General features: G+C 61.5%; 52 protein-coding genes and 1 tRNA gene. 32 read left to right on the top strand and 21 right to left on the bottom strand.

Going from position 1 to position 56,917, the window contains the following annotated elements; all coding sequences use genetic code 11:
- The first annotated feature begins 7 nt into the window (after positions 1-7).
- The 14 genes from ybgC (at position 8) to ASE04_RS19425 (ending at position 15,833) form a co-directional block, all read left to right on the top strand.
- Positions 8-454, top strand: a complete 447-nt coding sequence (gene ybgC / locus ASE04_RS19490; RefSeq protein ID WP_056820674.1) for a tol-pal system-associated acyl-CoA thioesterase — start codon at positions 8-10, stop codon at positions 452-454.
- Positions 455-907: 453 nt separating this feature from the next.
- Positions 908-1,627, top strand: coding sequence for a protein TolQ (gene tolQ / locus ASE04_RS19485; protein WP_056820672.1), 720 nt, complete (start codon positions 908-910; stop codon positions 1,625-1,627).
- A gap of 29 nt (positions 1,628-1,656) precedes the next feature.
- Positions 1,657-2,112 (top strand): protein TolR, encoded by a 456-nt coding sequence (tolR, locus tag ASE04_RS19480; RefSeq protein WP_056821449.1) that lies wholly within the window; start codon positions 1,657-1,659, stop codon positions 2,110-2,112.
- Positions 2,113-2,120: 8 nt separating this feature from the next.
- Positions 2,121-3,251, top strand: coding sequence for a hypothetical protein (locus ASE04_RS19475; protein WP_056820669.1), 1,131 nt, complete (start codon positions 2,121-2,123; stop codon positions 3,249-3,251).
- 22 nt (positions 3,252-3,273) lie between these two features.
- Complete coding sequence (gene tolB, locus ASE04_RS19470; protein WP_056820664.1) at positions 3,274-4,584, top strand: Tol-Pal system beta propeller repeat protein TolB; 1,311 nt, start codon at positions 3,274-3,276, stop codon at positions 4,582-4,584.
- Positions 4,585-4,740: 156 nt separating this feature from the next.
- Positions 4,741-5,271 carry a peptidoglycan-associated lipoprotein Pal gene (pal, locus tag ASE04_RS19465; RefSeq protein ID WP_056820662.1) on the top strand — a complete coding sequence of 177 codons (531 nt, stop codon included), beginning with the start codon at positions 4,741-4,743 and terminating at the stop codon, positions 5,269-5,271.
- Positions 5,272-5,451: 180 nt separating this feature from the next.
- Positions 5,452-6,456, top strand: a complete 1,005-nt coding sequence (gene ybgF / locus ASE04_RS19460; RefSeq protein ID WP_056820658.1) for a tol-pal system protein YbgF — start codon at positions 5,452-5,454, stop codon at positions 6,454-6,456.
- Positions 6,457-6,468: 12 nt separating this feature from the next.
- Positions 6,469-7,803 (top strand): tRNA lysidine(34) synthetase TilS, encoded by a 1,335-nt coding sequence (gene tilS / locus ASE04_RS19455; protein ID WP_056820651.1) that lies wholly within the window; start codon positions 6,469-6,471, stop codon positions 7,801-7,803.
- 98 nt (positions 7,804-7,901) lie between these two features.
- Positions 7,902-9,833: an ATP-dependent zinc metalloprotease FtsH gene (gene ftsH, locus ASE04_RS19450; protein WP_056820649.1), complete on the top strand. Its 1,932-nt coding sequence runs from the start codon at positions 7,902-7,904 to the stop codon at positions 9,831-9,833.
- A gap of 242 nt (positions 9,834-10,075) precedes the next feature.
- Entirely contained in the window at positions 10,076-11,428 is a 1,353-nt protein-coding gene (gene glmM, locus ASE04_RS19445; protein ID WP_056820647.1) for a phosphoglucosamine mutase, read from the top strand.
- A gap of 208 nt (positions 11,429-11,636) precedes the next feature.
- Positions 11,637-12,464 (top strand): outer membrane protein, encoded by an 828-nt coding sequence (locus ASE04_RS19440; protein WP_056820645.1) that lies wholly within the window; start codon positions 11,637-11,639, stop codon positions 12,462-12,464.
- A 207-nt stretch (positions 12,465-12,671) separates the two neighbouring features.
- Positions 12,672-13,853, top strand: a complete 1,182-nt coding sequence (locus ASE04_RS19435) for a phosphoserine transaminase (RefSeq protein WP_056820643.1) — start codon at positions 12,672-12,674, stop codon at positions 13,851-13,853.
- 84 nt (positions 13,854-13,937) lie between these two features.
- Entirely contained in the window at positions 13,938-15,533 is a 1,596-nt protein-coding gene (serA, locus tag ASE04_RS19430; protein WP_056820641.1) for a phosphoglycerate dehydrogenase, read from the top strand.
- A gap of 147 nt (positions 15,534-15,680) precedes the next feature.
- On the top strand, positions 15,681-15,833 hold the full coding sequence (locus tag ASE04_RS19425) for a hypothetical protein (RefSeq protein ID WP_056821446.1): 153 nt from the start codon (positions 15,681-15,683) through the stop codon (positions 15,831-15,833).
- Between the two features lie 51 nt (positions 15,834-15,884).
- Here ASE04_RS19425 and ASE04_RS31245 read toward each other — a convergent pair whose 3' ends face one another.
- Positions 15,885-16,226, bottom strand: a complete 342-nt coding sequence (locus ASE04_RS31245; RefSeq protein ID WP_056820639.1) for a hypothetical protein — start codon at positions 16,224-16,226, stop codon at positions 15,885-15,887.
- 84 nt (positions 16,227-16,310) lie between these two features.
- The gene (locus ASE04_RS19415; protein WP_056820636.1) at positions 16,311-18,551 is read right to left on the bottom strand and encodes a heavy metal translocating P-type ATPase; all 2,241 of its coding nucleotides are present in this window, start codon (positions 18,549-18,551) and stop codon (positions 16,311-16,313) included.
- A gap of 72 nt (positions 18,552-18,623) precedes the next feature.
- On the opposite strand from ASE04_RS19415, the gene ASE04_RS19410 reads away from it, so the two are divergent.
- From ASE04_RS19410 to ASE04_RS19390, 5 genes are all read left to right on the top strand, one after another.
- Positions 18,624-19,046 (top strand): MerR family transcriptional regulator, encoded by a 423-nt coding sequence (locus ASE04_RS19410; RefSeq protein ID WP_056820634.1) that lies wholly within the window; start codon positions 18,624-18,626, stop codon positions 19,044-19,046.
- A 156-nt stretch (positions 19,047-19,202) separates the two neighbouring features.
- Positions 19,203-21,281 carry a putative bifunctional diguanylate cyclase/phosphodiesterase gene (locus ASE04_RS19405; RefSeq protein WP_056820632.1) on the top strand — a complete coding sequence of 693 codons (2,079 nt, stop codon included), beginning with the start codon at positions 19,203-19,205 and terminating at the stop codon, positions 21,279-21,281.
- Positions 21,282-21,416: 135 nt separating this feature from the next.
- Complete coding sequence (locus tag ASE04_RS19400; protein WP_056820630.1) at positions 21,417-22,484, top strand: cyclic nucleotide-gated ion channel; 1,068 nt, start codon at positions 21,417-21,419, stop codon at positions 22,482-22,484.
- Between the two features lie 176 nt (positions 22,485-22,660).
- On the top strand, positions 22,661-23,860 hold the full coding sequence (mnmA, locus tag ASE04_RS19395; protein ID WP_056821444.1) for a tRNA 2-thiouridine(34) synthase MnmA: 1,200 nt from the start codon (positions 22,661-22,663) through the stop codon (positions 23,858-23,860).
- Positions 23,861-23,969: 109 nt separating this feature from the next.
- Positions 23,970-24,046, top strand: a tRNA-Met gene (locus ASE04_RS19390).
- Positions 24,047-24,563: 517 nt separating this feature from the next.
- Here the strand turns inward: ASE04_RS19390 and ASE04_RS19385 are convergent.
- Entirely contained in the window at positions 24,564-25,715 is a 1,152-nt protein-coding gene (locus ASE04_RS19385) for a GNAT family N-acetyltransferase (RefSeq protein WP_056820626.1), read from the bottom strand.
- Between the two features lie 234 nt (positions 25,716-25,949).
- Between ASE04_RS19385 and ASE04_RS19380 the strand changes: the two genes are divergently transcribed.
- Positions 25,950-26,309, top strand: coding sequence for a hypothetical protein (locus tag ASE04_RS19380; protein WP_056820623.1), 360 nt, complete (start codon positions 25,950-25,952; stop codon positions 26,307-26,309).
- A 368-nt stretch (positions 26,310-26,677) separates the two neighbouring features.
- Here the strand turns inward: ASE04_RS19380 and ASE04_RS19375 are convergent, their stop codons facing one another.
- Together ASE04_RS19375 and ASE04_RS19370 are read right to left on the bottom strand one after the other, a co-directional pair.
- Entirely contained in the window at positions 26,678-27,037 is a 360-nt protein-coding gene (locus tag ASE04_RS19375; protein ID WP_056820620.1) for a hypothetical protein, read from the bottom strand.
- A 286-nt stretch (positions 27,038-27,323) separates the two neighbouring features.
- A complete protein-coding gene (locus ASE04_RS19370) occupies positions 27,324-28,826 on the bottom strand; it encodes a glycosyltransferase family 39 protein (protein ID WP_056820617.1) in 1,503 nt (500 codons plus the stop codon).
- A gap of 378 nt (positions 28,827-29,204) precedes the next feature.
- Between ASE04_RS19370 and ASE04_RS19365 the strand changes: the two genes are divergently transcribed.
- From ASE04_RS19365 to ASE04_RS19340, 7 genes are read left to right on the top strand one after another with little or no spacing between them, the layout of a single operon-like run.
- Complete coding sequence (locus tag ASE04_RS19365; RefSeq protein ID WP_056820613.1) at positions 29,205-29,294, top strand: K(+)-transporting ATPase subunit F; 90 nt, start codon at positions 29,205-29,207, stop codon at positions 29,292-29,294.
- 31 nt (positions 29,295-29,325) lie between these two features.
- A complete protein-coding gene (kdpA, locus tag ASE04_RS19360; protein WP_056820610.1) occupies positions 29,326-31,029 on the top strand; it encodes a potassium-transporting ATPase subunit KdpA in 1,704 nt (567 codons plus the stop codon).
- A gap of 9 nt (positions 31,030-31,038) precedes the next feature.
- Positions 31,039-31,194 (top strand): hypothetical protein, encoded by a 156-nt coding sequence (locus ASE04_RS31240; RefSeq protein ID WP_200960746.1) that lies wholly within the window; start codon positions 31,039-31,041, stop codon positions 31,192-31,194.
- Between the two features lie 49 nt (positions 31,195-31,243).
- Positions 31,244-33,331, top strand: a complete 2,088-nt coding sequence (gene kdpB, locus ASE04_RS19355; protein ID WP_056820607.1) for a potassium-transporting ATPase subunit KdpB — start codon at positions 31,244-31,246, stop codon at positions 33,329-33,331.
- A gap of 11 nt (positions 33,332-33,342) precedes the next feature.
- Positions 33,343-33,912, top strand: coding sequence for a potassium-transporting ATPase subunit KdpC (gene kdpC, locus ASE04_RS19350; protein WP_056820602.1), 570 nt, complete (start codon positions 33,343-33,345; stop codon positions 33,910-33,912).
- 48 nt (positions 33,913-33,960) lie between these two features.
- Positions 33,961-36,669, top strand: a complete 2,709-nt coding sequence (locus tag ASE04_RS19345; protein WP_056820596.1) for a sensor histidine kinase — start codon at positions 33,961-33,963, stop codon at positions 36,667-36,669.
- Entirely contained in the window at positions 36,666-37,367 is a 702-nt protein-coding gene (locus ASE04_RS19340) for a response regulator (RefSeq protein WP_056820585.1), read from the top strand. The genes ASE04_RS19345 and ASE04_RS19340 overlap by 4 nt, the downstream gene beginning before the upstream one ends.
- Before the next feature lie 76 nt (positions 37,368-37,443).
- Here ASE04_RS19340 and ASE04_RS19335 read toward each other — a convergent pair whose 3' ends face one another.
- Positions 37,444-38,031, bottom strand: coding sequence for a transglutaminase-like cysteine peptidase (locus ASE04_RS19335; protein WP_056821442.1), 588 nt, complete (start codon positions 38,029-38,031; stop codon positions 37,444-37,446).
- 226 nt (positions 38,032-38,257) lie between these two features.
- Positions 38,258-38,587 (bottom strand): hypothetical protein, encoded by a 330-nt coding sequence (locus ASE04_RS30790; RefSeq protein WP_156408841.1) that lies wholly within the window; start codon positions 38,585-38,587, stop codon positions 38,258-38,260.
- A gap of 4 nt (positions 38,588-38,591) precedes the next feature.
- Here ASE04_RS30790 and ASE04_RS31935 point away from each other — a divergent pair, with 4 nt between their 5' ends.
- The gene (locus ASE04_RS31935) at positions 38,592-39,563 is read left to right on the top strand and encodes a hypothetical protein (protein ID WP_156408840.1); all 972 of its coding nucleotides are present in this window, start codon (positions 38,592-38,594) and stop codon (positions 39,561-39,563) included.
- On the opposite strand, the gene ASE04_RS19325 is transcribed toward ASE04_RS31935, so the two are convergent.
- The 4 genes from ASE04_RS19325 to ASE04_RS19310 form a co-directional block, all read right to left on the bottom strand.
- On the bottom strand, positions 39,470-40,051 hold the full coding sequence (locus tag ASE04_RS19325) for a transglutaminase-like cysteine peptidase (protein ID WP_443216897.1): 582 nt from the start codon (positions 40,049-40,051) through the stop codon (positions 39,470-39,472). The genes ASE04_RS31935 and ASE04_RS19325 overlap by 94 nt on opposite strands.
- 275 nt (positions 40,052-40,326) lie before the next feature.
- A complete protein-coding gene (locus tag ASE04_RS19320; RefSeq protein ID WP_056820573.1) occupies positions 40,327-40,953 on the bottom strand; it encodes an outer membrane protein in 627 nt (208 codons plus the stop codon).
- 174 nt (positions 40,954-41,127) lie between these two features.
- Positions 41,128-42,690, bottom strand: coding sequence for a putative bifunctional diguanylate cyclase/phosphodiesterase (locus ASE04_RS19315; RefSeq protein WP_056820561.1), 1,563 nt, complete (start codon positions 42,688-42,690; stop codon positions 41,128-41,130).
- Between the two features lie 372 nt (positions 42,691-43,062).
- Complete coding sequence (locus ASE04_RS19310; protein ID WP_200960745.1) at positions 43,063-43,623, bottom strand: histidine phosphatase family protein; 561 nt, start codon at positions 43,621-43,623, stop codon at positions 43,063-43,065.
- 220 nt (positions 43,624-43,843) lie between these two features.
- Here ASE04_RS19310 and ASE04_RS19305 point away from each other — a divergent pair, with 220 nt between their 5' ends.
- The 3 genes from ASE04_RS19305 (at position 43,844) to ASE04_RS19295 (ending at position 45,480) form a co-directional block, all read left to right on the top strand.
- On the top strand, positions 43,844-44,053 hold the full coding sequence (locus ASE04_RS19305; RefSeq protein WP_037182520.1) for a CbtB domain-containing protein: 210 nt from the start codon (positions 43,844-43,846) through the stop codon (positions 44,051-44,053).
- Between the two features lie 13 nt (positions 44,054-44,066).
- A complete protein-coding gene (locus tag ASE04_RS19300; RefSeq protein ID WP_056820555.1) occupies positions 44,067-44,810 on the top strand; it encodes a CbtA family protein in 744 nt (247 codons plus the stop codon).
- A gap of 82 nt (positions 44,811-44,892) precedes the next feature.
- The gene (locus ASE04_RS19295; protein ID WP_056821436.1) at positions 44,893-45,480 is read left to right on the top strand and encodes a hypothetical protein; all 588 of its coding nucleotides are present in this window, start codon (positions 44,893-44,895) and stop codon (positions 45,478-45,480) included.
- On the opposite strand, the gene ASE04_RS19290 is transcribed toward ASE04_RS19295, so the two are convergent.
- Both ASE04_RS19290 and ASE04_RS19285 read right to left on the bottom strand, forming a co-directional pair.
- Entirely contained in the window at positions 45,471-45,815 is a 345-nt protein-coding gene (locus ASE04_RS19290) for a hypothetical protein (RefSeq protein ID WP_056820550.1), read from the bottom strand. The genes ASE04_RS19295 and ASE04_RS19290 overlap by 10 nt on opposite strands.
- Before the next feature lie 99 nt (positions 45,816-45,914).
- Positions 45,915-46,577, bottom strand: a complete 663-nt coding sequence (locus ASE04_RS19285; protein WP_056820548.1) for a sulfite oxidase-like oxidoreductase — start codon at positions 46,575-46,577, stop codon at positions 45,915-45,917.
- Positions 46,578-46,736: 159 nt separating this feature from the next.
- Here ASE04_RS19285 and ASE04_RS19280 point away from each other — a divergent pair, with 159 nt between their 5' ends.
- Positions 46,737-47,912, top strand: coding sequence for a M20 aminoacylase family protein (locus ASE04_RS19280; protein WP_056820545.1), 1,176 nt, complete (start codon positions 46,737-46,739; stop codon positions 47,910-47,912).
- A gap of 46 nt (positions 47,913-47,958) precedes the next feature.
- Here the strand turns inward: ASE04_RS19280 and ASE04_RS19275 are convergent, their stop codons facing one another.
- The 8 genes from ASE04_RS19275 to ASE04_RS19240 form a co-directional block, all read right to left on the bottom strand.
- Complete coding sequence (locus ASE04_RS19275; RefSeq protein WP_056820543.1) at positions 47,959-49,746, bottom strand: adenine deaminase; 1,788 nt, start codon at positions 49,744-49,746, stop codon at positions 47,959-47,961.
- Positions 49,743-50,663, bottom strand: a complete 921-nt coding sequence (locus tag ASE04_RS19270; RefSeq protein ID WP_056820540.1) for a nucleoside hydrolase — start codon at positions 50,661-50,663, stop codon at positions 49,743-49,745. Before ASE04_RS19270 ends, ASE04_RS19275 begins: the two co-directional genes overlap by 4 nt.
- A 4-nt stretch (positions 50,664-50,667) precedes the next feature.
- Complete coding sequence (locus ASE04_RS19265; protein WP_056820537.1) at positions 50,668-51,708, bottom strand: ABC transporter ATP-binding protein; 1,041 nt, start codon at positions 51,706-51,708, stop codon at positions 50,668-50,670.
- A complete protein-coding gene (locus tag ASE04_RS19260; protein ID WP_056820534.1) occupies positions 51,701-52,480 on the bottom strand; it encodes an ABC transporter permease in 780 nt (259 codons plus the stop codon). The genes ASE04_RS19265 and ASE04_RS19260 overlap by 8 nt, the downstream gene beginning before the upstream one ends.
- Complete coding sequence (locus tag ASE04_RS19255) at positions 52,477-53,304, bottom strand: ABC transporter permease (RefSeq protein WP_056820530.1); 828 nt, start codon at positions 53,302-53,304, stop codon at positions 52,477-52,479. The genes ASE04_RS19260 and ASE04_RS19255 overlap by 4 nt, the downstream gene beginning before the upstream one ends.
- 58 nt (positions 53,305-53,362) lie before the next feature.
- Positions 53,363-54,385 (bottom strand): ABC transporter substrate-binding protein, encoded by a 1,023-nt coding sequence (locus ASE04_RS19250; protein ID WP_056820526.1) that lies wholly within the window; start codon positions 54,383-54,385, stop codon positions 53,363-53,365.
- Position 54,386: 1 nt separating this feature from the next.
- Entirely contained in the window at positions 54,387-55,430 is a 1,044-nt protein-coding gene (locus ASE04_RS19245) for a LacI family DNA-binding transcriptional regulator (protein ID WP_056820523.1), read from the bottom strand.
- A gap of 254 nt (positions 55,431-55,684) precedes the next feature.
- A partial coding sequence (locus ASE04_RS19240) for an efflux transporter outer membrane subunit (RefSeq protein ID WP_056820520.1) occupies positions 55,685-56,917 on the bottom strand: 1,233 nt, incomplete at its 5' end.

Genomic DNA, 56,917 nt, shown 5'->3' with positions numbered 1-56,917 from the left:
GAGAATGATGGCTGGCAAGGGCTTTTCCATATCGGGCGAACTCGCGGAAGAGGGTCACCGGCTTCTGCAGCGCGTGTACTACGAAGACACCGATTTTTCCGGCCTCGTCTATCATGCCCGCTACCTCCATTTCCTCGAGCGCGGCCGCACGGATTACCTGCGTTGCCTCGGCGTCGAGCAGCGCGAACTGATCACCGCCGACGAGGAAGGGCTGGTTTTCGTCGTTCACCGCATGGAAATCGACTTCAAACAGCCGGCGCGGATGGATGATATCCTGACCGTTCTGACGCGGACGGAAAAGGCCGGCGGCGCCAAGATGGTGCTGAGCCAGGAAATCCGCAGGGACGAGGTGCTGCTGATCGCCGCAAAGGTCATCATTGCGGTCATCAACGCCAAGGGACGTCCGCGGCGGCTGCCTGACGGTTTGGCCAAGCAGATGATGATCGAGGTCTGATCGGTTGCGCGAGCTCGCCCAGCGGCTCCAAACTGCCCGGTCTATCAGGACGTCGGGACGGGTTCCAACCTGCAAGTAGCGCATAGCGGGCATGACGAAGACAGGCTTGTAAAATCTTGACTTTTGTGTGAAGGAATTCGCGCGCTGCAAGATGAGCGCTGTTTCGGTTGTCTAGAATAGAGCCGGCCAAGTAATCCAAGGGACAAATCTTCGCCGATAATCCGCTGTCATAGTCCGGCGCTAACGAACTATTAACCATAATAGTGTCTTACTCGGATTGTCAGAGTTTGTGCGGTGCACGCCTTCCTTTGACCAAATTTGACGGCAAGGAAAGCGGATAGAGCTTGGAAGCTTGACCAGGGCTTGAGGCGGCGGCCGCCAGACACTTCTTGCGAGATCACTTTGTGCCGCCCGGTCAAGCGCCGGGCGTTTGGATTCGGGGATTTTGGATCAATGGAACAAGTAGGATTGGCAGCAGCAACGGCCGACGTCAGCCTCTGGTCGCTGTTTATGCAGGCAGGTCTCGTCGTCAAGCTGGTCATGCTCGGGCTCATCGCAGCCTCGGTCTGGACCTGGGCGATCGTCATCGACAAATATCTGGCTTACGGTCGCGCACGGCGCCAGTTCGACAAGTTCGAACAGGTGTTCTGGTCGGGCCAGTCGCTGGAAGAACTTTACCGGACGCTGTCGGAGCGCAACAATACCGGCCTCGCATCGATCTTCGTCGCCGCCATGCGCGAGTGGAAGAAGTCGTTCGAGCGCGGTGCGCGCTCCCCGATCGGTCTGCAGATGCGTATCGATCGCGCCATGGATGTCACGCTCGCTCGTGAATCCGAAGGCCTTTCGGCCCGCCTCGGCTCGCTGGCAACAATCGGTTCGGCCGGTCCGTTCATCGGTCTGTTCGGTACGGTCGTCGGTATCATGACCTCGTTCCAGGCAATCGCCGGTTCGAAGTCGACCAACCTCGCGGTCGTGGCACCGGGTATCGCTGAAGCGCTTCTGGCGACCGCGATCGGCCTTGTTGCCGCTATTCCGGCGGTTATTGCCTATAACAAGTTCTCCGCCGATGCCGGCAAGCTCTCGGGCCGCATGGAAGGTTTCGCGGATGAATTCTCCGCCATCCTTTCGCGACAAATCGACGAGAAGCTGCAGCCGCGCCAGGCCGCGCAGTAACCGACGGGAACGGAGTTAACGATATGGGTATGGGTGCTCCAAGCGGTGGCGGAGGCGGCGGTGGCCGCGGCGGTCGTCGTCGCGGCGGCCACAGAGGCGGCGCTATTTCCGAAATCAACGTGACGCCGCTCGTCGACGTCATGCTGGTGCTTCTGATCATCTTCATGGTCGCCGCACCGATGATGACGGTCGGCGTGCCGGTCGACCTGCCGGAAACGCAGGCGAAAGCGCTGAATTCCGAAACGCAGCCGATCACGATCTCGGTCAAGAACGACGGCCAGATCTTCCTGCAGGAAACGCCGATCCCGGCCGAAGAGATTGCAGCGAAGCTCGAGGCGATCGCAACGACCGGCTACAATGAACGCATCTTCGTTCGCGGCGACGCGACTGCGCCTTATGGCGTGATCGCCGATGTCATGGCTCGCATCCAGGGTGCCGGCTACAAGAACATCGGCCTCGTGACGCAGCAGAAGAAGGACCAATAGCAAACGCTATGAAGGCCAGTATCGTCACATCTGCTGCTCTGCACTGTGCATTGCTCGCCTGGGCGCTGATTTCGATCGGCTCCCCGGAGCAATTCAAGGTCGAGGATTTCGAGGCGATGCCCGTCGACCTCGTGCCCGTCGAAGAAATGACGCAGATGCAGCAGGGTGACAAGACCGCCAAGCCGAGCGAAAAGCCCGCGCCGAAGCCGACGGCCAAGCCGACCAACGTCGAAAACGCCGAGAACATGGGCGAGAACAAGGTCGACCTGAAGACGCCGCCGATCCCGAACGCCAAGCCCAACAACAACGAAACTGCCGCAGCGCCGAAGGCTTCCGAGAAGCCGGTTCCCCAGAATGATCCTGTACCGAACGAGGTCAAGGACATCATGAAGGAGGAGACGGACGTCGAGCCGCAGCAGGTTGCGTCGATCACGCCGCCGAAGCCCGATATCACGCCGCCGACGCCCGAAAAGCCTCCGGAAAAGCCGCAGGAAACACCGGAGCCGCCGAAGCCGGATGCGGAAGCGCTGCCGGACAAGGTGCCGACGCCGGTCGTCAAGCCACAGGTGAAGCCGCCGGAGCAGAAGCCGGCCGAAAAGCCGCCTGAAAAGAAGACCGAGGACAAGGCCAAGGCTGACGAGAAGCCGACGGACAAGAAGCTGGCCGACAAGAAGCAGGAAAAGGCCAAGGCCTCGTCCTCGAAGCAGAGCGATTTCAACGCCGACGACATCGCGGCCCTCTTGAACAAGCAGGACCCGTCGAACGGCGGTGCCAAGAGCTCGACCGAAGTTGCGTCGCTCGGCGCCAAGAAGGCGACCGGCGGTTCCAAGCTCTCGATGAGCGAGATGGACGCGCTGCGCAGCGCGATCGCCGGCAACTGGTCGGTGATCCCAGGCATGGAAGGTGCGAGCGACGTTCGCATCAAGGTCCATATGAAGCTTGACCCGGATGGCAACATCATCGGCTCGCCCGAAGTTGAAGCGATCGGCGGCACCAACGAGGCAACGCGCATGGCGTTGGCGAGCGGTGCCAAGCGCGCCGTCATGAAGTCGTCGCCGTTCACGAACCTTCCCAAAGACAAATATGATGCCTGGGGCGAAGTCATCGTCAATTTCGACCCCAGCGATCTAGCCCTTTAAAATGCTGAAAGGCTTGTGCTCTATGACCAAGTGTTCTCTTTTCCGCGCCCTGATGGTCGCCGTCGGCATGGTTGCGACGGCCGTTATCGCAACGCCAGCGAACGCGCTTGTCGAAATCAACATCAACAAGGGCAACGTCGAGCCGTTGCCGATCGCGATTACCGACTTTCTGCAGGGTGACATGGGCGCGCAGGTGTCGCAGGTCGTGGCTGCTGACCTTCAGCGCTCCGGTCTCTTCGCGCCGATCAACAAGAACGCCTTCATCGAGAAGATTTCCAATCCGGATGCCGCGCCGCGCTTCGAGGACTGGAAGGTCATCAATGCCCAGGCGCTCGTCACCGGTCGTGTGACGCAGGAAAGCGATGGCCGCCTTCGCGCCGAGTTCCGTCTCTGGGATACCTTTGCCGGCACGCAGATGACCGGCCAGCAGTTCTACACGCAGCCGGAAAACTGGCGCCGCGTCGCCCATATCATCGCCGATGCGATCTACAAGCAGATCACCGGTGAAGAAGGCTACTTCGACACACGTGTTGTCTTCGTTTCCGAGTCCGGCACCAAGCAGGACCGCAAGCGCCAGCTGGCGATCATGGACCAGGACGGCTTCAACGTTCGCATGCTGACCAATGGCAGCGACCTCGTCCTGACGCCGCGCTTCTCGCCGAACCGGCAGGAAGTCACCTACATGTCCTTCGCCAACCAGCAGCCGCGTGTCTACCTGCTGCAGCTGGAAACCGGACAGCGCGAAGTTGTCGGTAACTTCCCGGGCATGACCTTCTCGCCGCGCTTCTCGCCGGATGGACAGAAGGTCGTCATGAGCCTTCAGCAGGAAGGCAACGCCAACATCTACACGATGGACCTGCGTTCGCGCACGACGACGCGCCTGACGTCGACGGCCGCGATCGATACCTCGCCATCCTATTCGCCTGACGGCGGCCGTATCGTCTTCGAAAGCGACCGTGGCGGCCACCAGCAGATCTACGCCATGAATGCCGACGGTTCCGGCCAGACGCGTATCTCGTTTGGCGACGGTAACTACTCCACGCCGGTCTGGTCCCCGCGCGGCGATCTGATCGCCTTCACCAAACAGTCGGGCGGCAAGTTCTCGATCGGCGTGATGAAGCCGGATGGTTCGGGCGAACGTATCCTGACGACTGGATTCCACAACGAAGGTCCGACCTGGGCACCGAACGGACGCGTCCTTATGTTCTTCCGCCAGGCGGCGGGTGCGGGCGGTCCGCAGCTCTACTCGATCGATCTGACCGGCTACAACGAGCAGATGATCAAGACCCCGGCATACGCTTCGGATCCGGCCTGGTCGCCGCTTCTGGAGTAGGAAAGACTGTGGATGTGCCTTCTTGTCGCCGCAAAAATCCTGGATTGGGGCGACAGAGGGACAAATCAACCATTCGTTAACCATAGTTCTTGAAAGCCGATTAACCGAGAACGGTTACAGTCCGGCAACCTTAATCAAGTCGCAAGGAGACCGGCCATGAGCCGAATTCATACCCCGGCAATGAGCCGCATGCAGAACTTCGCCCGCAACCCGGTCATGATCGCGCTCGTCGCCGGTCTGGCACTCGCCGGCTGCGCCAACAAGAAGAACATGGCCAACAGCGCCGGTGACCTCGGCCTCGGTGCCGGCGCCGCGACGCCGGGCTCCGCCCAGGACTTCACCGTCAACGTCGGCGACCGCATCTTCTTCGACACCGATAGCACTTCGATCCGTGCGGACGCCGCCCAGACGCTCGACCGTCAGGCTCAGTGGCTCGGCCGTTATCCGAAGTACGCGATCACCGTCGAAGGCCATGCCGACGAACGCGGCACGCGCGAATACAACCTGGCTCTCGGCGCTCGCCGTGCAGCTGCCGCCAAGGACTACCTCGCTTCGCGCGGCGTTCCGGCTCAGCGCCTGAAGACGATCTCTTACGGCAAGGAACGTCCGGTCGCCGTTTGCGACGACATCTCCTGCTGGTCGCAGAACCGCCGCGCTGTTACCGTTCTCGGTGGCGCAGGCATGTAATTGCCTTCCCGGCAGCAAAATGCCGGGTTTTATTACAAATTGGAAAGGCGGCTCCATCGCGGGCCGCCTTTTCTTTTTGAACACACTTTGGCCGAACTCCGTTGCTTTTTGAAAGTAATTGGAAAAATCTCCTGTTCGTGCCATCGAGGCGCGAAGAATCACTGGGACAGGACGAACCATATGAAGAAACTTGTCGTGGCGGGCATGCTTTGCCTCGCAGCGGTGGCCGGGGCGGGCCAGTCGGCGAATGCGACGTCGCTATTCGGCTGGAACGTGGGCGGCAAGCCCGCGGACCGTCAGCAGAATTTGCCCGTCGTCAACGTGCAGGCCGCGGGCGGCGCTGAAGTTCGTATTCAGCAGCTCGAAGAGCAGCTTCGTCAGCTGAACGGCCGCATCGAGGAGATGAGCTTCCAGCTGCTGCAGATGCAGGAAACGATCCGCAAGGCGCAGCAAGATAACGAATTCCGCTTCCAGGAGCTGGAAAAGGGCGGCGGCAGCGCGGCCGGCGGCAGCGGCAAGCCGATGAAGAAGAGTGAGGCCGATCTGCCAGCTTCGAACCAGACGGCGCAAGGTGGCGACGACGTCGCCCACACCATCCAGGCAAACCGGGGAGCCGAAACGGCTCCCTCGACGGATGTGCCCGAAAACACTGGCCTCGGCCAGCCGCCGAAGCAACTCGGCTCGATCGATTTCGACCAGGGCGGAAATCAGGTTGGCGGCACCGTCAATCCGGGTGCCGAGGTCGGCTCCACGCCGTTGCCGAACGTCGATGCCGGTCAGTCGTCGCAGACGGCGTCGCTCGGCAGCGAGTCCGACCAGTACAAGGCTGCCTACGGCCATGTTCTGTCCGGCGACTATTCGACAGCCGAGCGGGAATTCACGCAGTATATTTCCCAGTATCCGAGCAGCGCCCGCGCCGCCGATGCCAACTTCTGGCTGGGAGAGGCGCTCTATTCGCAGGGCAAGTATAACGATGCCGCGAAGACCTTCCTGAATGCGCATCAGAAGTTCTCCACGTCCGAAAAGGCGCCCGAGATGCTGTTGAAGCTCGGCATGTCGCTCGCAGCGCTCGACAACACCGAGACGGCTTGCGCAACCCTGAAGGAAGTTTCGAAGCGCTATCCGAAGGCATCGCGCGCCGTGATAACCAAGGTTGCGAGCGAACAGAAGCGTCTCGCCTGCTAAGGCTGTCCGGTCTTGAGCCCGGATGGCATTCTTTCCCCCGAAACGGCAGCACGCCGCTTTCTCGACTCGCTTGACCGACCTGCCCGCATTCTGGTGGCAATATCGGGCGGCAGCGACTCTACCGGCCTTCTTATCGCGCTTTCCAATGCGCTGAAGGCGAAGCCGGACTCTTCCATTTCTCTTTGCGCAGCAACCGTCGACCATGCGTTGCGCGCGGAATCCGCTGATGAAGCGCGACAGGTCGCCGCTCTCTGCGAGACACTCGATATTCCCCATGTCACAAAGCTCTGGCATGGCATCAAGCCCAAGGCAGGCATCTCGGCTGCGGGACGCGAGGCTCGTTATGGCCTGCTTGCCGAAGCTGCCGGCGAGATGGCCGCGGATATCATAGTGACCGCCCACACATTCGACGACCAACGCGAAACAGTGGCCATGCGCGCCGCGCGCTCGGAGCGGGAAAACACCGGGATTGCTGATCTCGTCCTTTTCGACCGCCGCCTTTGGGTCGCGCGCCCGTTCCTGCCATGCCTGAGGGACGATATTCGCAGCCTGCTTGCCACGGCTCACATCTCGTGGATCGACGATCCCAGCAACGAGGACCTCAAGTACGAGCGGGTTCGTATCCGCCAGCGCCTGCAAGGCGAGGGCGGCGGCGAAGGGGGGGTAGGCGATGCCGCCGCCGGTCGTTCGCGATTGGCTGCTGACGCCGGCGCGTGGGTGACCGAGCATTTCGTCCTTTATCCCTACGGCCTTGGCGCTATCTCGCCCGATGGCTTTCATGCCGACGAAGACATGCTGGAATATGCGCTCGGCCGCCTTGCTGCGGTAGTCGGCGGACAGCCCTTTGCGCCGGGAGGATCGCAACTTGCGGCGATGCTGGCGTTCGTGAAGGCGGCGGAGCCCGGACGCATGACGGCGGCCCGCGTCGTGTTCGATCTCAGACGCAACGGCCTTTTCCTTGCCCGCGAGAGCCGCGGCATCCTGTCCCTGGCTTTGGCACCCGGTGAGCAAGGCATCTGGGACAATCGCTACAGGGTGCAGAACGACAGCGGGATGATGGTCCGCGTTGAGGCGCGGCCCTCGAGCGCCTTCACCGAGCCGGATCGGTGGCTGCCGAAATCGGCTTTCAAGCGTGCAGTGGCCGCGTTTCCGCGCATCCTGGACGGCGAGGGGAGGGACCTTGATCCGGGCCGCGCCGATGATGTCCTGATTGTCCCTTATTTTGCGCCGTTTGACCGTTTTTTGACACGATTTGATTTCATCTTCGCAGATAGTCTTGCAGGTGCCTTTGGAACACGCCCCTATCCAAAAGCACCTTTAGGTCTTATTGACGGAAAAACCATCTAACCGACGGCTTTGCCTTGGCAACGGACTGACGCAATCCTATGTTAGAGACCAAATAAGACGGTCGCCATGAGGCGGTCGTTCCAGTGCTGGGGAGTTCAATGAACCCTAACTTACGTAATTTCGCCTTGTGGGCAATCATAGCGCTTTTGCTGATTGCCCTCTTCAGTATGTTCCAGACGTCGCCGGCGCAGACCAGCTCCCGCGATATCCCTTATTCGCAGTTCCTGCGTGAAGTGGATGCGGGCCGCGTCAAGGAAGTCGTCGTCACGGGCAACCGCGTCTCCGGCAGCTATATTGAAAACGGCACGACCTTCCAAACCTACACGCCCGTCGTCGACGACAATCTGCTTGATCGTCTGCAGAGCAAAAACGTTCTCGTTTCGGCTCGGCCTGAAACCGATGGTTCGTCTGGCTTCCTGAGCTATCTCGGCACGCTGCTGCCGATGCTGCTGATCCTGGGCGTCTGGCTGTTCTTCATGCGGCAGATGCAGGGTGGATCACGCGGCGCGATGGGCTTCGGCAAGTCCAAGGCCAAGCTTCTCACCGAAGCGCATGGTCGTGTCACCTTCGATGACGTCGCAGGCGTCGATGAAGCGAAGCAGGACCTTGAGGAAATCGTTGAATTCCTGCGTGATCCGCAGAAGTTCCAGCGTCTCGGCGGCAAGATTCCGCGCGGCGTGCTGCTGGTCGGCCCTCCCGGCACCGGTAAGACGCTGCTCGCTCGCTCTGTCGCAGGCGAAGCCAATGTTCCGTTCTTCACGATCTCGGGTTCCGACTTCGTCGAAATGTTCGTCGGTGTCGGCGCAAGCCGCGTCCGTGACATGTTCGAACAGGCCAAGAAGAACGCGCCGTGCATCATCTTCATCGACGAAATCGATGCCGTCGGTCGCCATCGTGGCGCCGGTCTCGGCGGCGGTAACGACGAACGCGAACAGACGCTGAACCAGCTGCTGGTCGAGATGGACGGCTTCGAAGCAAACGAAGGCATCATCCTGATCGCCGCGACCAACCGTCCCGACGTTCTCGATCCGGCGCTGCTGCGTCCGGGCCGTTTCGACCGCCAGGTCGTCGTTCCGAACCCTGACATCATCGGTCGCGAGCGGATCCTGAAGGTGCATGCGCGCAATGTTCCGCTGGCGCCGAATGTCGATCTCAAGGTTCTGGCCCGCGGTACGCCTGGTTTCTCCGGTGCTGACCTGATGAACCTCGTCAACGAAGCTGCCCTGATGGCCGCACGTCGCAACAAGCGCGTCGTCACCATGGCGGAATTCGAAGACGCCAAGGACAAGATCATGATGGGTGCCGAGCGCCGCTCGTCCGCCATGACCGAAGCAGAAAAGAAGCTGACGGCCTATCACGAAGCCGGCCACGCGATCACCGCGTTGAAGGTGCCTGTAGCGGATCCCCTGCACAAGGCAACCATCATTCCGCGTGGCCGTGCGCTGGGCATGGTCATGCAGCTGCCGGAAGGCGACCGCTACTCGATGAGCTACAAGTGGATGGTGTCGCGCCTGGTCATCATGATGGGTGGTCGCGTTGCCGAGGAACTGACGTTCGGCAAGGAAAACATCACTTCAGGCGCGTCGTCGGATATCGAGCAGGCAACCAAGCTTGCCCGTGCGATGGTGACGCAGTGGGGCTTCTCTGATGCGCTTGGTCAGGTCGCCTACGGTGAAAACCAGCAGGAAGTGTTCCTCGGCCATTCGGTTTCGCAGTCGAAGAACGTGTCCGAAGCGACCGCTCAGACGATCGATACCGAGGTTCGCCGCCTGATCGATGAAGCCTACCAGGAAGCGCGCCGTATTCTCACCGACCACCACGACGAGTTCGTGGCGATCGCAGAAGGCCTGCTCGAATACGAGACTCTGACAGGCGAGGAGATCAAGGCGCTGATTCGCGGCGAGAAGCCGTCTCGCGATCTCGGTGACGATACGCCTCCGAGCCGTGGGTCCGCCGTTCCGAAGACCGGTACCCGGCCAGCCTCCAAGGGTGATGAGCCGGAGAGCGGTCTGGAGCCGCAAACGCACTGATTGTCTTGGGAAAAGATGGATTGGCCGGATATCAGAAATGGTATCCGGCCAATTCTGTTGGTAACGGGATATAATCAGTTTTCTCGGTAATTTACGTGATGGGCGCCACGAATTGTGGCATGCCGCTCACATAAGAAGGCCCAATTTGGAGCCTTTATGCGACGCTACGCTAGGTCGGCGTCGAATTGTTGAAGTGGGAATGCGCGGCTCTTAGAGAGCGTGCCCGAGCACAGAGGGTGCATATGAAAAGACGTTATTTCGGCACGGATGGAATTCGCGGTCAGTCCAATGTGTTTCCGATGACACCTGATCTCGCGATGCGGGTCGGCATTGCGGCAGGAACGATTTTCCGTCGCGGCAGTCATCGCCACCGTGTCGTCATCGGCAAGGACACGCGCCTTTCGGGCTATATGCTTGAAAACGCGATGGTCGCCGGTTTCACGGCTGCCGGTGTCGATGCCTTCGTTCTCGGTCCTATTCCGACGCCTGCCGTCGCCATGCTGACGCGTTCGCTGCGCGCCGATATCGGCGTGATGATTTCTGCGTCACACAACCCTTACGAAGACAACGGCATCAAGCTGTTCGGACCGGATGGCTACAAGCTGTCGGACGAACTCGAAATGCAGATCGAAGAGCTTCTCGAGAAGGACCTTTCGACGCAGCTCGCCAAGTCCGACGATATCGGCCGCGCCAAGCGCGTCGATGGCGTCCATGACCGGTATATCGAGCATGCCAAGCGCACCCTGCCGCGTGACGTGACGCTCCAGGGCCTGAGGATCGCGATCGATTGCGCCAATGGTGCCGCCTACAAGGTCGCACCGGCTGTTCTCTGGGAACTCGGCGCCGAGGTCGTGACCATCGGCAATGAGCCGAATGGCACCAACATCAACTTGAACTGCGGCTCGACCAATCCGGTCGCCCTGCAGAAGAAGGTCGACGAAGTGCGGGCCGATATCGGCATCGCGCTCGACGGCGACGCTGACCGCGTGATCATCGTCGACGAGAACGGCGCCGTGGTCGATGGCGACCAGCTGATGGCCGTGATTGCCGAGAGCTACGCCGAAAGCCAGCAGCTGCGTGGCGGCGGCATCGTTGCGACCGTGATGTCCAATCTCGGCCTCGAGCGGTTCATGCAGGACAAGGGCCTTGGCCTCGTCCGCACCATGGTCGGCGACCGTTACGTGGTCGAGCACATGCGCCAGCACAACTACAATGTCGGTGGCGAACAGTCCGGACATATTGTCTTGTCGGACTATGGCACGACCGGCGACGGTCTTGTTGCCGCACTGCAGATCCTTGCCGCTGTGAAGCGCACCGGCAAGACCGTCAGCGAAGTCTGCCGTCGTTTCGAGCCGGTGCCGCAGCTTCTGCGCAACGTCCGCATCTCCGGCGGCAAGCCGCTGGAAGACATCATCGTTCAGAAGGCGATTGCCGACGCCGAGGCGGAGCTTGCAAAGAGCGGCCGTCTGGTCATCCGCCCGTCCGGTACCGAGCCGTTGATCCGCGTCATGGCGGAAGGCGACGATCGCAGCCAGATCGAGCGGATCGTCAACGATCTGATCGGTACGATTTCGAGCGCGCGTTCAGCGGCCTGAGATATTCTGACGTGAAGCAAAGAAGCCGGTACGTTTCGTGCCGGCTTTTTCTTTTCGCCCGCTGATTTATGGTTCAGCAACCAACAACAAACACGGTAAATATTTGTAGTTAAGCAGCTTTTAACGTTTCCGTTTCATTATCCATCCCGAAACGTGTCCGACTGGCAGCGAATGGCCCTGCCAAGCCACGAATTTTGGAGTGGGATCCATGATGAGAAGCTTATCCGGCGTCTTTGCCGTGCTGCTGATGACGTCCAATGTTTTTGCCGCGGATCTTGCCCCCGCGGAACCCGTTCCGGAGATGATGCCGGAAGTGACTGTGACAGAAGCGTCCGGCTGGTATCTGCGCGGCGATGTCGGTTACGGTTTCAACGACCTACGCGGCGCGAAATACTTCCAGGGCAGCAATGCCAGCGAAGTCGATTTCGACCGTGCAGATCTCGATGACGCCTGGACTATCGGCGGCGGTGTTGGTTACCAGGTCAACAACTATTTCCGCACCGACCTGACGCTCGACTACCTCGGCAAGTCCGACTTCAATGGCTCGACCAGCGGTTCTTGCGGCGTTTCGCCCAGCTGCACATCCAGCGACATCTCTTCGATGACGGCGTGGTCGCTGATGGCTAATGCCTATGTCGATCTCGGCACCTATGGTTACGTCACCCCCTACGTCGGCGCCGGCATTGGCGGCACCTACGTCAAGTGGAAGGACCTGAACAACACGTCTTGCGATTCCAGCGGCGGTGGCCTTGGTTGCGATGACACGGTCATCCACGGCGGCAAGGGCGGCTGGCGCTTCAGCTACGGCCTGATGGCCGGCGCGTCGATCGACGTCACCTGCAACGTCAAGGCAGACGTCGGCTACCGCTTCCTGCACGTCGATGGTGGCGATATGTTCGGCTACAACGCCAACGGCGGCCCTGGTCGCGACAAGGGCTTCAACGTTCACGAAGCTCGCGTCGGCGCCCGTTACCTCTTCGGCGGCTGCGCCCCGGCTCCCTACGAGCCGCCTCCGGCGCCGATCGTCTACAAGTAAGTCTACCGCATACACACTGGAAAGCCGCCCCGACCGGGCGGCTTTCATCGTTTTTGGCAATCTGTCATTCGGCGGCTCGGTCGCGCCTGCGGCAAAAAATCCTCCAGCTGCGACACTTCTCCGTTGACTATGTCAGGGCCGATCTATATCCACGGCGGCGGGACACCTCTCCCCAACGAGAGGCTAATTACCTGGAAGGGTATAGATATGGCTACTGCCACCGCGAAGCCGGACGTCCGTCCGAATAACACCCATTTTTCTTCTGGTCCTTGCTCGAAGCGCCCCGGTTGGTCGCTCGAAGCCCTTTCCGACGCGCCGCTTGGCCGCTCGCACCGCGCGAAGATCGGAAAGACGAAGCTCAAGCAGGCCATCGATCTTACCCGTGAAATTCTGGAAGTGCCTGCGGATTACCGCATAGGCATCGTTCCCGCTTCCGATACCGGCGCCGTGGAAATGGCGCTCTGGTCGCTGCTCGGCGAGCGCGGCGTCGACATGGTCGCCTGGGAAAGCTTTGGCGCCGGTTGGGTCACCGATGTCGTCAAGCAGCTGAAGCTGAAAGACGTCCGCAAGATCGAAGCCGGTTACGGCGAACTGCCTGACCTCTCGACGATTGATTTCGACCGCGACGTCGTCTTCACCTGGAACGGCACTACCTCGGGCGTCCGCGTTCCTGATGGCAATTTCATTCCCGCCGACCGCAAGGGCCTGACGATCTGCGACGCGACCTCTGCCGCCTTCGCGCAGAACCTCGATTTCGCCAAGCTCGATGTCGTTACCTTCTCCTGGCAGAAGGTTCTCGGCGGCGAGGGCGCTCATGGCGTCATCATCCTCAGCCCGCGTGCCGTCGAGCGTCTCACCACCTACGCACCGGCCTGGCCGCTGCCGAAGATCTTCCGCATGACCTCGGGCGGCAAGCTGATCGAGGGCATCTTCACCGGCGAAACCATCAACACGCCGTCGATGCTCTGCGTCGAGGACTATATCGATGCGCTGCTGTGGTCGAAGGACGTTGGCGGTCTGAAGGGCCTGATGGCACGCGCCGACGCCAATGCCAAGGTCATCGCCGACTTCGTCGCCGCCAATGACTGGATCGCCAACCTGGCGGTGAAGGCCGAAACCGCATCGAACACCTCGGTCTGCCTGAAGATCACCGACAAGGACGTTGCGGCACTCGACGCCGACGGCCAGGCGAACTTCGCCAAGGGTATCGTCAGCCTGCTCGACAAGGAAGGTGTCGCCTACGACATCGGCCACTACCGCGACGCGCCGTCTGGCCTGCGCATCTGGGCCGGCGCCACGATCGAAACTTCTGACATGCAGAAGCTGATGCCGTGGCTCTCCTGGGCGTTTTCGACCCAGAAGGCAACGCTTTCCCAGGCTGCTGCCTGAGTTGATCGCATCGGCTCCGCTGAAAAAGCGGAGCCTCGCAATCCCGATTACATCCATCGTTGAACCTTTTGAAGGAAGCCCCCAATGGCACCTCGCGTTCTCGTATCCGACGAACTGTCGGAAACCGCCGTCCAGATCTTCCGTGATCGCGGCGTCGAAGTCGATTTCCAGCCGCAGCTCGGCAAGGACAAGGACAAGCTCGCCGAAATCATCGGCAATTACGACGGTCTCGCCATCCGCTCGGCCACCAAGGCGACGGAAAAGCTGATCGCCGCCGCGACCAACCTCAAGGTCATCGGCCGCGCCGGCATCGGCGTCGATAACGTCGATATCCCGGCCGCCTCCAAGCGCGGCATCATCGTCATGAACACCCCATTCGGCAACTCGATCACGACGGCCGAACACGCCATCGCGCTGATGTTCGCCGTTGCCCGCCAGCTGCCGCAGGCCGATGCCTCGACGCAGGCCGGCAAGTGGGAAAAGTCGAAGTTCATGGGTGTCGAAATCACCGGCAAGACGCTCGGCGTCATCGGCGCCGGTAATATCGGCGGCATCGTCTGCAAGAAAGCCATCGGCCTCGGCATGCATGTTCTCGCCTACGACCCCTTCCTGTCGGCCGAGCGCGCTCAGGAAATGGGCGTCACCAAGGTCGAGCTTGAGGAGCTTCTGGCAAAGGCCGATTTCATCACGCTTCACGTGCCTATGACCGACAAGACGCGCGGCATTCTCGGCAAGGAAAACCTCGCCAAGACCAAGCCTGGCGTCCGCATCATCAACTGCGCCCGTGGTGGCCTGGTTGACGAAGCAGCACTTGCCGAAGCCATCAAGTCCGGCCACGTTGCCGGCGCCGGCTTCGACGTCTTCGAAGTCGAGCCCGCCAAGGAAAGCCCGCTGTTCGGCCTGCCGAACGTCGTCTGCACGCCGCACTTGGGCGCGTCGACCACGGAAGCGCAGGAAAACGTTGCTCTGCAGGTTGCCGAGCAGATGTCGGACTATCTCGTCAAGGGCGCGGTCTCCAACGCCATCAACATGCCGTCGATCACCGCTGAAGAAGCGCCGATCCTGAAGCCGTTCATCAAGCTCGCCGACGTTCTCGGCGCTTTCGTCGGCCAGGTATCGGAAGATCCGATCAAGGAAATCGAGATCCTCTACGATGGCGCCACCGCCACGATGAACACCAAGGCGCTGACGTCCGCGCTGCTGGCGGGCCTCATCCGCAATCAGGTCGCCGACGTCAACATGGTTTCGGCGCCGATCATGATCAAGGAAAAGGGCATCGTGCTCTCCGAGGTCAAGCGCGACAAGACCGGCGTCTACGACGGTTACATCAAGCTCACGGTGACGACAGACAAGCAGACCCGTTCCGTTGCCGGCACGGTGTTCTCCGATGGCAAGCCGCGCTTCATCCAGATCAAGGGCATCAACCTCGACGCCGATGTCGGCGCCAACATGGTCTACATCTCCAACACCGACGTGCCCGGCATGATCGGCTTCATCGGCACGACGCTGGGTGCTGCCGGCGTCAACATCGCCAACTTCCAGCTCGGCCGTGGCGAGCAGGGCGGCGATGCGATCGCTCTGCTCTACGTCGATGGTCCTGTTGGTGACGAGGTGCTTGCCAAGCTGACGGCAAACACGGCCGTCCGCCAGGCGAAGCCACTGGTTTTCGCGGTCGACTGATTTTCCTCCCAAGGAAACAAAGCGAGCCCGGTGCTGTAGCGCCGGGCTTTTTCATGTCTTCAGCTTGGATTGATCGCGTCGCCAATGGCGCTATCTTGTCGTTCAACGCCCGTTGCGGCGTTCATTGACGATCATATGGGGATTTTCATGACACGCGTTTCCATTGCAATCATTCTCGCCTCTCTGCTGTCGCTTACGTCCTGCGCAAACACCGCAAACGGTCTCGCGAAGGACGGCAAAGCTGCCGGCCAAGCACTTGATGACAGTACGCACCGGGTTTTGAAGGCCGGAGCGCACTGAGAAACGATAGAACAATGAAATAAAGGCCCGCTGTTATGCGGGCCTTTATTATTATTGCGGGTTCGCCGGTGCCGGCGTTGCAGGTGTCGCCGGAGCCGCTGGCGCTGCAGGCGCAGCCGGTTCCGCGGGTTTTGCCGGTTCCGCTGCCGGCGGAGTTGCCGGAGCCGTAGCGGCAGGCGGTGTGGTGGTTGCGGGCGGCGTAGCCGGCTCGGTCGCCGGTGCCGTTGTCGGTGCGGTCGAGGTCGTCGCCGTTTGAGAGCGCGGCCAGTAGGTTGCGGCCAGTGCGACGACTACGACGACGACTGCCAAGAGTATCCACATCGTCTTCGAAGAACCGCCGCTCCTCGGCGGCGGATTATTTACAGCATTCGGACGGTTGAAATCGTTGCTCATGTTGGTCCTCCTCCTAACGGTAACGCGTTCGTGAGCATTAGGTTCCAACGCGCCCAATTATTTGGCGGACCCCTATGTTGCGCTCTATTCTGTTGGATTCAGCAGCCTGAGCGCGTTGATGGTGACGAGCACGGTTGCTCCGGTGTCGGCGAGAATGGCAGGCCACAGGCCGGTGATGCCTGCGATCGTCGTCACCAGGAAGACCGCTTTCAGTCCAAGGGCGATCGTGATGTTCTGCGTGATGTTGCGCATGGTCCGTTTCGACAGGGCGATCATCGCCGCGACATCGGAAACCCGGCCGTGCAGGATCGCCGCGTCCGCCGTCTCTAGCGCAACATCGGTGCCGCCGCCCATGGCGATGCCGACATCGGCCGCGGCAAGCGCCGGGGCGTCGTTGATGCCATCGCCAACCTTTGCCACCTTGAAACCCTGGCGCTGCAGTTCGCCAACGATCCGTTGCTTGTCCTCAGGCATCAGCTCGGCGCGGACGTCGATTCCCAATTCGCCCGCGATGGCCGTCGCGGTCCGGCTGTTATCGCCTGTCAGCATCACGATCTTGGCGCCGTTTTCCGTGAGGGTCGCCAGGGCGGACTTGGCATCGTCCCGCGGTTCGTCACGCATGGCGATCGCACCGGCCAGTCTCTCGCCGACGATCAGGACGGAGACAGTCTTGCCTTCGTCGTTCAATGCCGTGATGCGCTGGCTTTGCTCAGGCGACAATGCCATGCGCTCGGCGGCTGCCTTGGCCGAGCCGAGGAAAACCTCAACTCCGGCGATATTGCCCGTAACGCCGCGTCCGCCCAATGCGCGGCCTTCCGTCACCTGAGGCAGCGATATCGCATCGGCGCTGGCGCGCGCCAGAATGGCCACCGCCAGCGGATGGCTCGAACCGGCTTCGAGAGCCGCGGCATATTTCAGGACTTCGGCCTCATCGTCGCCGAAGCTCAAAATATCCGTCACCTGCGGGCGACCTTCGGTGAGTGTGCCGGTCTTGTCGAACGCGACGGCGGTAATCTTGCCGAGCGTCTCAAGCACCGCGCCGCCCTTGAGAAGAAGGCCGCGACGGGCGCCTGCCGAGAGCGAGGCAGCGATTGCCGCCGGTGTGGAGATGACCAGCGCGCAAGGGCAACCGATGAGCAGGATCGCCAGCCCCTTGTAGATCCATTCCCGCCAATCACCGCTCCAGAGCAGCGGCGGCATGACGGCGACGAGGGCTGCTACAGCCACGACGCCGGGTGTGTAGTAGCGCGAGAAGCGATCGATGAAGCGCTCGGTCGGCGCCTTCGATTCCTGGGCTTCCTCGACGAGCCTCACGACCCTCGCGATCGTGTTGTCGGCGGCAGCCGCCGTTACCTTTACCCTGAGCGCTGCGTCACCGTTGACGGTGCCGGCGAAGACCGTTTCGCCTTCGCCCTTGCGAACCGGTGTGCTTTCGCCCGTAACCGGCGCTTCGTCGATCGTGCTTTCGCCCGAGACAATAGTACCGTCAGCGGAGATGCGATCACCGGGACGAACGAGGATCGTTGCTCCGACGCTGAGGCTTTCGGCTGGTACTTCCCGGGTGGTGCCGCCTTCCTCGACCAGAGCATTCTTCGGAACAAGCGTCGTCAGCGATTGAATGCTGGCGCGTGCCTTCCCGGCTGCAACGCCTTCCAGCAGTTCGCCGACCAGAAACAGGAAGACGACGGTGGCTGCTTCTTCCGATGCGTTGATGATGACCGCTCCGATCGCCGCGATCGTCATCAGCATTTCAATCGAAAATGGGGTGCCCGCAAGCGCGGCCATCGCGGCGCGGCGTGCGATCGGCAGGAGGCCAACGAGCATGGCAGCTATGAAGGCGTAACTCTCGATTGCCGGCACGAGATGACCCAAAGCGTAAGCCGCAACGAGCGCCACGCCGGAGAAAATCGTCAGGCGGCCCTTTTTGCTCTGCCACCAGGGGCCGGACATCGGTGTGTGATCGTGACCATGCAGACCTTCAACAGCGTCGTGGCTGTGATCATCGGCATGGGCGTGGTCGCCGTGGTCAGCATGGTCATGGTCGTGCCCGCACGAGCCGTGTGCATGGTCATGCGAATGAGCGGAGGCAGGTCGATCACCCGGCGCATTGAGCTGCGCAACGGAATAGCCGAGGCCGGAGATCTTCTTCTCGATGGCGGCAAGATCGCTGCTGCCGTCATGGCGCAGGGTCATCGTGCCTGCCGTAACCGAGATCGCGACGTCCTCGACCCCGGGCATGCGCCTGACGGCGGTGTCGATTTTTGCCGCGCAGCTGGCACAATCCATGCCCTCGACCCTAAACCGCTTTTCAATCGTCCCGGCCATCGTCCACTTCCTTGTCATTCGGAAGCACCTTTCCTACATCCTCTAGTGACTAGAGGTGCAAGCGGAAAAATCATGAAAAAGATCACGATCGGGGAAGCGTCGAGGCAGAGCGGTGTGAAAGTGCCGACCATCAGGTACTATGAGAACATCGGGCTGGTGGCGGCGCCGAGCCGCAGCGATGGTAACCAACGCTCCTATGAGCCTGCGGATCTGCGCCGCCTGATCTTCATCCGGCATGCGCGTGAACTCGGCTTCGAAGTCGGCGCGATCCGCGCCCTGTTGACCTTGCAGGACGATCCGAACCAATCCTGCGCTTCGGCGGATGCGATTGCCAAGGCCCGCCTTGTCGAGGTCGAACAGAGGATCCGCAGTCTTCTCGCATTGAAGGCGGAGCTCGAAGCAATGGTGGAGGGTTGCGGCCACGGCCGCGTCGATCAGTGCCGGGTGATCGAGGTACTGGCCGATCACGGCCAGTGCACGCATTCTCATCATTAGCCGCAGCAAATAGCGTTCGATATCGAACCATTGATCTTGCGACTGCACAATACAAAGGCGATCGCCTAAAGTTTGTGCGGCGTATGATTCTGATTTTATTTAGCTTTTTCCTCTATATCAGTTTGATCCGGTAACAATACTTCATATGATTTGACGATGAACGTTAGCCAAAGAGCATTTGATCTGACCGATGCGCACACCGACGATTTCCAGTCGCTGTTCGATACGCACCCGTCTCCGATGTGGGTCTACGATCCGCACACGCTGCGCTTCCTGATCGTCAACCACGCGGCCGTCGATCTCTATGGGTATTCGCGCGGCGAGTACGCGCGGATGACCGTTCTCGACATTCGCCCCGTTCACGAGCGCCAGCGGATGCTGAGCGCCGTGCAGGCGCGAACCGACATGGAGAAGGCGGAACGCTGGACGCATCTGAAGGCCAGCGGTGATACGCTCGAGGTCCTGACCTACGGCCGGGCCGTGCGTTTCAACGGCCGCGATGCCATTCTTGCCATCGTTCAGGATCGCACCGAGGTCAACGCCGCGCATCGGCAGATCAGCGACACCCGCAGCATGCTCGACAGCATCGTCGACAACCTGCCGGTTGGCGTCTTCGTCAAGGATATGGCCGACGACGGCCGCTACATGCTGTTCAACGAAGCCTGCGCGGCGATTGTCGGCCGCAACCCGGCTGATATTGTCGGCGTCACCGATCGCGCGCTCTTCGATGAAGAGCAGCTGGCGATTTTCCGCCAGCAGGACCAGATTGCCTTCGAGGCCGAGCAGACGATCAGCCTCGAGGAGACGATGCTGCGCACCGATGGCGTTCCGCGCATTCTGCGGACCGTCAAGAGAGCCCTGCCGACGGCGGATGGCAGCGCGCCGCGCTATCTGCTGGGGATTTCGCAGGATGTGACGGAAGAGCGGTCGGTCGAGGCGCGATTGGCCTATATGGCGATGCACGATGCGCTGACCGGCCTGCCGAACCGCGCCTCGTTTTCCGAATATGTCGAGCGCGAGGCCAAGCTTGCGACGGCCGATGAGCCGATCGCGCTGCTCTATCTCGACGTCGATCACTTCAAGCATATCAACGACAGCAAGGGACATGCCGCCGGCGATGCGCTTCTCTGCCAGGTTGCCGCGCGCCTGACCAAGCTCGTGTCGCCGGATGATCTGGTCGCGCGCCTCGGCGGCGACGAGTTTGCGCTGGTGGTGCGGCAGGTGCGGGACGGCGGCCTCGAGGGGTTTGCCGAGCGACTGCTTTCGACGCTCTTGCCGCCGTTCGATCTCGATGGTGTCAACGAACACGTCACCTGCAGCATCGGCATTGCCATCGCTCCGGATCATGCGGGCGACGACGACGTCCTGATGCGGCATGCCGACCTCGCGCTTTATGCGGCGAAGGAGAGTGGCCGTTCGACCTATCGCTTCTATGAACCGGCGATGCGGCTCGAGGCGGAGCGGCGGCACATGCTGACCGCCGAAATGCGGGAAGCCCTGCAGAAAGGCCAGTTCGAACTCTTCTATCAGCCGATCGTCCAGCTCGACCACGATGGCCTTGGTGGCTTCGAGGCGTTGCTGCGCTGGCGCCACCCGGAGCGCGGCCTTACTCCACCGATGGACTTCATTCCGATCGCCGAGGAGAACGGCCTGATCGTGCCGATAGGCGAATGGGTGCTGCGCGAGGCGTGCCGCACGGCAGCGGCATGGCCGAAGCACCTGAAGATCGCGGTCAACCTTTCGGTCTGCCAGTTCCGGCACAACGGCCTTTTGGCAAGCGTAGTCGCCGCCCTGGACGAGAGCGGGCTGCAACCCGAGCGGCTGGAAATCGAGATAACGGAGTCCGTGTTCCTCGCCGACGTCGAGCAGAGCCTGCCGCTGCTGCGAGCCTTGAAGCAGCTCGGGATCCGGATTGCGATCGACGATTTCGGCACGGGCTATTCCTCTTTCAGCTATCTGCGTGCCTTCGCCTTTGACAAGATCAAGCTCGACCGCAGCTTCATCTCCGGCATCGAGACCGATCCCGGCAATCTCGCCATCGTGCGCGCCGTGGTCGGCATCGGCTCCGGCTTCAACGCGACGACGCTTGCCGAAGGCATCGAAACGGAAGAGCAGTTGCAGAAGCTGCGCGCGGAAGGATTCAGCGAGGTGCAAGGCTTTCTGCTCGGCCGGCCGATGCCGCGATGCGAAGCCGAAGCCATGATCCGCGGCGGCGCTTCGCGCCTGGCTGGGTGATTATCGAGCGCATGTCTTGCCGGCTTCCGGCCTTGATCACCCGCGCGTCATCGCATTCCGGCATCGCAAAAAGACGCCCTTTACCCTTGCGCCGATGGCATCCTATTGTAGGTGCGAGGGCCTGAGAGGTGTTCGATGTCGCTGCAGCATTTGTCGAGATTTTCTCAGCCGCTCAACGGGCTGCTGGCTGCGGCGGGCTTGATCGCAGTCGCGGCCTTGACCACGCCGGATCTGACGCCGAGCGTCAGGACAGGATTGAATGTCCTGCTGGTCGCGGTCTGGCTCGCCTATCTGGCGCAGCTTGCCGAAACCCTTCTGGCTCGCAAGGCGCGCGGCCCGCAGGATAGAAAGGCGGAGCTCATCCTCGATGGGCTGGCGGTCATCGTGCCACTTGCGGCCTTGTTTCTGGCCGGCTCGCGGGATCGAAGCCTCTATTGCTGCATCTGGCTGCTGAAGCCGCTGAGGGATTCCACCTTCTTCCGGCTGCTTGGCAGGGTGGTCGGCAACGAAGCCCGCAATCTCGTCGGCGTGACGTCGATCTTCGGCATTGTTCTCTTCGGCGCGGCGCTCGCCGGCTATCTGATCGAGCGAGATGTTCAGCCCGATCGCTTCGGCAGCATTCCGCAAGCAATGTGGTGGGCCGTGGTTACCCTGTCGACGACGGGCTATGGAGACGAGATTCCACAGAGCTTTGCCGGCCGGGTGCTTGCCGGGCTGGTGATGATGAGCGGCATCGGCATTTTCGCGCTGTGGGCGGGCATTCTTGCGACGGGCTTCTACGAAGAGGTGCGCCGTCAGGATTTCGTGCGCAACTGGCAGCTGGTTGCCGCGGTGCCTTTGTTTCAAAAGCTTGGGTCGGGGGCGCTGGTCGAAATCGTCAGGGCCTTGCGGCGGCGTGTCGTACCTGCTGGAACCGTCATCTGCAGGAAGGGGGAGGCGGGGGACCAGATGTTCTTCATCGTCGAGGGACGCGTGAACATTGCCGCGCAGACACCGGTCGAACTTGGCGCCGGCAGCTTCTTCGGGGAGATGGCGCTGATCAGCGGCGCTCCGCGTTCCGCAACGGTGACCGCCATCACCGAAGTCTCGCTGCTGTCGCTCTATGCCGCCGATTTCCAGGTGCTTTCCACCAGCAATCCGGAGATCGCAGAGATCATCCGCAACACGGCGATCGAGCGCAGCGGCGGCACGTTGAAAAACTGAACAGCTGCCGCGCCGACAGCAGGCCGAGGGTCGGCCTCTTGCGCGGGGGCGCATTCCTTTCTATATCCTGCGCAACGAAAAGACCGGGCGGACGATCCCGCCGGTCGGCATGATGATCCGCCGATATGCCAAAGGGCAGGGCGGTTCCGGACCGCTTTAAGAATTGGCAGCTACCCGTGAACACACTGGATTTTGACAAGAAGCCGGAAGATACGCGCGTTGTCGTGGCGATGTCCGGCGGCGTCGACAGCTCTGTCGTGGCAGGCATCCTGAAGCAGCAGGGCTATGATGTCCTCGGTATCACGCTGCAGCTCTACGACCACGGAGCTGCTGTCCATCGCGCCGGCTCCTGCTGCGCGGGACAGGATATCGATGACGCCCGTCGGGTCTGCGAGACGCTCGGGATACCGCACTACGTGCTGGATTACGAAAAGCGCTTCCGCGACACCGTCATCAATCCGTTCATGGAAAGCTACGTGGCCGGCGAAACGCCGATCCCTTGCGTGTCCTGCAACCAGACGGTCAAGTTCGCCGATCTGCTTGCGACCGCAAAGGAACTCGGCGCCGATGCGCTGGCAACGGGGCATTATATCCGCTCGCGCCGCAATCCGGCGCCGGGTAATGCCAGCCGCCGCGCGCTCTACCGGCCGGCCGATGCCGACCGCGACCAGAGCTATTTCCTGTTTGCCACGACCCAGGAGCAGATCGACTATCTGCGCTTCCCGCTCGGCGGCCTGCCGAAGGCGGAGACCCGCAAGCTGGCGGAGGAAATGGGTCTCGTCGTCGCCAAGAAGGCGGATAGCCAGGACATCTGTTTCGTGCCGCAAGGCAAGTACACCGATGTCATCAACAAGCTGAAGCCGAACGCGGCACTATCAGGCGATATCGTGCACCTCGACGGCCGCGTACTCGGCCAGCACGAGGGCATCCTGCACTATACGATCGGCCAGCGCCGCGGCATCGGCATTGCGACCGGCGAGCCGCTCTACGTGGTCTATCTCGACGCGCGTTCGCGGCGGGTGATCGTCGGGCCGAAGGAAGCGTTGGAAACCCACCGCGTCTACCTGCGCGACGTCAACTGGCTCGGCGATACGGCGCTTGTGGATGCGGCCGCCGGTGAGGGCTTTGCCTGCTTCGCCAAGGTGCGCTCGACGCGCGCGCCGACGCCAGCCGTTCTCCATGCCGATCAGCGCGGGATTTACGTCGATCTTTCCGTTGGCGAAGCCGGCATTGCGCCGGGACAGGCCTGTGCCCTCTACTCCGCACCTGGTGACGACGCCCGCGTTTACGGCGGCGGTTTTATCGAGCGCTCGGAACGCGAACCGGCTGCTGAAGCCTCTTTGAAGGCGTTGCTGGCGAGTGCTGTCGCGGCCTGAAAACTCTCGGGCATTTTCTCACTCCTGCGCTTGACATGACCGCAAGGCTCGCCATATAAGCCGCTCATTCGACGGGCCGGACGCTTCGCAAACGGCATCGTTGGTAGATGGCTGGGTAGCTCAGTTGGTGAGAGCGCAGGATTCATAACCCTGAGGTCGGCGGTTCAATTCCGCCCCCCGCTACCATCTTTATCCCCGACAAATCCGATTTGACCCGGCTGGATAGATAGCCTTGAGTCTTATGCTATAGGCATGCGCCACAGGGCTCGGCTCGGTAATTGCGGCCGCCATAAGCTGCCGGAACGCGTGGGAAAACTCCGACGATGGCTCTCCTCCGCGCAACCGAACCACGACCGCCGAGGGATGTTCCGAAACTCAATCGGGGCATGCCCTTGAATCCGTCTCGGTAACGCAGCATTTTCTACGTGAGCGAAGCCGTCGCGAGGAAATCCAATGGGTAGAATTCACACGTTCGTCACTGTGGGAATAGTGATCATTGTGGCTGCACTCACTTCAGCCTGCACGACCGGCCCAAATCATAATCCGGCCGACAATTACTACAATCCGCGCACGTCGGAGAACCCTGCTTGCGACGGTGGTTTCAGGCCTACCAACAACTGGACGTGCAGTTACTGACTATCCCACGGCTATGGTGTCGTATCCCATGCGCTGTAGAGCTTGATCCGCAATCTCGCCTTCGGCTTCAGGCTGGCACCGGCGCGGCCTGGCGTTTCCGGCGCGCTGCCAGATGCGCGGCCACGCGGCGTTTCAGCCGCCACAGATGGATCGCCGTGGCTCCGGCGAGCGTATCCGGGATACGGTAGTTCGCCAGATCGTTCTTGGCGTTTCGCGACCAGAACAGCTTGTAGGGCTCGCTGCCTGCGCCAAAATCGACGTTCAGGCGCTTCTCGAACACGATTTTCATCCAGAACTCGTCGAGCACGAACCCCGGCGAATACTTCGCGTACTGCGGATCCGAGTGGAAGGCCGCGATGATGAGGTCGAGGTGAGAGACACCGTAGGCCGCCAGCTTCATCGCGATCGGCATCTTGTCGATCTCGATGGTGTAGATACGCATCTGCTGGATATTGTTGGGGTCCGTGATCCAGCGGTACAGGAAGTCTCGATATTCCTGCGAGCTGATCATGTTCCAGTCTTTTCCGGCCCGTTCCGCCCAGATCTGCTTCTGGGCGAACATCCACTCCAGCAGTTCCGTCGTGCGTTCCGGATTTGCGACGGGATCGATTTCGACGAACGTAAATTCCCCGAGTTCGGAGAGCCGCTTGCGCTTTCGGTTCAACTGCTGCCTGGAGTTTGTGCCGATGATTTTCTGGTACGTTTCCCAGTCCGTCTGGTCCTGCAGATCGGCAAAGGGCGCGATCTCCGCATCGCGCTCGAAATTTCGCCTGCGCTGAACCAGCTGATCCAGCGTCGATCCGACCTTGATGAAAGGCATATGGATTATGTCGGCCTTCGCTCCCCTCTCAATGGTTCGCCAGGCCCTGGTCACCACGGCCTGCCGGTCCGTGTCGGGATCGACAAGCATATCCGTGGTTTCGGCGGCGTTCGGGCCGAGGGGCCGGATCATCAGGAGAGGCCCCTTGCGATATCGCACCATGGGGAAGACAAGGACCATCGCCCCCTTGTCGCGGATCACGACGCAGAAAAGCGATCGGCCGGCAGGTCCGGCAATCTCCTTCCAGCTGTGATGGACAAGGGAGAAGCTCTGATAAAACGAGCCCTTGGCTTTCAGCCAGAGCGCGTTCCAATCAGCCTCCAACTCCGCCAGTTTCGCGGAGTCGGTGATGATATCGCAAGTATATCGGGCGAATTCGCTGGGGCTGAGCGTATCCATCTTTAAATCCGATCGCCGATGCGTGGTTGATGATCGTCTGATCTAGAAAAGTCTTATTTCATTTGTGCGGAGGCCAGCAGCTATATGTTTGAAGTAACCCCAAAGCGGTAAGCTGTCGCTGTCACCCAAATCGCGGGCTGAAATGAGAATTTTGCTGCGCTCGATTGATTCCACGCAATGCAAGATGCGGCGTTGTGCGCCTAATCTCCATCGGTTTCGATTGGAGGACGGAATATGCGAAACATCATTGTCTCACTGCTGGTTGCCTTGTCCACCGTGGCAACCGTCATCCCCGCCGATGCGCAGCAGACGCGGCGCGAGTATCGTAGACAGAACTGGGACGAGAACCTTCCCGCGACTATCAGGGCATATCAAGGGAAGCGGATCACCATCGTCAGCTACCGCACCGCGGACTTCTCGGAAACCGGTGCTCATCCGCAGCAGGGCAGCGAAGCGCACGTCAAGGAAATTCGCGACGCGGCGCAGTCGAACAAGTGGCTCGTCGGTCAGCTGAAGCAGAAAAAGCTGACGCCGAAGGACATCGAATGGGCGGTGAAGGCGCGCAACGGGAATCTGGTGATCTACGTCAAGTAAATCACGGCAGCGATCCCCTTTCATGCTCTGTGGGAGCCGTTTCTCGGTCGCTCAACGTCAACTTGTGACGTCCCTGTTGCTTTCAGCGTCGGCCGCATTTTTTGAGCGGCCAGCCGCAAGATGTCCTGCAATTTGCAGATGCACTTGTGTAGCCGGATGCCGAACAATCGCGGTTGAAAGCTCAGTCTCAGCGGCAAGCAACTGTTAAGCAGTTCCCGGCAATCTCACTTCGCGGACAAATTGGCGGATTTGTTCACATGGTCTAACGATGAGCAGAGGTCTCGACCCCGGGCCTCTGCTCGTCGCCATCAGCGGATGCGCGCCCCGCTTGTCTCGCTCCATCGGGCGCGAGTTTGGCCAGGCCTGCCTCAGTTGGTGAAGGGGCACTGCCGGTATTCTTTCGCGGCCAGACTTACCAAGGAATCCTTGGACGCCATTCCCTGGTGGATCGCTACATTTCGAGAAAAGCCTCGCTCCTGTTCCAGTTGACCTGCGAGCCGCAGCGCCTCCAAACGGGTCAGGAAGATCGAGGTGGCGCCCGCATCGGCCGGATGGCCGGTCATCAGGTCAATCACGGAAAAAGTGCCGAATTTTCCGACCGCACAAACAAAGCGTTTCATCACGTTGTCCAGCCAGTTGCCCAGGAAACGCTGGATCGTCGCACAGCACCTCGGCGCGATCAACAGAAAAGACCCGCCGAAGCGGGCCAGTTGGGAGGAAAAGAACATCGCGAGCGTGATGTTCTCGTTGGCATATTAGCTGCCTGCCAATATCAACTTTGTGACGTGCCGGTCTTCAGTTGCGTGTCAGACAAGATGGAGAGCCGGCGAATGCGTGCTTTATGAGGGTGTCGGCGGTTGATCGTTGGAACCTTCTTGCCGTTCCTGCGTTAACGCGCCGGTGATCAGATCCACCACTTCTGAGACTTAGCCCCGCTGACGAAGCGGGGCTCCTTTGTTTCTGCCGGAGCTAGGCCTTCGCGGATCAGTTGCGCCGCTTCAGATTTATTTCCCCTCATCCAGGATGCGGGTACAGCCAGACGTAGTCGAAGAGAAAGCTATCGCGGCCGTCGCCACGGTCGTAGGGGATCGCCATCTGTTTGACCGGTGCGTCGCTGTAAGCGGAGCCGAGCTGGCTGTCGATCCAATCCTTCAGGCGTGGGTTCCATTGCGGAGCGGTCGTGCCGCCTTCCCAGACGAGAAGCACGGGCTTATCCGGCTGCCAGTCGTATGTGGTGCGCAGATTGCCGAAATACAGCGACATGACCGGCACCTTGGGGAGCTGGAGCTTCAGGTTGCCTGAAGGCTTCCAGTCATCCGTCAGCACCAGCGCCGGCGCCTTGTTCTCCTCGGCGAGGAGTGTGCGCACGAACGTGGCATACGGGACATTGTAGGCTTCGTAGCTATGCAACAGACCTGAAAGGTTGACGCGGACCAGAAGGGCGCAAGGCACAAGCACCATCACGATCATCGCGACCGGCAGGAAACGCATCGCAAGGCGGTTGCCGTCGATGCCTGACGCCTCGAGCTTGAGGCAGATATAGAGCGGCACGAGAAACAGGAACGGCACGAACCAGCGATCGCGCAGCGATGTCATCTGGAAGCCGACGATGAGCATCAGCAGCAGCGTGAAAGATGCGAGCAGGAAGATCCCCAGAAAACGGGACCACTCGCTGTCGGCCTTGTAGCAGACAAGCAACGAGCGGCGCGCGATCAGGAGCAACACCACGCAGGTTGGCGCGGATATCAACACGATCAGCCACAGAAGTTCGAGCGGCCCCTTCAACGCAGCGGCGAGACGGCTTTCGCTTCCATGCTGCTGCATGATGCCGAGCGTGCGACCAGTTGCCAGGTCGATGTCCGAGACGACCCAGAGGGCATGCGGAAGACATGTCAGTACGGCAATGGCGAGTGTGAGAATAATACGCCGGTCCAGAATGCGTTTGCGCCCGATCGGATGGGCGGCGACGGCTATGAAGAGTGCGGCGGCTATGACGGCGTAATTGTACTTTGTCAGCAATCCCAAACCGATGGCAACGCCCGTCAGGGCATAGGCGATATAGCTCGGTTTGCGGATCGTCCGGACGGCTGCCAGCAATGTCAGGCAAACCATCATCATTTCAATGACGCTGTGGGTGAGATCACGCTGCGCTTCCCAGACTACCTGCGGCATGGTGAACAGCGAGAACACGGCAACCACGGCCAGCGCCTTGTTGCGCATCAGGCTGCGAGCAAGGGTATAGTAACTTGCATAGACGCCGAACAGCATGAGATTCTTGGTTGCCGAGAGCGTCGCCAGCGAGAGGCCGAAGAGCGCGACGACGATCGCCTGTATCCAGTTGTAAAGCGGCGGCTGGCTGTCATAGCCCCATGTCAGCCATTGCGAAAAGAACGCCTGCTGGGATTCATCGAAACGCAGCCCTGATGGCAGCGAGAGCCGGACGGCAAACTGGACAGTGAAATAGAGCGCCAATAGCGCAATCACAGCGCCGCCGTTGCTTACCAATGCCCGCCGCATCCATTGCCCCTCTCTATTCAAGAGGAATTGTCGCAGCGCCGCCGGTTTTCAACCTGCTCGTGCACGATCGATGAGGGCCCTTGCCGCTCGGCAGACCGTGCGGGCATTTATCAGATTTTTATATCCGCGCCGGGTCGCTCGTCTCGAACCTTTATGGCCTGCGGCTGCATATTAACACGCGGAAGATCTCCCGATCGTTCCGACAATAGTTCCGGAACGCGCAGGGCAACATGTGCCGCTGCGCGGTTCTGCCATTCAACACACAAGGAGTGATGATCGATGATCGACATCGTTCTACTCGGTTTCACGGTCGTCTTCTTCGCGCTCTGCATCGCTTACACAAAAGCCTGCGACGGGCTTTAGGCCGGAGTAAGACCCATGACCTTCGATTACGTTCTCAGCGGCGCGGTAACGCTGTTCCTAGCGGTTTACCTTACCTACGCCCTCATTCGCCCCGAGCGCTTCTGATCTTCAAGCCCGGGTATTGAAAGCAACCACCATGACCCTCAACGGATGGCTTCAGATCCTGCTTTTTTGCGGGATCGTTCTTGCGCTCGTCAAGCCGCTCGGCAGCTACATGACGCGCGTCTTCAGTGGCGAACGCACCTTCTTGTCTCCCGTTCTCGCACCCGTGGAGCGCGTGCTCTACGCTGCGGCGGGCACCAGCGACCGCGAGGAGCAGCATTGGACCTCCTATGCCATCGCCATGCTGATGTTCAATCTGCTCGGCGTGTTCGTTCTCTACGCGCTCATGCGGTTCCAGGCCGTGCTTCCCTATAACCCCGCCGGGATGAGCGCGGTTGGGCCTGAGCTTTCCTTCAACACCGCCGTCAGTTTCGTGACCAATACCAACTGGCAGAACTACGGCGGCGAAAGCACGATGTCCTACCTGACCCAGATGGCGGGTCTGACGGTGCAGAACTTCGTTTCCGCAGCGACCGGCATTGCCATTGCGATGGCGTTCATCCGCGCCTTCTCCCGGGCGTCCGGCAAGGTTGTCGGCAATTTTTGGGTCGATATGGTGCGGGCAACCCTTTATGTGCTGCTCCCGCTCTGCATCGTTCTCACTCTGGTCTTTGTCTATCTTGGCGTGCCGCAGACGCTCGGCCCCTATGTCGAGGCAACGACGCTTGAAGGCGCTAAGCAGACCATCGCTCTCGGTCCTGTTGCTTCGCAGCTGGCGATCAAGATGCTCGGCACCAATGGTGGCGGCTTCTTCAACGTCAACTCCGCCCACCCGTTCGAAAACCCGGATGCAATCTCGAACCTCATACAGATGGTATCGATCTTCGCGATCGGCGCAGCATTGACGAACGTGTTCGGCCGGATGGTCGGAAACCAGCGCCAGGGCTGGGCAATTCTTGCCAGCATGTTCGTGCTTTTCCTCATCGGCGTGACCGTTACCTATTGGGCTGAAGCCGCGGGCAATCCGCTGATGCACGCCTTCGGTCTTGGCGGCGGCAACATGGAAGGCAAGGAAGTGCGGTTCGGCGTGGCAATGTCGTCGCTCTTTGCCGTCATCACCACGGCTGCATCCTGCGGCGCAGTCAACGCCATGCATGGCAGCTTCACGGCGCTCGGCGGTCTTGTTCCGCTGATCAACATGCAGCTTGGCGAGGTGATCGTCGGCGGCGTCGGCGCTGGCTTCTACGGCATCCTGCTGTTCGTCATCATCGCGATCTTCGTGGCAGGCCTGATGGTCGGTCGCACGCCCGAGTATCTCGGCAAGAAGATCGAGGCGAAGGAAATGAAGATGGCCGTGCTCGCCATTCTCTGCCTGCCGCTTGCGATGCTGGTCTTCACCGCCATCGCCTCCGTTCTTCCCTCGGCCGTTGCGTCGGTCGGGACGGCCGGGCCGCATGGCTTCTCGGAGATCCTCTATGCCTACACTTCGGCTGCAGCCAACAACGGTTCGGCTTTCGGCGGACTGACCGGCAACACGCCCTGGTACAACATCACCCTCGGCATCGGCATGCTTGTCGGCCGCTTCCTCGTGATCATTCCAGCACTTGCTATCGCCGGCTCGCTGGTCGCCAAGAAGACCGTCCCGGCTTCATCGGGCACGTTCCCGACCGATGGCCCGCTCTTCGTCGGCCTGCTCACCGGTACCATCGTGATCGTCGGCGGACTGACCTTCTTCCCGTCGCTGGCGCTTGGACCTGTTATCGAGCACCTGGTGGCGATCGCCGGCCAGACGTTCTGAGGCGCGACCATGCTGGTACGGCACTTCAAGCGCCATAGACATCTCACCCGCCCCGGTTCGTCGGGGCGGGTGGAAGGCGGCACGACACGCGCCACCAACGTCATTCTCGTGATGCTGGCCGCGCTGCTGGTGGCGGCCGCCGCGTTCAAACTGATTTCGGGCTGACCGCCAATGCGGTCTTCGTATCCTCGTTTTTAAAGGCTGGAGTTCTCTTATGGGCCAGGCAAAATCCGCGAGTATTCTCGATTCTCGCATTCTCGTACCGGCGATCGGCGCTTCCTTCCGGAAGCTCGATCCCCGGGCACTCGCCAGAAACCCGGTGATGTTCGTCGTCGCCACGGTGTCGGCGCTCACCACGGTTCTGTTCATTCGTGACCTCGTCACCGGTGGCGACAATCTCGGCTTTTCCTTCCAGATCAATCTCTGGCTCTGGTTCACCGTTCTGTTCGCGAATTTTGCCGAGGCCGTTGCCGAAGGGCGAGGCAAGGCACAGGCGGACTCACTGCGCAAGGCGCGCACGGAAACCCAGGCGAAGCTGCTGGCTGCCGGCAACGGTACGACGTACCGCATGGTGCCGGGCACCAGCCTGAAGGTCGGTGACGTCGTTCTAGTCGAGGCGGGCGACATCATCCCCTCCGACGGCGAGGTCGTCGAAGGCGTCGCTTCGGTCAACGAAGCCGCCATCACCGGCGAGTCGGCGCCCGTCATCCGCGAATCCGGCGGTGACCGCTCCGCCGTCACGGGTGGAACGCAGGTTCTCTCCGACTGGATCCGCGTCCGGATCACGGCTGCCGCAGGTTCCACCTTCCTCGATCGCATGATCGCGCTCGTCGAAGGAGCGGAACGCCAGAAGACGCCAAACGAAATCGCGCTCAACATCCTGCTGGCTGGTATGACGCTGATCTTCGTGCTCGCCACGGCGACCATTCCAAGCTTTGCCGCCTATGCCGGAGGCTCGATCCCGATCATCGTTCTCGTTGCCCTGTTCGTCACGCTTATCCCGACGACGATCGGCGCGCTGCTCTCCGCTATCGGTATCGCCGGCATGGATCGGCTGGTGCGGTTCAACGTGCTTGCCATGTCCGGACGCGCCGTCGAAGCTGCTGGCGACGTCGATACGCTGCTCCTCGACAAGACAGGCACGATCACGCTCGGCAATCGCCAGGCGACCTCTTTCCGTCCCGTACACGGTGTCAGCGAGCAAGAACTTGCCGATGCAGCCCAACTCGCATCGCTTGCCGACGAGACGCCGGAAGGCCGTTCCATCGTGGTGCTCGCCAAAGAGAAATACGGCCTGCGTGGTCGTGACATGGGCACCTTGAAGGCGACCTTCGTGCCATTCACCGCGCAAACGCGCATGAGCGGCGTGGACCTCGAGGGTTCCCTGATCCGCAAGGGTGCTGTCGATGCCGTGCTCGCTTACGTCGATGGTGGCGCGACGCTGGCGTCTGGTAACGCGGTCATTGCGCTGCGTTCCAACAGCGAGAGCGTGCGCGAGCTTCAGGCCATCGCCGACGAGATCGCGAAGGCTGGCGGAACGCCTCTGGCCGTCGCTCGCGACGGGCGCCTGCTCGGGGTCATCCAGCTCAAGGATATCGTCAAGGGCGGCATTCGCGAGCGCTTCGCGGAGCTGCGGCGCATGGGTATCCGCACGGTTATGATCACCGGCGACAATCCGATGACGGCAGCGGCCATCGCGGCCGAAGCCGGTGTCGACGATTTCCTGGCGCAGGCGACCCCTGAAAACAAGCTATCGCTGATCCGCGAGGAACAGGCAAAGGGCAAGCTGGTCGCGATGTGCGGCGACGGCACCAATGATGCGCCGGCGCTCGCTCAGGCCGATGTCGGCGTGGCGATGAACACGGGTACGGTCGCCGCCCGCGAGGCCGGCAACATGGTCGACCTCGACAGCGACCCGACAAAACTCATCGAGATCGTCGAGATCGGCAAGCAGCTGTTGATGACGCGCGGCGCCCTGACGACGTTCTCCATCGCGAACGACGTCGCCAAATACTTCGCGATCATTCCGGCGATGTTTCTGACCTTCTACCCGCAGTTGTCGAAGTTGAACGTCATGGGTCTGGCAACCCCGCAAAGCGCGATCCTGTCGGCGATCATCTTCAACGCCCTGATCATTATCGCCCTCATTCCGCTATCGCTGAGGGGCGTTCGCTACCGGCCGGTCGGCGCAGGCGCGCTGCTGTCCCGCAACCTGCTGGTCTATGGCCTCGGCGGCATCATCGTTCCGTTCATTGGTATCAAGGCGATCGACATGCTGATCACCGCAATCGGCCTCGCCTAAGGAGAAAGCTCATGTTGAAACAACTGCGTCCCGCAATCGTCATGATCGTCGCAACAACCGCGATAGCCGGTCTCCTCTATCCGCTGGGGATGACCGGGATTGCCCAGGCAATCCTTCCGGCCCAGGCGAATGGCAGCCTCATCGAGAAGGACGGAACGGTCGTCGGATCGACGTTGATCGGGCAATCCTTCACCAGTGATCGCTACTTCCACGGCAGGCCTTCCGCGGCGGGTGACGGCTACAATGCCGCCAGCTCGTCCGGCTCCAACCTTGGGCCGACGAGCCAGAAGCTGCTCGACCGCGTCAAGACGGACTACGAGGCGGCCAAGGCGACCAATCCCGATGCCGAGGTTCCGGCCGATCTTGTGACCGCTTCGGGCAGCGGTCTCGATCCGCACATCTCTCCTGATGCCGCCTATTTTCAGGTGCCTCGCGTCGCCAAGGCGCGCGGCATCGATGAGGCCAAGCTGAAGGCGCTGGTCGATGCCGCCGTGGAGCCCCGTGAACTCGCGGTTCTCGGCGAACCCGTTGTAAACGTTCTTGCTCTCAACGAGAAGCTGGACAGCACAACGGTTAGATAAGATAGATTGCCCGCACGCCCTGCGGGCCACGCGATGAACCGAGAACCGATGCCAGAAGACGTTCGTGACCAGAATTTGAGGCCGTCGCCGGAAGCGTTGCTCGAAAAGGCGCAGGCCGAGGGCAGAGGGCGGCTGAAAATCTTTCTGGGAGCTGCTCCCGGCGTCGGCAAGACTTACGAAATGCTGATGTCCGGACGGGCGAAGATTGCTGACGGCGTCGATGTCGTCGTCGGCATCGTCGAGACGCACGGTCGCGTCGAAACCGAAGCACTCCTCGACGGGTTCGAGATCATTCCGCGCGTGATGGTGGACTACAAGGGGCGCAAGCTCGAGGAGATGGACCTCGATGCCATCCTCGCGCGCAAGCCGGATCTTGTTCTCGTCGATGAACTTGCACACACGAATGCCGACGGCAGCCGGCATCCGAAGCGTTATCTCGATGTAAAGGAACTGCTGGATCGGGGCATCGATGTCTATTCGGCACTGAACGTTCAGCACATCGAGAGCCTGAATGACGTCGTCTCGCAGATCACGCGCATCCGGGTGCGCGAGACGGTTCCGGATTCCATCGTGGACATGGCGGATGACGTCGAAATCATCGATCTGACGCCCGACGATCTCATCAAGCGGCTTCACGACGGGAAGGTGTACTTTCCGAAGACCGCGGAGAGGGCGCTCACCAACTATTTCACGCCCGGCAATCTGACGGCCCTTCGCGAGCTGGCGCTGCGCAAGACGGCGCAGCGTGTGGACGATCAGCTGCTCAACCACATGCAGGCGCACGCGATTTCCGGTCCCTGGGCTGCCGGGGAGCGCGTTCTCGTTTCGATTGACGACCACACGAGTTCGGCGTCGCTGGTGCGCTACGCCGCGCGAATGGCGTCGCGGCTACGGGCGCCCTGGGCCGCGGTCTATGTCGAGACCAATCGTTCCATCAATCTCAGTGAAGCGCAGCGCGATGCGATCGCGGCCAACCTGCGGCTTGCCGAACAGCTGGGCGGCGAAGCCATCACCCTTCCGGGACGCGAGGTTTCGGAAGAGCTGATGCGTTACGCTGGATCGAACAATGTCACGCACATTGTCATCGGCGCGCCCCGCCAGCCGGCATGGCGTGACTGGCTGCGCCCGTCCACGGCCGGCCTGTTGATCCGCAAGGCGGGGCACATCAGCGTTCATGTCATCTCCGGTGACGAGCTGGCGGCGTCGCCGCAGCGCGGCGTGAAGTCGGCAGCGCCAGCTACTCCCTTCGATATCCGAGCCTATCTGCTGGCAACGGTCTACGTCGTCGTCGCGCTCGGCGCCGGGATCGTTCTCGACCAGGTCTTGGATGTCCGTAACCTTGCGCTCGTGTTCCTCATGGCGGTGCTGACATCGGCCGTGCTCCACGGTCTGCGTCCCGCGCTCTATGCCTGCGTGATCGGGGCGCTGTCGTTCAACTTCTTCTTCCTGCAGCCGCGCTACACGCTGACGATCAGCGATCCGGACAGTGTGCTTGCCCTTTTCTTCTTCCTGGGCGTGGCGGTCATCGCCAGCAACCTGACGGCTACGGTCCAGCGGCAGGCATCCGCGGCGCGGCAGCGCGCCCGAACGACCGAAGATCTCCATCTGTTTTCCAAGAAGCTTGCCGGCACCGGCACGCTTGACGACGTACTCTGGGCGACCGCGTTCCAGATCGCGTCGATGCTGAAGGTCCGGGTCGTGCTGCTGTTGCCGGAGGACGGAACCATCGCCGTCAGGGCCGGCTATCCACCTGATGATACGCTCGACGACGCGGATATCGCCGCGGCGCGCTGGGCGTGGGAGCACAACCATGCGGCCGGACGCGGCGCGGACACGCTGCCGGGCGCCAAGCGCCTGTATGTGCCGCTGCGAACCGGGCGCACGGCGGTCGGGGTGATCGGGCTGGATAGCGATCGACGCGAGGGTCCGCTCCTGACCCCGGAGCAACAGCGCCTGCTCGATGCGCTCGCCGACCAGGCGGCACTCGCGATCGAACGCGTGCAACTGGTTGCCGATGTCGACCAGGCAAAACTTGCGGCCGAAGCGGACCGGTTGCGCTCGGCGCTGCTGACGTCGATCTCGCATGATCTGAAGACGCCGCTTGCCGCCGTCCTTGGCGCGTCGACCACCTTGCGCGACTATTTCGCGTCGCTTCCGGAAGAAGACAGGCGCGATCTCCTGTCCACTGTGGTCGACGAATCCGAACGGCTCAACCGGTTCATCGCTAATCTTCTCGACATGACGCGGATCGAATCCGGCGCCATGGAGCCGAATTACGCCTTGCACGATGTCGGCGACATCGTCGGCACCTCGCTGCGCCGCGCCGCCAAGATTCTCGTGCATCACTCGATCGAGGTCAGGATAGCCGAGGATCTTCCCGCGGTTCGCGTCGATCCGGTGCTCCTCGAGCAGGTGCTGTTCAATCTGCTCGACAACGCCGCGAAGTATGCCCCCGAGGATACTGTCATCGATATCAAGGGCTGGGCGAGCGGCGATCAGGTGCTGGTGCAGGTAGGGGATGCGGGGCCCGGAATTCCCCCGGGTGATCTCGATCGCATCTTCGATACCTTCTATCGCGTTCGGAAGGGCGATCAGGTGCGCGCCGGGACCGGGCTCGGCCTTTCTATCTGCCGCGGTTTCATTGAGGCGATGGGGGGCAGGATCGTTGCCGGAAACCGCACCGACCACCAGGGGGCGATCTTTACGATCCGTCTTCCGAGACCCCACGACACTCCCAAGCTGGAAGAATTCAAATGACCGGTTCACCCGTGAAAATTCTCGTCGTCGATGACGAGCCGCCGATCCGCAGGCTGTTGCGCGTCGGTTTGACGGCGCAGGGTTATGACGTGCAGGAAGCGGCCGATGCCGCTGCTGCGCGCCGCTCAGCCGAGGAGACGCCGCCCGACCTGATCGTCCTCGATCTCGGCCTGCCGGATACACCTGGCCACGACCTGTTGCGGGAATGGCGGGAGCAGGGGATTGCCACGCCTGTCGTCATCCTGTCGAGCCGAACGGACGAGGCCGGGATCGTCAAGGCGCTGGAGACCGGGGCGGACGATTATGTGACGAAGCCGTTCGGCATGAACGAGCTCGGCGCGCGGATCCGGGTCGCGCTGCGTCATCGCCTGCAGCAGCAGGGAGAGAAGGCCATCTTCCGCACTGGGGGGCTGTCGATCGATCTGGTCAAGCGCATCGTCAAGGTGGACGAGCGGGAGATCAAGCTGTCGCCGAAGGAATACGATATTCTCCGCGTGCTTGCTCAGCACGCAGGCAAGGTGCTAACACACCAGTTTCTGCTGAAACAGATTTGGGGGCCAGCCGCGGATGTGCAGTATCTGCGCGTCTATGTCCGGCAGTTGCGCCAGAAGATCGAAGAAGCACCCGATCAACCGCAGTACATCACGACGGAAACGGGCGTCGGCTACCGGCTACGGGAGGCGGATCCGACCGCTTAGGCTCAGGCCGTGCTCTTCTCAACGAAAAAGGGCCGCTGAGGCGGCCCGATTTCATGTTTTCGCAACGCGCGGCGCATCAGCTCTTGATAAACTGGCTCGCGCGTGGGCCTGCCAGCGTTACTTGCCAGCTGCCTTTCCTCTTGAAGTTCTGGCTGGCGAGGAAGGTATATCCCGTGCGGTGCCACGGCTTTACGCTGCCGCTCAGATTGTCCAGCACGTAATCGCCGGAGGGCAACCGGGCGAGCAGAACGAGATGGTTTCCACCGCGACGGTCAAGTACGACCGAGAGAGCCAATTTGTTGGCCGGGAACCCGACATCGATAAGCGTCTTCATCTTCAGGAGCGCATAATCTTCACAATCGCCCCGATTGTTGACGGGAAGGGACCAATACTCAGAACGTCCCGTTGTGGTGCGATCCTCCACCGGCGTGACCCGGGAGTTAACGTATCGATTGACTTGCTGTAATGCACGAAGCGCTTCGCCGTCCCCGACCCTGCCGCCACTATTGTTACGGCAAACCCAGCCGTAACGTGCACATGCGGAACTAAAACCGATCGGAGCTGCAATAGATCTGCTGGCTGGAATTTCTGATCCAGCAAAGCTTTGACTAGAAAGGGCAGGAATAGATACAACAAAACCCAGAATTGCCATAATTCGCCGCATATAAATCTCCTTGTTTTGCTTCATAAATGCTCGGTTCCTACCATTGGATGACACCGTAGTACTTAATAATGCAATTGCAGCCGAATTGAGTACGCCCCCTATGTTTTATGTCTCCTTTCAAAATTAGTCCACCCTAATATAACACTACCTCGTTGACGTCACGTTAACTATGGGAGTGAGCAATATGAACAGAACTCTAATCAAGCTCTCCGTCGGTGTCGGATTTCTACTGGCGGGAACCAGCCTGGCGGGCGCGCAGTCGCTCAATCTGAACTGCAATAACGTCATACCAGGATCGATTGAGGAGCGCCTTTGCTTCCCGGTCCAAACGATCTTCGACAACCCGTTCCTCGACGACAACCATGATCGCGGCGGACGCGGCGGGTCGTCGAATGGCACTGAAACGGCGAGCACCGGCTCCGGCAGCGTTTCCGATCCAGGCGATGACGACGACGATGACAATGGCCGCGGCCATGGTCGCCACCATCGGCATCACGATCGTGACCATAAGGGACACGGGAAGGGCCACCATGACGGCCATGGACCGAAGGGGCATGGCAATGGTCACGGTCCTGGCGACCCGGGTGATCACAATGGTCCCGGACCGAGAGGCCAACACGGCCATGGTCACGGTCACGGGCCTGGCGATCCAGGCGATCACAACGGTCCTGGACCGAGAGGCCATGGCCATGGCCATGGTCCTGGAGACCCGGGCGATCACAATGGTCCTGGACCGAGAGGTCATGACCACGCCGGCGGCGATCACAATGGTCATGGACCAAGGGGTCCTTGGGGCGGACCATGGGGTGGCCCATGGGGCGGACCGAAAGATCCGCGCGATAACGACGGTCATGGGCCGAAACATCACGGCGGCAGGGATCATGCCGGCGGATGGGGCCAGCAAAGTGGCCACGGTCATGGACCTAAGGGACCTGGTGGGCCTGGCGATCCCGGTGGACCTGGTGGTCCCGGTGGACCTGGTGGTCCCGGTGGACCTGGTGGACCTGGTGGTCCCGGTGGACCTGGTGGTCCTGGCGGCGGCTCGGGTGGTCCCGGTGGCGGYTCCGGCGGTCCTGGCGGCGGCTCGGGTGGTCCCGGTGGCGGCTCCGGYGGTCCCGGYGGCGGYTCSGGYGGTCCTGGCGGCGGCTCGGGTGGTCCCGGTGGCGGCTCCGGCGGTCCTGGCGGCGGCCATGGTGGTCCTGGTGGTGGATCGGGTGGCCCCACTTGACCTAGCGGTCACGGGCACAACAGAGGATCTGGCGGTTCCAGCGCCAATAGCGGAACGGCCGAATAACAGATCCCTGAAGGAAACGGTGATGGTCGCGCAACGCGCGGCCAGCACCGAACCGAAAGAAAATAAGGCCCGGGTCACCGCCCGGGCCTTATCAAATCTAAACCTCACGACATCGACGTGCTTGTTGCGGCGGCTAGCCGAAAATCAGGTTCCCGAGAACTGTCCGGCGCGTGGGCCGGCAAGCGTTACCTGCCATGCTCCCTTGTTGCTGAAGTTCTGGCTGGCGAGAAACGTGTAGCCGGTGCTTTCCCAGGTTCTGACACTTCCGGACAGATTGTCCAACACATAGTCGCCCGCCTTCAGTCTTGCCAAAAGCACGACGTGGTTGTTGCCGCGGCGATCAAGCACGACGGACATGGACAGCTTGTTGGATGGAAAGCCCGAATCGAGGAGCGTTTTCAGCTTGAGAAGCGCGTAGTCCTCGCAATCGCCGCGGCTGTCGATCGGCAGGGACCAGTATTCCGACTTTCCTGATGTCGTAATGTCCAGCGCAGGCCTTACGCTGGCGTTGACGCTGCGGTTGACCCGCTGCAGGAGCGGCATGGCGGCATCATCGCCGATCTTGCCGCCACCCTGATTGTGGCACAGCCAGGCATAACGCGCGCAAGCGGATGGAAAACCGATCGGGGCGCCTATCGAGCGTGAGGCGCGCAGCATCGAGCCCGCGGAGCCTTCGCTGGGCAGGATCGTCAATGCCGCCGCCACCATGGAAAGTATCAGGGAAATTCGCATCGACCACCTTTTCGGCAATATCATCCAGGACGACAGATTCTCACTATCGTATTGAATTTGCTTTGATTCTATCTGTTAGTAATTAACCATACATTAATGTTTGCGCTGCGGTCGCGGCGCATGCACTCTGTGAAACAGGTTTTGAACAGCTTTCTATTCGTGCCCGAAATACGCGGCCACTCTCAAAGCCGGGCGCCGCTATGCAGCCATGAAAAAAGGCCCGGATCTTGTCCGGGCCTTCGATATTTGGACAGCCTAGTTGCTATGCGTCAGAATTTAACGCCGACGCCTACAGTCACCACATTCTGGTTGAAGTCGGTGTCGATGCCGAGCAGGTTCTTGCTGCCGTAGTCGTTGTAGCGATATTCGAGCCTGCCGAAGACATTGTCGGTGAAGGCGTAGTCGACGCCTGCGCCGACCGTCCAGCCTGAGAAGGTGGCGCTGTCGTCGCCAAGCGGCGTGTCGACGTGACCACGAGCGCCGGTCCAACCGGCCGCGCCGTAAAGCAGGGCGTGATCGAGGGCGTAGCCGACGCGGGCGCGAACCGATCCCGTCGTGTCGAACTTGAATTCGTCGCCGCCGATCGTTTCCTTGTTCCAATTGTACGACGCATCGCCTTCAACGCCGAGAACGATGTTGTTGTCGAGCTGCCAGTTGTAACCACCGAAGCCGGTGATGAGGCCGCCGTTCATACTGGACGATCCGATGCCCGAAAAGTCGCCGTTGCCCCACGCGCCGCCGCCCTGCAGACCGACATAGAAGCCGTTCCAGGTAAATACGGGTGCTGCTGCCTGGGCGACCGGTTCCGGTGGCGTCTCAGTGACGACGTCGGCAGCCGATGCCACTCCGGCAAACGCGAGAAATGCTGCGGACGCAGTAATAATGCGGATACTCATGATTTTAGTCCCTCTCCTATGACAGGATGGTCTGCTTATGACGCCGGGCCGAATGCCCCATGCGTGAATCTGCACACAAGAACAGCGTGCATGCGGTCAAAAGACCGCAAGATTCGAGCAGAAACGCGTCCGTCGGAGGGAAAGTTCCATTAAATTTCGCTAATGTTGCGGATATTAACCGACGGCGGCTGTTTTTTCACGCTGCTCCAGGAAGATCAGCGTCTCGTTTGCCGGCATGGGCTTGCCGAAAAGATAGCCCTGGCCGATGTCGCAGCCGAGCTGGAGAAGGTGGCTGAGTTGACGATGCTCCTCGATCCCCTCGGCCGTCGTCTGAATGTTCAGGCTGTGACCGAGGCCCAGCATGGCGCGCACGATCTTTTCCTGACGCTCGTCTTCCCGGTAGGTCGCGATGAAGCTCTTGTCGATCTTGATCTTGTCAAAACGATAGCGGGCAAGCTGCGCAAGGCTCGAATAGCCGGTGCCGAAGTCGTCCAGGGCGATCTGGACGCCCGCGTCGTGGAGTTCCGCCAGGATCGCGGCGGCCGCCGCGGGGTCCTGGATGAGTGCGTTTTCCGTGATCTCGATCTCGAGACGCTGGGCCTTCAGGCCGCTTCCGGCGAGGACCTGGAAGATGCGCGTCGTCAGAAGCTTGTCCTCCATCTGCACCGGCGAGACGTTGAACGACAGGCGGATATGGTCCGGCCAGTTCAGCGCATCGCGGCAGGCCTGGTCGAGCAGGTCCTCGAACAGCGCGGTAATGAGGCCGGTCTCTTCGGCAATGGCGATGAAAGTGGTGGGCGGAATGCTGGTGCCGTCTCTGTCCGTCCAGCGCGCCAGCGCCTCGAAACCGCAAACCTCGCCGTTCCTGAGGTCGATGAGCGGTTGATAGAAGGGGCGTAGGGCCTTTTCCTGGATGGCGATACGCAGCTTGGCTTCGAGCGCTGCCCGCACCGTTACCTTTTCCCGCATGCCGGCTTCGAACACCAAATAATGGTTCGGGCCACGCGACTTGGCCTCGTACATTGCTAGATCCGCGCGGTGCGCAGCTTCCTCCAGCGGCTCCCGACCTTCCGCCCAGCGCTCGTAACCGACGCTCGCGCCCACCTCGACCGCGAAGCCCTGGATATGGACCGGCCGCGTCACGGCTTGAATCAGGAGGCGCGCGAAGCGTTGCTCCTGCTGCTCCGAAAACCCGGCTGCAATGACGATGAACTCGTCGCCACCGAAGCGGTAGACGGAGTCGGCACTGCCGATGGCGCAGATTCGCTTGGAAACTTCGATCAGCAGCGCGTCGCCGCCATTGTGACCGATCAGATCGTTGACCTTCTTGAAGCCATCGAGATCGATGCAGAAAATGGTGACATTCCTGATGGTCTCAGGATCGTCTTCCGAAGACGGCTTCCGGCGCAGGACCTTGCGCTCGAATGCGTAGCGGTTCGGCAGACGGGTCAAATGGTCGTGTGTCGCCGTCCAGTCGGCCTTGGCCTCCGCCCTGGCACGCTGATCCATCTCCTTGCGAAGGTCGGCGATCCGAAGCACGGAATAGAGAAAGCTCATGGCGCCACCGATGGCGAGCGCAAGTACCAGCTTGTCGGCGCCGTAAGGCTCGAACTCGCTGACGAAGGTCGCCAGCCAATAACCAAATTCCAGCATCGCTCCGGCAACCCACAGCGCCATACCCAGCGCTATGAGTGACAGACATTGCCGTCCGGCTCTGCTCCGGAAGAATACCGGCATTCCTCACTCCATCTCCACCCATCGCCGGGTTTAGCACCGAAGTCTGAAATGTTTGTTGAAACCGGAGGGCGATTTCTAGTGATCCGACCACGCGGATTGGTAGACGAGGTAGGGCGAGCGGCGGGCCCGCCCACCTCGATCAGAGATGCATGAACAGCGAAACGCTGACAAACAGCAACACAACGCAAACGGCAGTGGTCAGTCGCATGATGCGAGAGCGCCGTGCGCGTGCCCCGCTCCAGTCATAAGGCATGGTCGAACCTCCTTGATGAAGGTCGCGGCCCTTTCAGAGGTCGCGCAATTTAGCTATCGCGCAATTGCCTTGCGTAAAGCTGATCGCCGGCAGGGCGCTTGATAAAAGATGAGTCTGTCTCAGGCCGCGCCGAAACGAAGCGACCAGCGCGTTCCGTTGCAGGTCATTCGCACGAGCGAGAGCGGCTCGATGTCGATCCGCCAGAAAGAGGAAAGTGGTGCCTGCAAGGCTGCAAGCACTGCCGTCCGGATTACCGTCGCGTGGGTGATCGCGATTATGTGCCCACCGGTGCCGGAGTGGGTTTCCATCCACTCTTCGACACGGGCACGGACCATTGCAATGCTTTCGCCACCATGCGGCGCCTCGTCAGGTGTGGCGAGCCAGGCAGTCAGGCCATCGGGGTCGCTGTCCTGAATGCCGGCCATGCTTTGGCCGTTCCAGTAACCGTAGTCGCATTCGGCGAGCGCGGCGGAAACAGTAAAGGGCACGCCAAGAGCCTCGGCCGTCTGTCGCGTGCGCAGAGTGGGGCTGACGAAGGCCCGGTCGGAGCGTTGCAACGACTGGGCAAGGGCAACGGTTTCCTGAAACGCGGCTTCCTCCAGTGGCTCGTCCAAGGGAAAGCGGGCACCGCGATTGGCCGCGGTTGCTCCGTGACAGATCCAGGTGAGGCGCGTCATCATTCGGGTCGATTCCGGATAACGGGAGTGGTGGCCTGTCGCTGTATGAAGTTTCGTTGACAGGTTCGAGGCCGCAGATATAACGGTGATGTTGTGGGTTTGGAAGCCGGTGAAATTCCGGTGCGGTCGCGCCACTGTGACCAGGATGAGGATACCTCAAACTGGAAGTCAGACCCTACCACGCAACAATTCTCGACTGAACGCGTCATTCCAGGAGGAATACATGTCTGACACCACTTTTACGCCCGTTTCGGTTCCGGCGCCCATTCCCGTTGGCGAGATCTTGCCCTGGGCGATCTTCGGCGGTTTGCTGATGCTGATCGCCATCTATTTCGTCGGCACCGAGGAAGGCGCGATGGCGCTCTTCAACGGTATGTACGTGCATGAATTCGTGCACGACGGCCGGCATCTTCTCGGCTTCCCCTGCCACTAAGGGAGTTGCGAACATGGTTGGAAATCTTTTGCTTCGCGGCATGCTCGCGGGGGTGATCGCTGGCATCCTGGTCTTCGCATTCGCCCATACGTTCGGCGAGCCGCTGGTCGATCAGGCGATTGCCTTCGAGGAAGCAGCCGCGCAGGCTGCCGGCGAGGCGTCTGAGCCCGAGATCGTCACGCGCGCCACGCAGGCCGGCATCGGCCTCTTCACCGGCGTCATGGCCTACAGCGTCGCCGTCGGCGGTCTTTTTGCGCTCGTCTTCGCGTTCGTGCAGGGACGTATCAGCAGCTTGAGTGCCCGAGGAACCTCGGCGGTCATCGCCATCGCAGCGTTCGTCGCCGTGGTATTGGTGCCGAACGTCAAATATCCTGCGAATCCGCCTGCGGTCGGCAATCCGGATACGATCGGCGTCAGGACAGAGCTCTTCTTCCTGATGATCGTCGTGTCGATTGCTGCACTCGTTGCCGCAATCGTCGTGGCACGCCGTCTGGCTCCCCGCTTCGGCCTATGGAACGGCGCGATCATTGCCGGTCTTTGCCACATGCTGTTCATCGGGATCGTTCAGTATCTGCTGCCGCCGATCAACGAAGTGCCGGAGAACTATTCGGCGATGGTCCTGTGGAGGTTCCGGACGACCTCGATCGGCATGCATGTGATCTTGTGGGCTGCAATCGGGCTGGTGTTCGGTGCGCTTGCCAATCGCAAGCTTTCGGCAAGCGCCGGGCGACATGCTCGCGCTCCGGCGTTTCGATAGCCAGAGAGGAAGACCCCGGCCAAATCCGGGGTCTTTTGGTATCCCTTTGCCGAGTTCACATTTGTTCCGCGCGCTTACGCTCATGATGTTGCTGGTGACCGCCGGCGGCACGGCTGCCCATCAGCGTACGACCGAAGGGCCGCATGCCGGGATTGCCGTACCGGAAATATCGCATGGCGAAATGGTCATGATTGCCGAATACCGGTCGCGGATTATCGATCTGGCCGCAGGGGCGGTCGATACGAACGAGCCATTCCGGCGGGTTCTGAATTTCGCTGAGATCCAGTACGCCTATTGCCTCTGGGGCCGGATGCCCGGCAGCGTCACGGATGAGGCAAGCCCCTTCAACGAATGTGCGCATGCCTATCTTGCCGCCACAAAGGCGGTGTTGCTGATGATGCGGACGATGAAAGGCGAAGCGGAGGCCGCCGAGGCAATCGTCTCGGAAGTCGATGCCGGTATGGTTCGGCGTGGGCTGGCGCTGATCACCTGCGAGTTCAGCGGTGAGGCTTTCAACACGGCCGATATCGTTCGGCCGCGCTGGAGCGCGGTTCCCACGCACTTGGCCAGCCTCACCACTCTTGCTGGGCTTGCCGGGATCTCGGGCCTGCTGGTCGTGGCGGCGCTTGCAATCCTTCGCCGCCCAACCGTGCCAGAGCGTCAGACGTAAGCGACGCGCTCGCCGAACTCGCTGTCTTCATCGAAGTTCGTCGTGCCGATACGGTCGCCTTCACCGGAGAGCTTCGAGGGCTGGGAGCCGCCTGCGCTCTGCTCGCCGCTCTTCTCGCTCGACGAGTTTTCGAGCTTTGCCAGTTTCGCTTCGAGCGTCGATATATCGCTCTGCAGGGTCTTGGCTTCCGTCGGATCCTCGGTGCTCGCAAGCTCGGCTTCCTTGCTTGCGATTTGCTGTTTGATGCTGGCCGCATCGTCCGACGAGGACGAGGATGACGACGAAGAATTTGACGTAGAAAGCAATGTCGATGAGCTGGAAACTGCGCTGACCATGCGGTCCTCCTTTGGACGATCCGCATCTGTCTAGCGTGTTTCGGGTTACCGGCGAGTAAATAATGTACCATTTGGTACCATATTTCGCCAGCGCGTCATCTAGTCGTCCGAATAGCGCTGCTCGCGCCAGGGATCGCCCAGCATGTGGTATCCGTTCTTCTCCCAGAAGCCCGCGGCATCACCGGCGAGAAATTCGATACGCGACAGCCATTTCGCGCTCTTCCAGAAATAGAGGTGCGGCACCACCAGCCGCATCGGGCCGCCGTGGTCGCGCGTCAGGGGGTGGCCCTCCCAGGCGGTCGCGAGAATGGCGTCTTCGGCTGCGAAATCGGCAAGCGGCAGGTTGGTGGTATAGCCGTCGTAGCTCGTCAGCATGACATGCGTCGCTTCCGGCCTTGGCTGGACGAGATCAAGAAGATCGCGGGTTGCCACGCCTTCCCAGCGATTGTCGTAGCGCGACCACGTTGTTACACAATGGATGTCCGATGTCTTGCCGCTCTGTTCAAAAGCCGAGAAGGCAGCCCATGTCAGGTTCTGCGGATGCTCGACGCCTCCCACCACCTGCAGGCACCAGTTCTCAAGCTCGACGATCGGTTGCTGGCCGAGGTCGAGAACAGGCCAGTTCTTGACGAGGTGCTGCCCCGGAGGCAGACGGTCGGTTTCCGGACGGCTTATGCGTCCGGTGAGAAATCTGCCTTCGCCCGCCCATCGGCGCTTGGACGTGGTGAGCTTGCTGTCTGTCGAAGCGATATCGTCGGTCATCGGTCGTCCTCTGACAGAATTAGGCATTTCGGGGTTCGCGCTGTCAAGGATCGCTGAAGAAGCGCCCTGCTTGGTTGAACTCCATGCGCTTTTGACGGATAAGGTTCTCAAAAGCGGGGGCCGTTCCGGCGCCTGCTCGCAGTACAGGACGTCCGGCACATGCCCATTCCCGCCCGGATCGAAAACGATCTACCCTTCCTCACCGAGGTGCGTCGCGATCTGCACGCCCATCCCGAGCTTGGCTTCGAGGAGGAGCGCACGAGTGACGTCGTCGCGCGGTTGCTCGAGGAGGCGGGCATCAAGGTGCATCGCGGTCTCGGCGGTACCGGTGTTGTCGGTACGCTTCAGGTCGGCAACGGCCCGCGGACGATCGGGCTGCGAGCCGATATGGATGCGCTTGCGATGCCTGAAGTTGCTGATCGTCCGTATAAATCCAAATTTGCCGGCAAGATGCACGCCTGCGGACATGACGGGCACACCACGATGCTGCTCGGCGCGGCGCGACATCTGGCGGCGACGCGCGCGTTTTCCGGAACCGTGCATTTCATATTCCAGCCGGCAGAGGAGGGCAGGGGCGGTGCGCGCAAGATGGTCGAGGACGGTCTGTTCGAGCTCTTCCCGTGCGATGCCGTCTACGGTCTTCACAACATGCCTGGCCTTGCCGTCGATGAGATCGCCGTGGTCGAAGGACCGCAACTGGCATCGTCGGACAGCTGGCGCATAACCTTCCGAGGCACCGGAACGCATGGCGCCAAGCCGCATCTAGGCAAGGATCCGATCACGGCAGCCGGCACATTCCTGACCTCGTTGCAGACGATTGTCGGACGCGTCGTCGATCCGCTGCAGCCGGCCGTCGTCAGCGCTTGTTCGCTGCAGGCGGGCGATCCCAAGGCATTGAACGTGATCCCCGATATCGTCGAGATCGGCGGGACTGCCCGGGCTTATTCGCCTGAGGTCCGCGACCAGCTCGAGGAAGAGATCGGCAGGCTTGCGAAGGGCACGGCGGCGATGTTCGGCATTGCGGTCGATTACCAGTTCGAACGGCGCATCCCGCCTGTTGTCAATGACAGCGATGCGACCGCGCGTGCGCTAGGCGCTGCCGGAGCTGTCTTCGGGGGGAAGGTCCGCACCAGCTTCCCGCCGTCAACGGCAGGCGATGATTTCGCCTTCTTTGGCCAGAATGCGCCTGGATGCTACGTTTGGCTCGGCAACGGCCCTGCTGTCGATGGCGCCCTGCATCACAATACCGCGTATGACTTCAACGACCATGCCATCGGTTATGGCGCGGCCTTTTGGTCAACGCTGGTAGAGCACGAGCTCAAGGCCGTACTCTAGATCACTTGCCCGCCACGCTGGTATCCGGGGCACCCGGATGCTGCCGCTATTCGCTGTCGAGAATCTCGATCACGGGGCTTTCGAGCACCTTGCCGGTCAGGACGTCGGCAATCCCCCGATCCGTCTGATGCGGACCGACGTTGCAGGCAAGCGTGGCGCCGAAGCAGGCCTTGAAAACAAGATAGGGTGGCTTCCAGTCGACGATCTTCTCCATCGCCTTCCGGATCGCCCGGAAGGACGCCGCTGTTTCTTCCAAGGGCGCTTCGGTGACGAGGCCGGACACCGGCAGAGGCAGAAGCGCTTCGATCCGGCCATCCTTGGCGACAGCCATGCCGCCGCCCGCTGATATCACCGCATTGGCGGCGACCGCCATGTCGCGTGCGTTGCCGCCGAAGACCGTGAGGTTGTGGCTGTCGTGGGAGACCGTCGTGCAGAAGGCTCCGCGCCATTCTCCCCAGCCCGTGAGGAAGCCGACCCGCGGGCGACCGTCGACCTTGCCGTGCCGATGCGCGACAGCGATCATGGTGCTTCCGGCCGGCGGAACGACGAAACCGCCGTCGACGCCGGTTTCCGCCTCGGCCCACTGCGTAAAGCGGGGGCGGTCGATCGTGGCGACACGAACGAGCTTGCCGGTGGCGGGGACTTTGAAGTCATTGTCGGTCAGGGCGGTCAGCTTGACCGAGTTCTGCAGAGCGATGGTGTCGAACGAGCGCAACTGGGCGTCCATCTCGCCTGACGTCGAGACGATTGCGCCGTTGGCGATCACCGCCTTCGTGGCGAAGCCAACGAGGTCTTCGAAGAGCACGATATCGGCGCGTCGCCCAGCCGCAATCAGGCCAAGATCCGAGCGCTTCAGTCGCTGCGCTGCATTGAAGGTGGCGGCTCTCAGCGCCCATTCCGGCTTCATGCCATAGCGGACGAGCCGGCGGATGACATCGTCGAGACCCCCGCCGTCGTTCAGTTCGTCCGGGAAGACATCGTCGGTGCAGAGCGTGACTGTCGATGGCAGGTGGCCGATGCTGTTGAGCGCGGTTACGAACTCCTGCAGCAGATGATCATGCGAGCCGCGCAGCTCGATGGTCAGCCCGGCGGCGAGCTTCTGCAGCAGGTCCGCGCTGGAGGTTAGTTCGTGATCGGAGCTGACACCGGCCGCCATGAAGGCGTTCAGGTCAGCGCCTTCAAGTCCGCGCGCGTGGCCGCAGACCGGCTTTCCCGAAGCGAGGCCGGCATTCACGATATCGGTCATGCGTGGATCGCCGTCGATGACGCCGCGCATGTTCATCACTTCGGCAACACCGCCGATGCCGGGCCAACGCAGCATTTCAGCGACAACCGATGCGTCGAAATCGGCGCCGGCGACTTCAAGCCCGGGTGCGGAAGGAACGCAGGACGGCGCAAGCACGATCGTGCGCAGCGGCAGGCATCGGGAGGCCTCGATCGCCCAGCGCACACCGTCGAGGCCATGGACGTTGCCGAACTCGTGCGGATCCCAGACAACAGTCGTGACGCCGCGTGGAACGACGGCTGCCGCATAGGCGGCGGGTGTCACCATCGAGCTTTCGATATGCATGTGCGTATCGATGAGGCCCGGCGAAATGACGCTGCCTGTCGCATCGACGGTTTTTGCTGCGTCGGTGCGGCTGCCCAGCGCGTGGACGCTTGCAATCAGTGGTCCGACGATACCGATGTCGGCCTCGCGGATCAGTCCGGTGACGATATCGAGCAGGCGCCCGCCCGAGATCAGCAGGTCGAAAGGCGCATCACCGCGCGCGGCGGCGACGGCACGGGCACGAAGTGCCGGATCGTTCAGATCCTTCGGTTCCGCGGTGCTCATCGGCTGGCCTCATCGATCAGCGCGCCGAGGATCAGGGCACGGGCTCTTTCAGCGTCGATGTCGACGGTGTATTCGGCGTTGAAGGTCCCATGCGTCGCCCGGGTCTCGACCACGGTGCGGCCACGCGTATGCTGGCCCTGCAGTTCGGCGTCGATCCGTGCAGGACGGAAGGTAGCGATCTCGGGTGCGACGAAGGCGACGGCGGCGGACGGATCGTAGATCGCCATCCCCGGCCTGCCGCGGCTTGTGCCGATACCGATGTAACCGTCGAGCATGTCGGCGATCAGCGCTGCGTTGGCACCACCGGCGTTTCGCACCGGGCCAACGTCGTCGGGCGTTGCGATGACCTTGCGGCAGAGATCGAGGTCTATCATCCGCAGCGGCAGGTTATGGGCGAGAACGATGGCAAGCGCTTCCGGATCAGCCAGTGCGTTGAACTCGGCGGATGCCGTGTGATTGCCGGCGGTGACGCCGCCACCCATCCAGGTCAGTTCCGTGATGCGGGCCGCGAGGTCCGGGCGTGCCAGAGCGAGCGCCGCGAGGTTGGTCAACGGAGCGAGCGCCAGGATCCGGTGCGGGCCTTCGGTTTCCAGCCAGCGGCAGAGCGCTCCGAACGCGTCGCTTTCCGGCAAGGCCGGCGCGGCGGGCAGGCCTTGGCCTGATGTCGGAATCCCAGTTTCGCCGAGGATCGCCTGCGCGGTCTCGAGCTGGCCGAGCACAGGCATGGCGCGGCCGCTGTGGATCGGGAAGGTCCAGCCGAAGGCCTTGGCGGCGCCAGATGCGTTGACGCGCACCTGCGGCAGCGGCGTGTTGCCGAAGACGAGCGAGACGCCTGATATGTCGAGCTTTGCGTGGATCACCACGAGGATCGCGGCGATATCGTCAAAACCCATGTCGGTGTCGATCCAGACGCCCATGATGTTACCTGTAACGTGAGAGGGGCGCTGCAGCGGCAAGCGGCAGATCGAAGGGAAGCGTCGAGCCGATCGCATGTGTCGGCAGCTCGGCATCGACTTCGGCCTTGATCGGTCCAAGCGGCGTGTCGAGCAGATATTCGCGGGTGTTTCCGGCAAACGAGGTGCCGCGCACGGTGCCCTGGTAAGGACCTGAACCAAGGTTCACCATGCGCGGACGCCAGGCCAGGCCCTTTGCGGCTTTCGTCGCTAGGGCGGGCGGCACTGGGGCGGAAAGCTCGACGAGTGAGTTGGATGTCGCGAGCTTGCCGTTTTCCAGCGCAAAGACGTTTTCGAAGCCGACGAAATCGGCGACGAAGGCCGAGACGGGCTTGTTGTAGATTTCTTCCGGCGTGCCGATCTGCTCGATGCCTCCATCAAGCATCACCACAATCCGGTCGGCGAGCGCCAGCGCCTCGATCTGGTCGTGGGTGACGAAGATCATGGTGACGCCGGTTTCCTTCTGGACGCGCTGCAGCTCGGCGCGCATTTCCAGGCGCAGCCGGGCGTCGAGGTTGGAAAGTGGTTCGTCGAGCAGGAGAACCTTCGGCTCCATGACCATGGAGCGGGCAAGCGCCACGCGCTGTTGCTGGCCGCCCGAGAGTTCGGCGGGCTTGCGATCGGCGAATTTCGCAAGGCCGACCGACTTGATGCCGGCACTGACCTTGGCGTCGAGATCCTTGCCGCCGATGCCCTTGAGGCGCAGGCCGAAGGCGACGTTTTCATAGACGGTCAGATGCGGGAACAGCGCGTAGGACTGGAAAACGAGGCCGACGTTGCGCTTGTTGGCGGAAACACGGGTAATGTCGTTGCCATCGAGCGTGATGCGGCCGGATGTCGGGGAGAGCAGGCCGGCGATGGAGCGCATCGTCGTCGTCTTGCCGCAGCCGGAGGGACCGAGGAGAGCGACGAGCTCGCCCTTTGCGATCGTGAGATCCAGATCCTTCACCGCGACCGTATCGCCGTAGGCAAGCGTCAGCTTGTCGAGTTTGAGATAGGTGTCAGACATAACGAGAGAATCCTAAGAAGCGTTCGGCAAGAAAGACGATGCCGATGGAAAGGAAGGCGAGCAGCGAGGAGAGTGCCGCGATCGACGGATCGTAGGTTGTCTCCATGTAGCCCAGCATGTCGATCGGCAGCGTGCGCACGCCCGGACCGGAGAGGAAGAGCGAGACCGGCACCTGATTGAAGCTCGTCACGAAGCCGAGGATGAAGGCCGCGAGGATGCCGCCACGGATATTCGGCATGACGACGCGGAAGAAGGCGCCAACGCGCGAGGAGCCGAGCAGGACGGCTGCTTCTTCCATATCCGAGCGCAGGTTGTTGAGGCTGGCTGACACCACGCGCACGGCATAGGGCAGCACGAGCGCCGTGTGGGCCATGAACAGGGCCAGCGTGATGTTGAAGCCGAAGGGCACGACGAGATAGCGCAGCAGCGCCAGGCCGACGATGATGCCGGGAACGATGATCGGCAGCGATACGATCGTGCGGACGGTTTCGCCGAAGGGCAACTTGTAGCGCGACAGCGCATAGGCGGCGGGGATGCCGAGGACGAGTGCTGTCAGCGTGCCGAAGACGGCGAGGAACATCGACATGGCGAAGCTCTCGCGGAAACTGTCGATGGTGAAGACCTTGGCGACCCATTTCAGGGAAAGGCCCTGCGGCGGGAAGGCGAGCGTGTCGCCGGCCGACAGTGATGCGGCGATGATGATCAGGAACGGGCCGATCAGGAAGATCAGCAACAGGCCGAGAACCAGCGGAGAGAGAAGACGCGTGGTCATCGCTTATTCCTCGCCGTGGCAAGCCGTTTGAGGAGGATATTGGCGGCAAAGCTCATGACGATCAGCATGAAGGCGATGACGCTTGCCGAGACGAAGTTGTTGGCAACCGACACCTGCTGATAGAGCAGTGTTTCAAGCATCAGCACCTTCGAGCCGCCGAGCACGGCAGGCGTGATGTAGGCTGTCAGTGATCCGGTGAAGACCAGCGTGCCGCCAACGACAAGGCCCTCGCGGGTGAGCGGCAGGATCACCTTCCAGAACACCTGGAACCAGTTGGCGCCGAGCACGCGGGCAGCGGGAATGGCATCCTTAGGCATATTCTCCAGCGCGCTGATCAGCGACAGGATCATCAGCGGCAGGAAAAGCTGCAAGAGGCCGATGAAGACGGCGGTCTCGGTGAAGAGCAGGCGCAACGGGCCGTCGCTGAGGCCGAGGCATTGGATGGCTTGGTTGACGATGCCGGTGCGACCGAGGATGACGATCCAGGCATAGGTGCGGGCGACCGGGGAGATCATCAGCGGCAGGGTGATGAGACCGATCATCCGGCCCTTGCCCTTGGGTGGCATGTTGACGATCGCGAAGGCGGCGGCATAGCCGATGACGGCAGAGACTGCCGTGACCTCGAGCCCCAGCCGGAAGGTCCGCAAAAAGACAGTGCGGTTCAGCGACTCGGAAAAGAAGCCGGTATAGGCGGCAAACGTCCAGCCGCCATCCACGCGGAAGCCTTCGGAGAGGAGGACGACGACGGGCAGCAGGAAGACCAGCGCGGCAAAGATTGCTGCGGGCAGGGCAAGCGCCAGGGCTTCTGCGCGGTTCTGAAACATGAAAAGACTTTCGACGGATAAAAGTGCCGGTAGGCAAATTGCCGAGCCGGCCTTGAGATTACTGGCCGACCTTGTCGTTCCATTCCTTCAGCCATGCGGCGCGATTGTCGAGCGCGGCTGCGGATGGGATGAGCTTCAGGCTCTTGGCGGTTTCTTCGCCATAGGTCAGGTTGTTGGCGGCTTCCTCGGAGAGCTTGACCTCCTTGTTCGCAGGACTGTCGACCAGCTTTTCAGCAAGCTTCGTCTGCGTTTCGGTGGAGAGCCAGAAGTCCATGAACTGCAGGGCGAGATCGCGGTTCTTCGATCCCTTGGTGACGACCATGACGTTCATGCCGCCGGTCTGGCCTTCCTTGGGTGTTGCCCATGCGACGGGAACGTCGAGCTTGGTGAAGCCGGCCCAGGAAAAGCGGCCGATCGGCGCTGCCCAGATTTCCTCCTGCTGCATCAGCTGCACAAGCTGCGAGGACTTTTCATAGAAGGTGACGATCTCGTCCTTCTTCTCGCCGAGCGCCTCGATCGGGGCCTTGAGATCCGGGTTGTCGCTGCCGAGCGCCTGGCCGAGCATGAAGAGCGCCGGCGGACCCTGGTTGGTGGTGACGTTCGGAAAGGCGACATGGCCGACATATTCAGGCTTCAGCAGGTCGGCCCAGGACTCGATCTTCATCTTGTCGGAGCGATAGGCGATCGAGGTTGCGTAGAAGGTGTAGCCGACGCTCATGCCGTCGCCGTTCGGATCCTTGGCGAGGTCGTAGAGCTTGCCGAAGTTGGAGAGCTTTGCCGTATCGACCTTGTCGATCAGATCCTTGCGGGTGGCCGACAGGGCATCGGCCATGGAGACGACGGCCATGTCGATGACGGGGTTCGCCTTGTTGGCCTCCATCTTGGCAAGACGCTCGACGCTGTTGCCGGTCTCAACAACCAGCTTGCAGCCGCACTTGGCCTCGAAGGGATCGTAGACGATCGACTTGAAGTCATCCTGAGCAAAGGCATAGACGGAAATCGTCAGCGTCTTTTCCTCTGCCTTCGCGGCGAGGGGCGACAGCGCCAGTAGCGCGGCCGAAGCGATGAGGGCCTTTTGCATGTCAGGAGTTCTCCGTCTGGTAGGTAAGGTGAGCCGCGGTCGGGGGGCCGGACGATTGCCGAACGATCAGCTGCATCGGCACGCGATCCGTTTCGGCGGTTACAAGCACGCCTTCACGTGGTCCAGTTTCCTGGATCGTCTTGACGAGGGATCCGATCGCGATCTCGGCGATCAGACGCATGTCCATGGCAGCTGTCGTCAGCGCCGGTGTAATCACTGGCGACCAGATGAGGTCGTCGAAACCGGTAACGCTTGCCATATTGGGCACGACGATGCCGTCGCGCTGAAGTTCGGTCAACGCGCGTAGCGCCTGCAGATCGGAGAGGGCGGCGAAAGCGGTGTAGCCCTCCCGAACCTTCTCCGCCAGACCGAGGCTGCAGCCGTTGCCCTGGTCTCGCTCCAGCCGTTCGATCCATAGCGTCGTCGATTGCATGTCGGCGGCCAGGCCGGAGCGAATGCCGCCCGCGCGATCGTTCTGGACGTTGGATTCCGGATTGTTACCGATGATCAGGATACGCTTGTGGCCGAGTTCGGCGAGGTGTGTCGCGATATCGCGTCCGCCCTGCCAGTGGTCGGCAGCAACGGTATTGCCGGGCGTGGACGCCGTATCGATTACCGCGACCGGGCAGCTTGCGGCTGAAATACGCGTGGCACGCCGCGGCACGATGACCATACCCTCGACGCCGCGCTCGATCAGCCGGTTGATGGCTTCGGTCTGCGCAGCGACATCGCCTCTGGAGTCGGCAATCAGGACGCCGTAGCCGGCGGTTGTCGCGGCGAACTCGATGGCCTGCGCAAGTTTCGGGAAAAGGGGATTTGCGATGTCCGGCAGTACCAGACCCAACACGCCGCTGCGGCCGGTGCGCAGTGCCCGTCCAGCCTGGCTCGGGACGTAGCCAAGCTCGCTGGCATGTTCGCGGATTCTCTCCGCAAGGCTTTCGGATACCCGGCCCTTGCCAGACAGAGCGTTCGATACGGTCGCCACGGAGACACCCAGCGACGTCGCTATCCTGCTCAGATTCGGTCCCGGTCTCGCTGGAGGCATGGTTGCCGACGCCCGTAGGTTAATCGTTTAACCATTCCGTATAGTACGGGGTTGCCGTTGTCGAATCCAAATTGGCTCTGGAGAGATAATTATCCGCCCCGTGGCGATAAAAAGAAAGCCCCGGCGAACCGGGGCTTTCCAAACTCTATTTTTCTCAGCTTGCCTTTGGCGGAGCGACGGTTGGTTTTCCGTCCGGTGTGTATCCGCCGCCGATGGCGATGTTGAGGGAGACGTAGTCCTTGGCCATCTGCTGNTCAGCTTGCCTTTGGCGGAGCGACGGTTGGTTTTCCGTCCGGTGTGTATCCGCCGCCGATGGCGATGTTGAGGGAGACGTAGTCCTTGGCCATCTGCTGGACGGCTGCGGCCAGGCTTGCCTGGGCGAGCGAGACCTGACGCTGGGCGTCGAGGACGTCGAGCAGCGAGGAGGCGCCATCCTTGTAGCTGGCGGTCGACAGATCCAGGGTCTCCTGGGTCGTCTTGACCTGGGCGCGCAGCGACTCGACCGTCTGCGCATCGCGGCGGACCGCCGACAGYGCGTTYTCGACTTCCTCGACCGCTTCCAGAACCGTCTGCTTCCAGGCGAGRTACTGGGTCTTGGCCGTCGACTTGGCAATGTCGACATTGGCGCGCAGRCGGCCGCCGTCGAAGATCGGCAGCGTCAGCGTCGGGCCGAAGGACCAGGTCGTCAGGCCGCCATTGGCGCCGACCGGGCGCACGTAGGAGGGCGAGATCGAGCCCGACAGGGTGATGGTCGGGTAGAGCTGCGAGATCGCAACGCCGATATCGGCGGTGGCTGTCGCCAGATTGCGCTCGGCAACGCGGATGTCGGGACGGTTGCGGATCAGGTCGGCCGGAACGCCGGCCTTGATGCCGCCGCGGAAGATCGGCTGCGTCGAGCCGCGCAGCAGCTCGTCGACCATCGAACCGGCAGGCTTGCCGAGCAGGGTGGCGATATGGTGGGCCGAGACGCGGGCATTGGTTTCGAGGCCGGGGATTTCGGCCTGCGTCGACTGCACCAGACCTTCGGCCTGGACGACGTCGAGGCGCGAGGCGGCACCCGCGTCGAGCTGGAACTTGGTCAGCTCGTAGGTTTCCTGACGCGACTTCAGGTTTGCCCGCGAGAGCGCGATGCGCTCCTGGTAGTAACGCAGGTCGATGTAGGAGTTCACCAGATCCTGGATGTAGGTGAGCTTGGCGACATCGGCGGTCGAGTAGGCGGCATCGAGCGACGCCTGGGCGCTTTCCTTCGAACGGCGGTACTGGCCGAACAGGTCGAGCAGCCACGAGACACTTGCCGTGCCTGACGTGGTGTTGGTGGCGCCAATGTCGGTGCGGCGCTCGCCCATGCTGCCGCTGACCGTGTGGTCGGCTCCGACCACCAGGCTCGGCAGCGAGCCGGCGCCGGCAACCGTCACGTTCGACGCTGCCGCATTGATGCGCTCCAGCGACTGCTGGATCGACAGGTTCTCATTCAGGCCCTGGCCAAC

It is taken from the genome of Rhizobium sp. Root708, from assembly GCF_001429725.1.
GTDB lineage: Bacteria > Pseudomonadota > Alphaproteobacteria > Rhizobiales > Rhizobiaceae > Rhizobium.
This window is presented reverse-complemented; position numbering and strand designations above follow the sequence as displayed.

What these genes read in the sequence shown, in the direction of transcription:
- ybgC (WP_056820674.1), top strand. Translation starts at nt 8, where the DNA reads ATGGCTGGCAAGGGCTTTTCCATATCGGGCGAACTCGCGGAAGAGGGT.
- tolQ (WP_056820672.1), top strand. Translation starts at nt 908, where the DNA reads ATGGAACAAGTAGGATTGGCAGCAGCAACGGCCGACGTCAGCCTCTGG.
- tolR (WP_056821449.1), top strand. Translation starts at nt 1,657, where the DNA reads ATGGGTGCTCCAAGCGGTGGCGGAGGCGGCGGTGGCCGCGGCGGTCGT.
- ASE04_RS19475 (WP_056820669.1), top strand. Translation starts at nt 2,121, where the DNA reads ATGAAGGCCAGTATCGTCACATCTGCTGCTCTGCACTGTGCATTGCTC.
- tolB (WP_056820664.1), top strand. Translation starts at nt 3,274, where the DNA reads ATGACCAAGTGTTCTCTTTTCCGCGCCCTGATGGTCGCCGTCGGCATG.
- pal (WP_056820662.1), top strand. Translation starts at nt 4,741, where the DNA reads ATGAGCCGAATTCATACCCCGGCAATGAGCCGCATGCAGAACTTCGCC.
- ybgF (WP_056820658.1), top strand. Translation starts at nt 5,452, where the DNA reads ATGAAGAAACTTGTCGTGGCGGGCATGCTTTGCCTCGCAGCGGTGGCC.
- ftsH (WP_056820649.1), top strand. Translation starts at nt 7,902, where the DNA reads ATGAACCCTAACTTACGTAATTTCGCCTTGTGGGCAATCATAGCGCTT.
- glmM (WP_056820647.1), top strand. Translation starts at nt 10,076, where the DNA reads ATGAAAAGACGTTATTTCGGCACGGATGGAATTCGCGGTCAGTCCAAT.
- ASE04_RS19440 (WP_056820645.1), top strand. Translation starts at nt 11,637, where the DNA reads ATGATGAGAAGCTTATCCGGCGTCTTTGCCGTGCTGCTGATGACGTCC.
- ASE04_RS19435 (WP_056820643.1), top strand. Translation starts at nt 12,672, where the DNA reads ATGGCTACTGCCACCGCGAAGCCGGACGTCCGTCCGAATAACACCCAT.
- serA (WP_056820641.1), top strand. Translation starts at nt 13,938, where the DNA reads ATGGCACCTCGCGTTCTCGTATCCGACGAACTGTCGGAAACCGCCGTC.
- ASE04_RS19425 (WP_056821446.1), top strand. Translation starts at nt 15,681, where the DNA reads ATGACACGCGTTTCCATTGCAATCATTCTCGCCTCTCTGCTGTCGCTT.
- ASE04_RS31245 (WP_056820639.1), bottom strand. Translation starts at nt 16,226, where the DNA reads ATGAGCAACGATTTCAACCGTCCGAATGCTGTAAATAATCCGCCGCCG.
- ASE04_RS19415 (WP_056820636.1), bottom strand. Translation starts at nt 18,551, where the DNA reads ATGGCCGGGACGATTGAAAAGCGGTTTAGGGTCGAGGGCATGGATTGT.
- ASE04_RS19410 (WP_056820634.1), top strand. Translation starts at nt 18,624, where the DNA reads ATGAAAAAGATCACGATCGGGGAAGCGTCGAGGCAGAGCGGTGTGAAA.
- ASE04_RS19405 (WP_056820632.1), top strand. Translation starts at nt 19,203, where the DNA reads ATGAACGTTAGCCAAAGAGCATTTGATCTGACCGATGCGCACACCGAC.
- ASE04_RS19400 (WP_056820630.1), top strand. Translation starts at nt 21,417, where the DNA reads ATGTCGCTGCAGCATTTGTCGAGATTTTCTCAGCCGCTCAACGGGCTG.
- ASE04_RS19385 (WP_056820626.1), bottom strand. Translation starts at nt 25,715, where the DNA reads ATGGATACGCTCAGCCCCAGCGAATTCGCCCGATATACTTGCGATATC.
- ASE04_RS19380 (WP_056820623.1), top strand. Translation starts at nt 25,950, where the DNA reads ATGCGAAACATCATTGTCTCACTGCTGGTTGCCTTGTCCACCGTGGCA.
- ASE04_RS19375 (WP_056820620.1), bottom strand. Translation starts at nt 27,037, where the DNA reads ATGTTCTTTTCCTCCCAACTGGCCCGCTTCGGCGGGTCTTTTCTGTTG.
- ASE04_RS19370 (WP_056820617.1), bottom strand. Translation starts at nt 28,826, where the DNA reads ATGCGGCGGGCATTGGTAAGCAACGGCGGCGCTGTGATTGCGCTATTG.
- ASE04_RS19365 (WP_056820613.1), top strand. Translation starts at nt 29,205, where the DNA reads ATGACCTTCGATTACGTTCTCAGCGGCGCGGTAACGCTGTTCCTAGCG.
- kdpA (WP_056820610.1), top strand. Translation starts at nt 29,326, where the DNA reads ATGACCCTCAACGGATGGCTTCAGATCCTGCTTTTTTGCGGGATCGTT.
- ASE04_RS31240 (WP_200960746.1), top strand. Translation starts at nt 31,039, where the DNA reads ATGCTGGTACGGCACTTCAAGCGCCATAGACATCTCACCCGCCCCGGT.
- kdpB (WP_056820607.1), top strand. Translation starts at nt 31,244, where the DNA reads ATGGGCCAGGCAAAATCCGCGAGTATTCTCGATTCTCGCATTCTCGTA.
- kdpC (WP_056820602.1), top strand. Translation starts at nt 33,343, where the DNA reads ATGTTGAAACAACTGCGTCCCGCAATCGTCATGATCGTCGCAACAACC.
- ASE04_RS19345 (WP_056820596.1), top strand. Translation starts at nt 33,961, where the DNA reads ATGCCAGAAGACGTTCGTGACCAGAATTTGAGGCCGTCGCCGGAAGCG.
- ASE04_RS19340 (WP_056820585.1), top strand. Translation starts at nt 36,666, where the DNA reads ATGACCGGTTCACCCGTGAAAATTCTCGTCGTCGATGACGAGCCGCCG.
- ASE04_RS19335 (WP_056821442.1), bottom strand. Translation starts at nt 38,031, where the DNA reads ATGCGGCGAATTATGGCAATTCTGGGTTTTGTTGTATCTATTCCTGCC.
- ASE04_RS30790 (WP_156408841.1), bottom strand. Translation starts at nt 38,587, where the DNA reads ATGCCCCTTCGGTCCATGGCCGTCATGGTGGCCCTTCCCGTGTCCCTT.
- ASE04_RS19320 (WP_056820573.1), bottom strand. Translation starts at nt 40,953, where the DNA reads ATGAGTATCCGCATTATTACTGCGTCCGCAGCATTTCTCGCGTTTGCC.
- ASE04_RS19315 (WP_056820561.1), bottom strand. Translation starts at nt 42,690, where the DNA reads ATGCCGGTATTCTTCCGGAGCAGAGCCGGACGGCAATGTCTGTCACTC.
- ASE04_RS19310 (WP_200960745.1), bottom strand. Translation starts at nt 43,623, where the DNA reads ATGATGACGCGCCTCACCTGGATCTGTCACGGAGCAACCGCGGCCAAT.
- ASE04_RS19305 (WP_037182520.1), top strand. Translation starts at nt 43,844, where the DNA reads ATGTCTGACACCACTTTTACGCCCGTTTCGGTTCCGGCGCCCATTCCC.
- ASE04_RS19300 (WP_056820555.1), top strand. Translation starts at nt 44,067, where the DNA reads ATGGTTGGAAATCTTTTGCTTCGCGGCATGCTCGCGGGGGTGATCGCT.
- ASE04_RS19295 (WP_056821436.1), top strand. Translation starts at nt 44,893, where the DNA reads ATGATGTTGCTGGTGACCGCCGGCGGCACGGCTGCCCATCAGCGTACG.
- ASE04_RS19290 (WP_056820550.1), bottom strand. Translation starts at nt 45,815, where the DNA reads ATGGTCAGCGCAGTTTCCAGCTCATCGACATTGCTTTCTACGTCAAAT.
- ASE04_RS19285 (WP_056820548.1), bottom strand. Translation starts at nt 46,577, where the DNA reads ATGACCGACGATATCGCTTCGACAGACAGCAAGCTCACCACGTCCAAG.
- ASE04_RS19280 (WP_056820545.1), top strand. Translation starts at nt 46,737, where the DNA reads ATGCCCATTCCCGCCCGGATCGAAAACGATCTACCCTTCCTCACCGAG.
- ASE04_RS19275 (WP_056820543.1), bottom strand. Translation starts at nt 49,746, where the DNA reads ATGAGCACCGCGGAACCGAAGGATCTGAACGATCCGGCACTTCGTGCC.
- ASE04_RS19270 (WP_056820540.1), bottom strand. Translation starts at nt 50,663, where the DNA reads ATGGGCGTCTGGATCGACACCGACATGGGTTTTGACGATATCGCCGCG.
- ASE04_RS19265 (WP_056820537.1), bottom strand. Translation starts at nt 51,708, where the DNA reads ATGTCTGACACCTATCTCAAACTCGACAAGCTGACGCTTGCCTACGGC.
- ASE04_RS19260 (WP_056820534.1), bottom strand. Translation starts at nt 52,480, where the DNA reads ATGACCACGCGTCTTCTCTCTCCGCTGGTTCTCGGCCTGTTGCTGATC.
- ASE04_RS19255 (WP_056820530.1), bottom strand. Translation starts at nt 53,304, where the DNA reads ATGTTTCAGAACCGCGCAGAAGCCCTGGCGCTTGCCCTGCCCGCAGCA.
- ASE04_RS19250 (WP_056820526.1), bottom strand. Translation starts at nt 54,385, where the DNA reads ATGCAAAAGGCCCTCATCGCTTCGGCCGCGCTACTGGCGCTGTCGCCC.
- ASE04_RS19245 (WP_056820523.1), bottom strand. Translation starts at nt 55,430, where the DNA reads ATGCCTCCAGCGAGACCGGGACCGAATCTGAGCAGGATAGCGACGTCG.